66 protein-coding genes (1 of these 66 running past the window's edge) are annotated in these 54203 nt (G+C 59.6%); 30 read left to right on the forward strand and 36 right to left on the reverse strand.

Features of this window, described 5'->3' with window-relative positions:
• The 3 genes from ACR0KL_RS17570 to parC form a co-directional block, all read right to left on the reverse strand.
• Nucleotides 1-91 (reverse strand): GTP-binding protein (locus tag ACR0KL_RS17570; protein WP_215675807.1); only part of this gene is annotated, 91 nt, incomplete at its 3' end.
• 115 nt (nt 92-206) lie between these two features.
• A complete protein-coding gene (locus ACR0KL_RS17575; protein ID WP_170380416.1) occupies nt 207-797 on the reverse strand; it encodes a hypothetical protein in 591 nt (196 codons plus the stop codon).
• A 97-nt stretch (nt 798-894) separates the two neighbouring features.
• Nucleotides 895-3243, reverse strand: a complete 2349-nt coding sequence (gene parC / locus ACR0KL_RS17580) for a DNA topoisomerase IV subunit A (RefSeq protein WP_170681210.1) — start codon at nt 3241-3243, stop codon at nt 895-897.
• A 202-nt stretch (nt 3244-3445) separates the two neighbouring features.
• Between parC and ACR0KL_RS17585 the strand changes: the two genes are divergently transcribed.
• From ACR0KL_RS17585 to ACR0KL_RS17610, 6 genes are all read left to right on the forward strand, one after another.
• Nucleotides 3446-4072 carry an SH3 domain-containing protein gene (locus ACR0KL_RS17585; RefSeq protein ID WP_480555471.1) on the forward strand — a complete coding sequence of 209 codons (627 nt, stop codon included), beginning with the start codon at nt 3446-3448 and terminating at the stop codon, nt 4070-4072.
• Nucleotides 4073-4141: 69 nt separating this feature from the next.
• A complete protein-coding gene (locus tag ACR0KL_RS17590) occupies nt 4142-4969 on the forward strand; it encodes an SDR family NAD(P)-dependent oxidoreductase (RefSeq protein ID WP_170681212.1) in 828 nt (275 codons plus the stop codon).
• A gap of 79 nt (nt 4970-5048) precedes the next feature.
• Nucleotides 5049-5249, forward strand: a complete 201-nt coding sequence (locus tag ACR0KL_RS17595; protein ID WP_170380419.1) for a twin transmembrane helix small protein — start codon at nt 5049-5051, stop codon at nt 5247-5249.
• A gap of 2 nt (nt 5250-5251) precedes the next feature.
• On the forward strand, nt 5252-5824 hold the full coding sequence (locus ACR0KL_RS17600) for a cob(I)yrinic acid a,c-diamide adenosyltransferase (protein WP_170380420.1): 573 nt from the start codon (nt 5252-5254) through the stop codon (nt 5822-5824).
• Nucleotides 5825-6178: 354 nt separating this feature from the next.
• Entirely contained in the window at nt 6179-6937 is a 759-nt protein-coding gene (locus ACR0KL_RS17605; protein ID WP_170556409.1) for an electron transfer flavoprotein subunit beta/FixA family protein, read from the forward strand.
• Nucleotides 6937-7866 carry an electron transfer flavoprotein subunit alpha/FixB family protein gene (locus tag ACR0KL_RS17610; RefSeq protein WP_170380422.1) on the forward strand — a complete coding sequence of 310 codons (930 nt, stop codon included), beginning with the start codon at nt 6937-6939 and terminating at the stop codon, nt 7864-7866. Before ACR0KL_RS17605 ends, ACR0KL_RS17610 begins: the two co-directional genes overlap by 1 nt.
• A 59-nt stretch (nt 7867-7925) precedes the next feature.
• Here ACR0KL_RS17610 and ACR0KL_RS17615 read toward each other — a convergent pair whose 3' ends face one another.
• Nucleotides 7926-8753 (reverse strand): DUF6473 family protein, encoded by an 828-nt coding sequence (locus ACR0KL_RS17615; RefSeq protein WP_480555467.1) that lies wholly within the window; start codon nt 8751-8753, stop codon nt 7926-7928.
• Nucleotides 8754-8926: 173 nt separating this feature from the next.
• On the opposite strand from ACR0KL_RS17615, the gene ACR0KL_RS17620 reads away from it, so the two are divergent.
• The gene (locus ACR0KL_RS17620; protein ID WP_170474043.1) at nt 8927-9802 is read left to right on the forward strand and encodes a 3-hydroxybutyryl-CoA dehydrogenase; all 876 of its coding nucleotides are present in this window, start codon (nt 8927-8929) and stop codon (nt 9800-9802) included.
• Between the two features lie 74 nt (nt 9803-9876).
• On the opposite strand, the gene ACR0KL_RS17625 is transcribed toward ACR0KL_RS17620, so the two are convergent.
• The 8 genes from ACR0KL_RS17625 to ACR0KL_RS17660 are packed head-to-tail and all read right to left on the reverse strand — an operon-like array spanning nt 9877 to nt 15587.
• Entirely contained in the window at nt 9877-10776 is a 900-nt protein-coding gene (locus ACR0KL_RS17625; RefSeq protein WP_170681214.1) for a lysophospholipid acyltransferase family protein, read from the reverse strand.
• Between the two features lie 40 nt (nt 10777-10816).
• Nucleotides 10817-11086 (reverse strand): HPr family phosphocarrier protein, encoded by a 270-nt coding sequence (locus ACR0KL_RS17630; RefSeq protein WP_170380425.1) that lies wholly within the window; start codon nt 11084-11086, stop codon nt 10817-10819.
• 16 nt (nt 11087-11102) lie between these two features.
• Nucleotides 11103-11495 carry a PTS sugar transporter subunit IIA gene (locus tag ACR0KL_RS17635; protein WP_170474049.1) on the reverse strand — a complete coding sequence of 131 codons (393 nt, stop codon included), beginning with the start codon at nt 11493-11495 and terminating at the stop codon, nt 11103-11105.
• Nucleotides 11492-12373, reverse strand: a complete 882-nt coding sequence (gene rapZ, locus ACR0KL_RS17640) for an RNase adapter RapZ (RefSeq protein ID WP_170681216.1) — start codon at nt 12371-12373, stop codon at nt 11492-11494. Before rapZ ends, ACR0KL_RS17635 begins: the two co-directional genes overlap by 4 nt.
• Nucleotides 12370-12840, reverse strand: coding sequence for an HPr kinase/phosphatase C-terminal domain-containing protein (locus tag ACR0KL_RS17645; RefSeq protein ID WP_170681218.1), 471 nt, complete (start codon nt 12838-12840; stop codon nt 12370-12372). Before ACR0KL_RS17645 ends, rapZ begins: the two co-directional genes overlap by 4 nt.
• Before the next feature lie 3 nt (nt 12841-12843).
• On the reverse strand, nt 12844-14562 hold the full coding sequence (locus ACR0KL_RS17650; RefSeq protein WP_170641374.1) for a sensor histidine kinase: 1719 nt from the start codon (nt 14560-14562) through the stop codon (nt 12844-12846).
• A gap of 32 nt (nt 14563-14594) precedes the next feature.
• On the reverse strand, nt 14595-15299 hold the full coding sequence (locus ACR0KL_RS17655; RefSeq protein WP_170380430.1) for a response regulator transcription factor: 705 nt from the start codon (nt 15297-15299) through the stop codon (nt 14595-14597).
• Nucleotides 15300-15320: 21 nt separating this feature from the next.
• Nucleotides 15321-15587, reverse strand: coding sequence for a hypothetical protein (locus tag ACR0KL_RS17660; RefSeq protein ID WP_480777333.1), 267 nt, complete (start codon nt 15585-15587; stop codon nt 15321-15323).
• Nucleotides 15588-15647: 60 nt separating this feature from the next.
• Here ACR0KL_RS17660 and ACR0KL_RS17665 point away from each other — a divergent pair, with 60 nt between their 5' ends.
• The 3 genes from ACR0KL_RS17665 to ACR0KL_RS17675 all read left to right on the forward strand — a co-directional run bounded on the left by ACR0KL_RS17665 (nt 15648) and on the right by ACR0KL_RS17675 (nt 18456).
• Nucleotides 15648-17246, forward strand: coding sequence for a phosphoenolpyruvate carboxykinase (locus tag ACR0KL_RS17665; protein ID WP_170681222.1), 1599 nt, complete (start codon nt 15648-15650; stop codon nt 17244-17246).
• Nucleotides 17247-17589: 343 nt separating this feature from the next.
• Nucleotides 17590-17880: a hypothetical protein gene (locus tag ACR0KL_RS17670; protein WP_170380432.1), complete on the forward strand. Its 291-nt coding sequence runs from the start codon at nt 17590-17592 to the stop codon at nt 17878-17880.
• Nucleotides 17881-17991: 111 nt separating this feature from the next.
• Nucleotides 17992-18456 carry a hypothetical protein gene (locus ACR0KL_RS17675; protein WP_480565700.1) on the forward strand — a complete coding sequence of 155 codons (465 nt, stop codon included), beginning with the start codon at nt 17992-17994 and terminating at the stop codon, nt 18454-18456.
• Nucleotides 18457-18460: 4 nt separating this feature from the next.
• On the opposite strand, the gene ACR0KL_RS17680 is transcribed toward ACR0KL_RS17675, so the two are convergent.
• Nucleotides 18461-19225: a sulfite exporter TauE/SafE family protein gene (locus tag ACR0KL_RS17680; RefSeq protein ID WP_480777334.1), complete on the reverse strand. Its 765-nt coding sequence runs from the start codon at nt 19223-19225 to the stop codon at nt 18461-18463.
• A 144-nt stretch (nt 19226-19369) separates the two neighbouring features.
• On the opposite strand from ACR0KL_RS17680, the gene ACR0KL_RS17685 reads away from it, so the two are divergent.
• The 3 genes from ACR0KL_RS17685 (at nt 19370) to ACR0KL_RS17695 (ending at nt 22254) form a co-directional block, all read left to right on the forward strand.
• Entirely contained in the window at nt 19370-21061 is a 1692-nt protein-coding gene (locus tag ACR0KL_RS17685) for an acyl-CoA dehydrogenase family protein (RefSeq protein ID WP_170463218.1), read from the forward strand.
• Between the two features lie 208 nt (nt 21062-21269).
• On the forward strand, nt 21270-21818 hold the full coding sequence (locus tag ACR0KL_RS17690; RefSeq protein ID WP_480555461.1) for a hypothetical protein: 549 nt from the start codon (nt 21270-21272) through the stop codon (nt 21816-21818).
• A 43-nt stretch (nt 21819-21861) separates the two neighbouring features.
• Complete coding sequence (locus ACR0KL_RS17695; RefSeq protein ID WP_170681228.1) at nt 21862-22254, forward strand: META domain-containing protein; 393 nt, start codon at nt 21862-21864, stop codon at nt 22252-22254.
• Here ACR0KL_RS17695 and recO read toward each other — a convergent pair.
• Nucleotides 22238-22963 (reverse strand): DNA repair protein RecO, encoded by a 726-nt coding sequence (gene recO, locus ACR0KL_RS17700; RefSeq protein WP_170681230.1) that lies wholly within the window; start codon nt 22961-22963, stop codon nt 22238-22240. The two genes, ACR0KL_RS17695 and recO, sit on opposite strands and share 17 nt — an antisense overlap.
• A gap of 140 nt (nt 22964-23103) precedes the next feature.
• On the opposite strand from recO, the gene ACR0KL_RS17705 reads away from it, so the two are divergent.
• Both ACR0KL_RS17705 and trhA read left to right on the forward strand, forming a co-directional pair.
• On the forward strand, nt 23104-25389 hold the full coding sequence (locus tag ACR0KL_RS17705; protein WP_480777335.1) for a fatty acid cis/trans isomerase: 2286 nt from the start codon (nt 23104-23106) through the stop codon (nt 25387-25389).
• A gap of 122 nt (nt 25390-25511) precedes the next feature.
• Entirely contained in the window at nt 25512-26180 is a 669-nt protein-coding gene (trhA, locus tag ACR0KL_RS17710) for a PAQR family membrane homeostasis protein TrhA (RefSeq protein WP_170681243.1), read from the forward strand.
• Between the two features lie 7 nt (nt 26181-26187).
• On the opposite strand, the gene ACR0KL_RS17715 is transcribed toward trhA, so the two are convergent.
• The 3 genes from ACR0KL_RS17715 to era form a co-directional block, all read right to left on the reverse strand.
• Nucleotides 26188-26511 (reverse strand): SemiSWEET transporter, encoded by a 324-nt coding sequence (locus tag ACR0KL_RS17715; RefSeq protein WP_170681245.1) that lies wholly within the window; start codon nt 26509-26511, stop codon nt 26188-26190.
• A 104-nt stretch (nt 26512-26615) separates the two neighbouring features.
• Nucleotides 26616-26945, reverse strand: coding sequence for a DUF1491 family protein (locus tag ACR0KL_RS17720; protein ID WP_170681247.1), 330 nt, complete (start codon nt 26943-26945; stop codon nt 26616-26618).
• Nucleotides 26942-27850: a GTPase Era gene (gene era, locus ACR0KL_RS17725; protein ID WP_170681249.1), complete on the reverse strand. Its 909-nt coding sequence runs from the start codon at nt 27848-27850 to the stop codon at nt 26942-26944. Before era ends, ACR0KL_RS17720 begins: the two co-directional genes overlap by 4 nt.
• Nucleotides 27851-28008: 158 nt before the next feature.
• On the opposite strand from era, the gene ACR0KL_RS17730 reads away from it, so the two are divergent.
• Entirely contained in the window at nt 28009-29385 is a 1377-nt protein-coding gene (locus ACR0KL_RS17730; RefSeq protein WP_170681251.1) for a multicopper oxidase family protein, read from the forward strand.
• Between the two features lie 233 nt (nt 29386-29618).
• Here the strand turns inward: ACR0KL_RS17730 and rnc are convergent, their stop codons facing one another.
• From rnc to folK, 9 genes are all read right to left on the reverse strand, one after another.
• Nucleotides 29619-30299 (reverse strand): ribonuclease III, encoded by a 681-nt coding sequence (gene rnc / locus ACR0KL_RS17735; protein ID WP_170463210.1) that lies wholly within the window; start codon nt 30297-30299, stop codon nt 29619-29621.
• Complete coding sequence (gene lepB, locus ACR0KL_RS17740) at nt 30296-31135, reverse strand: signal peptidase I (RefSeq protein WP_170667993.1); 840 nt, start codon at nt 31133-31135, stop codon at nt 30296-30298. Before lepB ends, rnc begins: the two co-directional genes overlap by 4 nt.
• Nucleotides 31136-31191: 56 nt before the next feature.
• Nucleotides 31192-31611 (reverse strand): holo-ACP synthase, encoded by a 420-nt coding sequence (acpS, locus tag ACR0KL_RS17745; RefSeq protein ID WP_170667994.1) that lies wholly within the window; start codon nt 31609-31611, stop codon nt 31192-31194.
• Nucleotides 31608-32231: a LysE family translocator gene (locus tag ACR0KL_RS17750; protein ID WP_170681253.1), complete on the reverse strand. Its 624-nt coding sequence runs from the start codon at nt 32229-32231 to the stop codon at nt 31608-31610. Before ACR0KL_RS17750 ends, acpS begins: the two co-directional genes overlap by 4 nt.
• Complete coding sequence (locus ACR0KL_RS17755; RefSeq protein ID WP_170681255.1) at nt 32228-32974, reverse strand: pyridoxine 5'-phosphate synthase; 747 nt, start codon at nt 32972-32974, stop codon at nt 32228-32230. The genes ACR0KL_RS17750 and ACR0KL_RS17755 overlap by 4 nt, the downstream gene beginning before the upstream one ends.
• Nucleotides 32967-33665 (reverse strand): DUF2062 domain-containing protein, encoded by a 699-nt coding sequence (locus ACR0KL_RS17760; RefSeq protein ID WP_170380448.1) that lies wholly within the window; start codon nt 33663-33665, stop codon nt 32967-32969. Before ACR0KL_RS17760 ends, ACR0KL_RS17755 begins: the two co-directional genes overlap by 8 nt.
• A gap of 16 nt (nt 33666-33681) precedes the next feature.
• Nucleotides 33682-35814 (reverse strand): RelA/SpoT family protein, encoded by a 2133-nt coding sequence (locus tag ACR0KL_RS17765; RefSeq protein WP_170556386.1) that lies wholly within the window; start codon nt 35812-35814, stop codon nt 33682-33684.
• 26 nt (nt 35815-35840) lie between these two features.
• Nucleotides 35841-36194 carry a DNA-directed RNA polymerase subunit omega gene (rpoZ, locus tag ACR0KL_RS17770; RefSeq protein ID WP_170380450.1) on the reverse strand — a complete coding sequence of 118 codons (354 nt, stop codon included), beginning with the start codon at nt 36192-36194 and terminating at the stop codon, nt 35841-35843.
• A 96-nt stretch (nt 36195-36290) separates the two neighbouring features.
• Entirely contained in the window at nt 36291-36860 is a 570-nt protein-coding gene (folK, locus tag ACR0KL_RS17775) for a 2-amino-4-hydroxy-6-hydroxymethyldihydropteridine diphosphokinase (RefSeq protein ID WP_170681257.1), read from the reverse strand.
• A 138-nt stretch (nt 36861-36998) separates the two neighbouring features.
• Here folK and ACR0KL_RS17780 point away from each other — a divergent pair, with 138 nt between their 5' ends.
• The 7 genes from ACR0KL_RS17780 (at nt 36999) to ACR0KL_RS17810 (ending at nt 41470) form a co-directional block, all read left to right on the forward strand.
• Nucleotides 36999-37574 carry a LabA-like NYN domain-containing protein gene (locus tag ACR0KL_RS17780; protein WP_039541714.1) on the forward strand — a complete coding sequence of 192 codons (576 nt, stop codon included), beginning with the start codon at nt 36999-37001 and terminating at the stop codon, nt 37572-37574.
• 187 nt (nt 37575-37761) lie between these two features.
• Complete coding sequence (gene ispH, locus ACR0KL_RS17785; RefSeq protein WP_170681259.1) at nt 37762-38712, forward strand: 4-hydroxy-3-methylbut-2-enyl diphosphate reductase; 951 nt, start codon at nt 37762-37764, stop codon at nt 38710-38712.
• Nucleotides 38709-39161, forward strand: coding sequence for a DUF3429 domain-containing protein (locus ACR0KL_RS17790; protein ID WP_170380453.1), 453 nt, complete (start codon nt 38709-38711; stop codon nt 39159-39161). The genes ispH and ACR0KL_RS17790 overlap by 4 nt, the downstream gene beginning before the upstream one ends.
• Nucleotides 39158-39751 carry a class I SAM-dependent DNA methyltransferase gene (locus ACR0KL_RS17795; protein WP_480777336.1) on the forward strand — a complete coding sequence of 198 codons (594 nt, stop codon included), beginning with the start codon at nt 39158-39160 and terminating at the stop codon, nt 39749-39751. Before ACR0KL_RS17790 ends, ACR0KL_RS17795 begins: the two co-directional genes overlap by 4 nt.
• Complete coding sequence (gene rnhA / locus ACR0KL_RS17800; protein WP_170380455.1) at nt 39744-40211, forward strand: ribonuclease HI; 468 nt, start codon at nt 39744-39746, stop codon at nt 40209-40211. Before ACR0KL_RS17795 ends, rnhA begins: the two co-directional genes overlap by 8 nt.
• Entirely contained in the window at nt 40208-40831 is a 624-nt protein-coding gene (locus tag ACR0KL_RS17805) for a trimeric intracellular cation channel family protein (RefSeq protein ID WP_170681264.1), read from the forward strand. The genes rnhA and ACR0KL_RS17805 overlap by 4 nt, the downstream gene beginning before the upstream one ends.
• Before the next feature lie 36 nt (nt 40832-40867).
• Nucleotides 40868-41470, forward strand: coding sequence for a COG3904 family protein (locus ACR0KL_RS17810; RefSeq protein ID WP_480555454.1), 603 nt, complete (start codon nt 40868-40870; stop codon nt 41468-41470).
• Nucleotides 41471-41472: 2 nt separating this feature from the next.
• On the opposite strand, the gene speB is transcribed toward ACR0KL_RS17810, so the two are convergent.
• The 6 genes from speB to def (ACR0KL_RS17840) are packed head-to-tail and all read right to left on the reverse strand — an operon-like array spanning nt 41473 to nt 44803.
• A complete protein-coding gene (gene speB / locus ACR0KL_RS17815; protein WP_170681266.1) occupies nt 41473-42294 on the reverse strand; it encodes an agmatinase in 822 nt (273 codons plus the stop codon).
• Nucleotides 42295-42353: 59 nt separating this feature from the next.
• Nucleotides 42354-42590 (reverse strand): GlsB/YeaQ/YmgE family stress response membrane protein, encoded by a 237-nt coding sequence (locus ACR0KL_RS17820; protein WP_170380459.1) that lies wholly within the window; start codon nt 42588-42590, stop codon nt 42354-42356.
• A 1-nt stretch (nt 42591) separates the two neighbouring features.
• A complete protein-coding gene (locus ACR0KL_RS17825) occupies nt 42592-42828 on the reverse strand; it encodes a hypothetical protein (RefSeq protein WP_170380460.1) in 237 nt (78 codons plus the stop codon).
• Nucleotides 42829-42834: 6 nt separating this feature from the next.
• On the reverse strand, nt 42835-43749 hold the full coding sequence (gene fmt / locus ACR0KL_RS17830; RefSeq protein ID WP_170681268.1) for a methionyl-tRNA formyltransferase: 915 nt from the start codon (nt 43747-43749) through the stop codon (nt 42835-42837).
• A 44-nt stretch (nt 43750-43793) separates the two neighbouring features.
• Nucleotides 43794-44288, reverse strand: a complete 495-nt coding sequence (gene def / locus ACR0KL_RS17835; RefSeq protein ID WP_170681270.1) for a peptide deformylase — start codon at nt 44286-44288, stop codon at nt 43794-43796.
• A complete protein-coding gene (def, locus tag ACR0KL_RS17840) occupies nt 44285-44803 on the reverse strand; it encodes a peptide deformylase (protein ID WP_170681272.1) in 519 nt (172 codons plus the stop codon). The genes def (ACR0KL_RS17835) and def (ACR0KL_RS17840) overlap by 4 nt, the downstream gene beginning before the upstream one ends.
• Nucleotides 44804-44897: 94 nt before the next feature.
• Between def (ACR0KL_RS17840) and ACR0KL_RS17845 the strand changes: the two genes are divergently transcribed.
• Both ACR0KL_RS17845 and ACR0KL_RS17850 read left to right on the forward strand, forming a co-directional pair.
• A complete protein-coding gene (locus tag ACR0KL_RS17845; RefSeq protein ID WP_170681274.1) occupies nt 44898-46070 on the forward strand; it encodes a PatB family C-S lyase in 1173 nt (390 codons plus the stop codon).
• A 3-nt stretch (nt 46071-46073) separates the two neighbouring features.
• Nucleotides 46074-46601 carry a L,D-transpeptidase family protein gene (locus ACR0KL_RS17850; RefSeq protein ID WP_170681276.1) on the forward strand — a complete coding sequence of 176 codons (528 nt, stop codon included), beginning with the start codon at nt 46074-46076 and terminating at the stop codon, nt 46599-46601.
• Between the two features lie 89 nt (nt 46602-46690).
• On the opposite strand, the gene ACR0KL_RS17855 is transcribed toward ACR0KL_RS17850, so the two are convergent.
• On the reverse strand, nt 46691-47044 hold the full coding sequence (locus ACR0KL_RS17855) for a hypothetical protein (RefSeq protein ID WP_170494124.1): 354 nt from the start codon (nt 47042-47044) through the stop codon (nt 46691-46693).
• Nucleotides 47045-47256: 212 nt separating this feature from the next.
• Between ACR0KL_RS17855 and ACR0KL_RS17860 the strand changes: the two genes are divergently transcribed.
• Nucleotides 47257-48246 carry a glutathione S-transferase family protein gene (locus ACR0KL_RS17860; protein ID WP_480777337.1) on the forward strand — a complete coding sequence of 330 codons (990 nt, stop codon included), beginning with the start codon at nt 47257-47259 and terminating at the stop codon, nt 48244-48246.
• Here ACR0KL_RS17860 and ACR0KL_RS17865 read toward each other — a convergent pair.
• Nucleotides 48228-48590 carry a response regulator transcription factor gene (locus ACR0KL_RS17865; RefSeq protein WP_170556374.1) on the reverse strand — a complete coding sequence of 121 codons (363 nt, stop codon included), beginning with the start codon at nt 48588-48590 and terminating at the stop codon, nt 48228-48230. The two genes, ACR0KL_RS17860 and ACR0KL_RS17865, sit on opposite strands and share 19 nt — an antisense overlap.
• 181 nt (nt 48591-48771) lie before the next feature.
• Here ACR0KL_RS17865 and cobD point away from each other — a divergent pair, with 181 nt between their 5' ends.
• The 4 genes from cobD to ACR0KL_RS17885 all read left to right on the forward strand — a co-directional run bounded on the left by cobD (nt 48772) and on the right by ACR0KL_RS17885 (nt 52440).
• Complete coding sequence (gene cobD / locus ACR0KL_RS17870) at nt 48772-49731, forward strand: threonine-phosphate decarboxylase CobD (protein ID WP_480777338.1); 960 nt, start codon at nt 48772-48774, stop codon at nt 49729-49731.
• Entirely contained in the window at nt 49728-50648 is a 921-nt protein-coding gene (gene cbiB / locus ACR0KL_RS17875) for an adenosylcobinamide-phosphate synthase CbiB (RefSeq protein WP_480777339.1), read from the forward strand. The genes cobD and cbiB overlap by 4 nt, the downstream gene beginning before the upstream one ends.
• 10 nt (nt 50649-50658) lie before the next feature.
• Nucleotides 50659-51822 carry a lytic murein transglycosylase gene (locus ACR0KL_RS17880; RefSeq protein ID WP_480777340.1) on the forward strand — a complete coding sequence of 388 codons (1164 nt, stop codon included), beginning with the start codon at nt 50659-50661 and terminating at the stop codon, nt 51820-51822.
• Nucleotides 51823-51954: 132 nt separating this feature from the next.
• The gene (locus ACR0KL_RS17885) at nt 51955-52440 is read left to right on the forward strand and encodes a LysM peptidoglycan-binding domain-containing protein (RefSeq protein WP_170681286.1); all 486 of its coding nucleotides are present in this window, start codon (nt 51955-51957) and stop codon (nt 52438-52440) included.
• A gap of 24 nt (nt 52441-52464) precedes the next feature.
• Here the strand turns inward: ACR0KL_RS17885 and ACR0KL_RS17890 are convergent, their stop codons facing one another.
• Nucleotides 52465-52821 carry a hypothetical protein gene (locus ACR0KL_RS17890; RefSeq protein ID WP_170668012.1) on the reverse strand — a complete coding sequence of 119 codons (357 nt, stop codon included), beginning with the start codon at nt 52819-52821 and terminating at the stop codon, nt 52465-52467.
• A gap of 54 nt (nt 52822-52875) precedes the next feature.
• Nucleotides 52876-54203, reverse strand: the end of a protein-coding gene (locus tag ACR0KL_RS17895; RefSeq protein WP_480777341.1) for a chromosome segregation SMC family protein. 2128 nt of this gene lie beyond the right edge of the window; the window shows 1328 of its 3456 coding nt (coding positions 2129-3456); its start codon lies off the right edge, out of view; it ends in the stop codon at nt 52876-52878.

Genomic DNA, 54203 nt, shown 5'->3' on the forward strand with positions numbered 1-54203 from the left:
CTGCGGTCAGCGTCGTCTTACCATGGTCAACGTGCCCAATCGTGCCGATGTTGACGTGCGGTTTTGTACGCTCAAACTTTTCCTTTGCCATTCCTCAGGCGCCCTTTTGCGATTTGGGGGACCCTTGGTCCCGTGGTTACATCTGCGCGCGCGAGATATTTGGTTCAAAGGGGAAAATCAAGCACATCCTGAGGGAAATGCGCCGATCACGCCGGATTTTGCGTGAGCTCGCTCGTTTCCAGCGGCTGGATCAGGTCCGGACGCCGATCAAACCAACCATTGTCCTTGTGTTCTTCGGCCAGCCACTCTTCGACTCGGTCGGCAACTTTCAGGGCAAGGCCGCTCATCTGCTCTTCTTTTGTGCGGGTATTGCCCGATCCTGTCAGAGCGCTCTCTCCGGTCGTGTCTTCCAGAACTTGGAATTGCTTACCCTTGGCGAGGAATTCTTTCTTCTTCACATCGTAGACATTGACCAGAACAATCGCCGTGCTTTTGGGATTGTAGATGACGGGAATGCCCGGAGGCGCCAGCATATAGCCTTCGAGACTGATACCGATGTCATATTCCTGTGCGCCTTCATAACGGCCGAGACGGATATCAACCGCGTTCTGAATGGCGTTTTCCCATTCTTTTGGAGTCGCATCGCGCGAGACCGGTCCTTGGCGGGCTTTCTCAGCGAAAGCGTAGTTTACGCGCAGCTTGAACTCCCCCAACGACTCGGGTTCTTCATACACTTGCGTCTGCGTGCAGGCGCCCATGAGGGCCAGTCCAGTAATCAGGGTCAAAATGCGCAGCATGATCTCGTCTCGATAGGCCTGTTTTTCTTTGATCTAGCGCACCGATACGGCATGTGCCAAGCCGTATCGGCGGATTTCGCCCGAAACCCTCGACAGATCACGAGAATTTATAGTCACGCGGGAAACCATAGGGGGGTTTTTTCCCGACGCTGGCGCGTTTGGCCAGCCATTGGGACATATCCGCCTCGTGTCGGGTTTTGTCGCCGCCCATGGACCACTTGAGCCCTTCTTCCCAGTTAAAGGTGGTGATGTCGGACAGGCCGCCATCCAGCTCCAACGTGCCCTGCCGGCCGCGCGCCATATTGTATTTCTGCAAACGCACGCCTTTGCCTCGGGTCATCTCGGGCAGCTCTTCGGTCGGGAAAACCAGGAACTTGCCATTCTGCGAGACTACTGCGACGTGATCGCCTGCGACGGGTTTACAGATCATCGCCGTCTCGTCGCCCTTGACGTTGAGTACCTGTTTCCCGTTGCGGGTCTGCGCCAGCACGTCATCCTCGGGCACCATGAAACCGTTGCCAGCGTCCGAGGCCACCAGCAGCTTGCGCCCCGGTTTGTGGATCAGGATGTCGATGATCTGCGCCTCGTTCGGAAGATCGACCATCAGGCGGAGCGGCTCACCCATGCCCCGCCCGCCGGGCAGGTTGGCGGCACTGACGGTGTAGAAGCGTCCGTTCGAGGCAAAGACCAGCAACCGATCCGTGGTTTCCGCATGGAAGATGAACCGGGGGCCGTCACCGTCTTTGAACTTTAATTCACGCTTGAGGTCGATGTGACCGGTCATGGCCCGAATCCAGCCCATCTGAGAGCAGACCACCGTGATCGGTTCCTTATCGATCATCGCCTCAAGCGGCACTTCCTCGACCTGTCCGGCCTCGGCGAACCGGGTACGGCGCGCGCCGCCTTCGTAGTCTTTGCCGAAGGTCTTCTTGGTCTCTTTCAACTGCTCGGCGATCTTGGCCCATTGCAGAGCGGGATCGGCCAGTAGGTCTTCGAGATTGGCGCGCTCCAGCATCAACTCGTCGCGTTCGCGGACCAGTTCCATCTCTTCCAGACGGCGCAGACTGCGCAGGCGCATATTGAGAATCGCGTCGACCTGAACTTCAGACAACTCACCCTCACCCGGTTTGGGCGTGATGTAGTCGGATTCGTCCGTGGCGCGGACGTGATCAATCCCCCAATCCTCGCGCATCAGCGCCGCTTTAGGGTCGTCGTCGTAGCGGATGATGTCGATCACACGGTCGAGGTTGAGGAAGGCGACGATAAAGCCCTCCAACACTTCCAACCGGTGGTCGATCTTGGCCATGCGGTGACGCGAGCGGCGGATCAGGACTTCTTGTCGGTGATCGAGGAAGGCGCGCAGCACTTCCTTCATCGAGCAGACCTTGGGCGTCACACCGTCGATCAGCACGTTCATGTTCAGGCTGAACCGCACCTCAAGATCCGAGTTGCGATAGAGCATGCCCATCAGCACCTCGGGGTCCACGTTCTTGGAACGCGGCTCAAGGATCAGGCGGATGTCATCTGCGGATTCGTCCCGCACGTCGGCAAGGATCGGGATTTTCTTGGTCTGGATCAGTTCCGCGATCTTCTCGATCAGCTTGGATTTCTGAACCTGATAAGGGATCTCGGTAACGACGATCTGCCATTGGCCACGGCCAAGATCTTCGACTTCGAACTTACAGCGCAGCCGGAAGGATCCGCGCCCGGTGCGATAGGCTTGCGCTATGTTCTCGGGCGGTTCGACGATCACGCCGCCTGTCGGAAAATCCGGGCCGGGCACGTAGTTCAACAGCGTATCGTCGCGCGCATCGGGCGTCTTAATCAGATGCAGACAAGCGTCGCAGAGTTCCGAGATATTGTGCGGCGGAATATTCGTCGCCATGCCCACCGCAATACCGCTGGCCCCATTGGCCAGCAGGTTCGGAAACTGCGCAGGCAGCACGACCGGCTCGGTCAGCGTCCCATCATAATTGTCTCGGAAATCAACAGCATCTTCGTTCAGACCTTCCAGCAGCGCCTCGGCCACGATGGTCATCCGCGCTTCGGTGTATCGCGAAGCCGCGGGGTTATCGCCGTCGATATTGCCGAAATTCCCCTGCCCGTCGACCAGCGGGTAGCGGACGTTGAAGTCCTGCGCCAGACGCGCCATCGCGTCGTAAATCGCGGCGTCACCGTGGGGGTGATAGTTACCCATCACATCGCCCGAGATCTTCGCGGACTTCCGGAAACCTCCGGTTGCACTGAGTCGTAGTTCCCTCATCGCATAGAGGATTCGCCTGTGAACCGGTTTCAAACCATCACGCGCATCCGGCAGGGCGCGGTGCATGATGGTGGACAGCGCATAGGTCAGATAGCGCTCACCAATTGCGCGGCGTAGCGGTTCGGCTACCTCGCCCCCATTGTCAGGGGCCTCCATGTTGGGGTCGTCGATCGTATCGTTCATATATGATGTGATACGACGCAAGCGCAGCTTGGTAAAGCAACCAAGACTTATTTTACTGGGGACAAGTCGCGCTTTTTGCAACAGGGGGAGGCAACCCCCGGATTTCCCCCATTTTTCGACTCCCGCCTCGAAATATGCTATGGTCTCATGAATTAAACTGCTGCCAATTCTTGTATTTACGATTTCTTCGGGGGGAAGCGTCATGACGCGCCTGATACTTGTTACTTTTGCCGCCCTTGGCTGGGCCTTCTACGTCATGAGCGGAGGCCCCGATTTCGAGCCGCGCGGCCTGCGCAGTGACAATCCGCAGCGTATGGCGGCCACGTTCGAACCTGCACCCAAGGCGACGCCTCCGGCTGCCGCACCGGTTGAGGAGTTGGTGACCCGCGCCGCAGTTCAACCCATCCCTGTTATTGAGTTTATTGCAGAACCAGAACCTGTTCTGGGTGAGGAAGAAACCAAGGCGCTTCTGTCTCAGGTTGCAGCCGGATTGCAGGCGAATCCGTCCCTGTTCGAAGATCAGGATGTCACGTTGACGCTGGCCTCGTTGGAAGGCGGCGTGACGGCGATGCAGCAGGTCACAACCGATGCCGAACCTGCTGTGGCACCTGTCGCAGAGCCCGAAAAGGACATCCGAGAAATCTCTGGCACTCGCGTCAACATGCGTGACGGGCCGGGCACGATCTATCCCATCATCGGTAAGGCCACGATCGGACAACGGGTCGAGGTCCTGAGCGATTCCGGCACGGGTTGGTTGCGCACACGCGTGTTTCCCGGGCAACAGGTCGGATGGATTTCGGCATCACTGGTCCGCAAAACCACAAACTGACGTCCGGGCGTCATTGCCCTGTTTCCTCTCGCAGCCTAGGTGTTGGGGACGTTGAGGTTCGGGGCCATCATGCAGAAATCAATTCTTATTACCGGCTGCTCGTCCGGCATCGGCCTGGATGCAGCACACGGTATGCGTGCGCGTGGTTGGCGCGTCTTTGCCTCGTGCCGCCAGCAGCGTGATTGCGACAGGCTGCGCGCGCAGGGATTTGAAAGCCCGCGAATTGACTATCAAGACACAGGCAGCATCACCGCCGGACTGGCCGAGGTTCTTGAGGCCACCGGAGGCACTTTGGATGCCCTGTTCAACAACGGAGCGCACGGGCTGCCCGGCGCGGTCGAAGATGTGCCGACCGACGGTTTGCGGTTCATCTTCGAATCGAATGTCTTCGGCTGGCACGAGCTGACGCGGCAGGTCATTCCCGTCATGCGCGAACAGGGTAATGGGCGCATTGTCCAGAACTCCTCGGTTCTGGGGTTGGTCGCGTTCCCCTGGCGCGGCGCCTATGTCGCCACCAAATACGCGATCGAAGGTCTGACCGACACGATGCGCCTGGAACTACGCGGCAGCGGCGTCAAAGTCATCCTGATCGAACCCGGTCCAATCACGTCGAAAATCCGCGAAAAGGCGATCCCGGTGTTCGAGCGCTTCGTGGATTGGGAGAACTCGGTCTTGCGTGACAGGTACGAGGCGTCGCTGCTGAAACGGCTCTATGAAGGCTCTGGCCCGGACACGTTCGAACTGCCTGCCTCGGCGGTCACCAACAAGCTGGCCCACGCGGTCGAAGCGAGACGGCCAAAGGCGCGCTATTACGTGACGACGCCGACCTATATCGCAGGCTATTTGCGGCGAATTCTGCCAACAAAAGCCATCGACCGAATCCTGTCAGACATCTGAGGCAAAATTTCCCGTTCGCTTTTGGCCCTGCAGGCGCTAGATCAGGCGCACCCAAAGAAAAAGCGGACGGTGACTGACGATGGACCCTTTGATGGTCGTTTTGCTCTTGGCGATGGCGGCGGTTGTCGTCGTGCTGACCCTTGGCATCGCAAATTTCGGAAAAAGCGGCATGGATGCCGCCAAGAAGAGCAACAAGATGATGCGCCTGCGCATCCTCTTTCAATTCATTGCCGTATTGCTGATTGTGCTTTACGTCTTCCTGCGCGGACAAGGAGTTTGAAGATGGTCGTTCTGAACAAAATCTACACGCGCACAGGCGATGACGGGAAAACCGCTTTGGGCAATGGCGAACGGGTTGCAAAATACTCGGGTCGCGTGGCCGCATATGGCACGGTTGATGAGCTGAACGCCTTTGTCGGCGTCGCCCGGACCGAAGCCGAGGGCGAAACTGACGCCGCGCTGGCCCGCATTCAAAACGACCTGTTCGATCTGGGGGCTGATTTTTGCCGCCCCGACATGGAAAAAGACGCAGAGGCCGACTACCCGCCGTTGCGCATCGCGCCTGCCCAAATCGACCGGCTAGAGGCTGAAATCGACGCGATGAATGCCGATCTTGAACCGCTGCGCAGCTTCATCCTGCCCGGCGGCTCGGCTTTGGCGGCGCATCTGCATGTCTGCCGCACCGTCTCACGCCGGGCTGAGCGTCTGGCGGTTGAGCTGACCAATATGGAACCTGTCAACGAAGTCGCGGTCAAATACCTGAACCGTCTGAGCGATTGGTTCTTCGTCGCCGCCCGCTGCGCCAACAACAGCGGCAAGGATGATGTCTTGTGGGTTCCGGGCGCGAACCGCTGAAAGCGGCGGGACGTCCAGTGGACGTCCCGGCGACCGGAAGGGCGGAGCCCCGGTTTAGAAGGCAGGCGCAACGTGTCGTCTACTCGGCGCCCCGGTCACCAAAACAATCAATCTACTAAGTTCAGCTGGGCGGGTTGGCGACAACGACCAAGTCCTTCCGACCGCACCATCGTCGGCCAACCTTCAAAAAATCTGTGCTCCCTATTCGTTAAAAAACACAAAACGCGACGTCTCAAGCCCATGACGTGACGATTTTGCTCTGTTGTCGATGAGATTGAGGCGCTATCTAGTCCCGCGAGAGCATTGGTGGAGTCGCGACGCGGCTTGCCGTTTTTGTAAGGAGCGAACGCAAAAATGAAGGTACTTGTGCCTGTCAAGCGCGTGATTGACTACAACGTTAAAGTCCGTGTTAAGGCGGATGGCAGCGGTGTTGATCTCGCCAATGTAAAGATGTCGATGAACCCGTTCGACGAGATTGCAGTTGAAGAGGCGATCCGCCTGAAAGAAGCAGGTAAGGCTGACGAAGTTGTTGCTGTTTCGATCGGCGTGAAGCAGGCGCAGGAGACGCTGCGGACTGCTCTGGCCATGGGTGCGGACCGCGCGATCCTGGTTATTGCTGCGGATGACGTCCACACGGATATCGAGCCTCTGGCCGTCGCAAAAATCCTGGCCAAAGTGGTCGAGGAAGAGCAGCCAGGCATCGTTCTGGCGGGCAAGCAGGCGATCGACAACGACATGAACGCCACCGGCCAGATGCTGTCGGCCTTGCTGGGCTGGAGCCAGGGCACCTTCGCGTCCGAGCTGGACATCGAAGGCGACACCGCCAAGATCACCCGTGAGGTTGACGGCGGCCTGCAGACTATCAACGTCAAGATGCCGACCATCGTGACCGTTGACCTCCGCCTGAACGAGCCGCGCTATGCGTCGCTGCCGAACATCATGAAGGCGAAGAAAAAGCCGCTGGATGAGAAAACCGCCGCCGATTACGGCGTCGACGTCACTCCGCGTCTGGAAATCGTCAAAACCGACGAGCCGCCGGCCCGTGCCGCTGGTATCGTCGTCGGCTCGGTTGATGAGCTGGTCTCGAAACTCAAAGAAGCGGGGGCTGTGTAATGGCTGTACTTCTGCTTGCCGAAGTCAACAACGGCGAACTGTCGCTGGACGCCACCGCCAAGGCCGTGTCCGCTGCGAAATCGCTGGGTGATGTGACCGTTCTGGCAGCGGGCGGTTCTGCCGCTGCTGCCGGTGAGGCTGCTGCCAAGATCGACGGCGTGTCCAAGGTTCTGGTTGCTGAAGACGAGTCGCTGGGCCACCGCCTGGCGGAATCGACCGCAGCACTGATCGTAGGCCTGGCCGATGGCTATGAGCACATCGTTGCCCCTGCCACCACCGACGCCAAGAACGTCATGCCGCGCGTTGCTGCGCTGCTGGACGTGATGGTGATCTCGGATGCGTCCGGCGTGGTTGACGGCTCGACCTTCGAGCGTCCGATTTATGCAGGCAACGCGATCCAGACCGTCAAATCGAACGACGCCAAAAAAGTCGTCACCTTCCGCACCGCTTCCTTTGATGCGGCAGGCGAAGGCGGTTCGGCTGCGGTTGAGACCATCTCGGTTGGCGAAAACCCCGGCCTGTCGTCCTGGGTTGAGGACAAGGTTGCCGAGAGCGACCGTCCCGAGCTGACCTCGGCTGGTGTTGTTGTTTCGGGCGGCCGTGGTGTCGGATCGGAAGAAGACTTCAAATTGATCGAGACTCTGGCTGACAAGCTCGGCGCCGCTGTTGGCGCGTCGCGTGCCGCCGTGGACTCGGGCTATGCCCCGAACGATTGGCAGGTGGGTCAGACCGGTAAGGTTGTTGCACCGGACCTGTATGTCGCCGTCGGCATCTCGGGCGCGATCCAGCACTTGGCTGGTATGAAGGACTCGAAGGTCATCGTTGCGATCAACAAAGACGAAGAAGCACCGATCTTCCAGGTTGCTGACTTCGGTCTGGTTGCTGACCTGTTCCAGGCCGTACCCGAACTGACCGAGAAACTCGGCTGATCGAACCAAGCGGTTGCTTGGAAAACCATTGTAAGGCCCGCCCCCTCGGCGGGCCTTTTTCAATGCAAATCACGGATCGATCGGGAAAGCGCTTCTGCGATCCGACGATGGGTCGCCGGGCCGATCATATGTTCGGCCATAGGCTGCTGAAGGGTCCCGAACAGCATATCCTCCAACTCATCCGATTCGCCGGAGATCCGGACTGACATCGAAACGACATCCGCACCGAACGGACGCAGTGCGTCCAACATCTCGGTATCCACAAAGACCGGTTCACAGCCCAGCGGTGCGGCGACCTCATGGGCGATCTCGCCATCGACCTGCAGGTTCAGCAAAACGACCGGAGGCCGGACCTCCTGTAGAAAAGCGCCAAGCGTCTCGACCCACTTTTTGCGCAACTCGTGGGTGACGATTTCGAAGCGTGCGTCCGAATAGGAATGCAACAGCCCCAGCAAGTGACGCACAAAATGGACGTCCGTAAAATCCACCTCAGGGTAAAGCGTCAGCAGGTCCGGTGTAGGAGACAGAAACCGGTCATTGCGGCGCGGATGCACCCGGTAAAAGCGATTCGATTGCCCCAGCGCCCCCGGCAATTGCAGCACGCAAAGATCGGAATCATTCGCCAGCTCAACCAAGGTGGAATCGCCGCACAGCGCCTCAACCCCACAAAGAAGACTGCCAAAGTTGACGCATTTGCGGTCCAGCAAGCCTTCGAGAATCGCGGCATAGGGGTGCTCAACGAACCTCCCAAAGGTCTCATCCCCTCCGATACATGCCAGATAGGAGCCGTCCAATGCGCGCGACGGCCCCCGGAACCGTAGTTTTGACTCCCCATACTGACAGATGCTGTCTTCGGGCACTGCTGCGCCCGTTCGATGATAGCTCATATCACTCACCCAATTTTTCACCCGGTTGCCATCTTGCCGTCGCAAGTCTTGCGAAATTGCTAATGCGCGGATTTGAGGCAAGTTTGACCGATCCGCAGACCTCTGATGCCTCTTGCCGCCCGCCCCAAACTGCCGGTAATGTCGCGGCGAGCTGAGAGCAGAGGCACCAGAGCATGGAAATCAAATCGGTCGGAGTGATTGGCGCAGGCCAGATGGGCAACGGGATCGCGCATGTTCTGGCCTTGGCCGGCTATGACGTTCTGGTCAATGACGTCAACAAGGACGCCCTGGACAATGCCGTTAAGACGATTGAGGGCAATCTGGCGCGTCAGGCTTCACGCGGGAAGATCTCGGACGAGGCTGTGCAAGCCGCTTTGGGGCGGATCACCACCACGCTGGAATTGCCGCGTCTGGGCCAGACCGATCTGGTGATCGAGGCCGCGACCGAGCGTGAGACGATCAAACAGGCGATCTTTGAGGATCTGCAACCGCATTTGCTGCCCCATACAATCCTGACATCGAACACATCCTCGATCTCGATCACACGTCTGGCCAGCCGGACCGACCGGCCAGAGCGGTTCATGGGGTTCCACTTCATGAACCCGGTGCCCGTCATGCAACTGGTCGAGCTGATCCGAGGGATTGCCACCGACGAAGAGACCTATAACGCCTGTAAGGCCGTTGTCGACAAACTGGGCAAAACCGCCGCCAGCGCCGAGGATTTTCCGGCTTTTATCGTGAACCGTATCCTGATGCCGATGATCAACGAGGCGGTCTATACGCTCTATGAAGGTGTGGGGAGTGTTCAATCCATCGACCAATCGATGAAGCTGGGCGCCAATCACCCGATGGGACCGCTGGAACTGGCAGATTTCATTGGGCTCGACACCTGTCTGGCGATCATGAACGTGTTGCATGACGGATTGGCCGATACCAAGTATCGCCCCTGTCCGCTGCTGACGAAATATGTCGAGGCTGGATGGCTGGGGCGCAAGACCCAGCGTGGATTCTACGACTATCGCGGCGACGTGCCGGTTCCGACGCGCTAATAGGGGGCCGGCCCCCTCGCCCGGATTTCATCCGGTCTCACCCCCGGGATACTTTAGCCAGATGAAGGAGCGGATCAGCGCTTTGCTATGCCGCCCAAGGACATCGTGTGGTTTCGTAGCCACGCCATGAATCCACGCGGGTCGCGTTCGAGCAGCTGCATGTCTTCGCCCGAGATCGGCTCTCCGATCACCGGGGATTGGGGCTTGTTGCACGAGCGGACGATCTCGTGCAGCAACAAGCCCTGCCGCAGGATCGGCGAGAGTTTGTTGGCGATCTGATAGGCGCGCGAGTTGCGGCCGGGGAAGTAGATCGGCACCACGGTCGCGCCTGAACGGCGTATCATCTTGGCGGTGAAGACGTTCCATTCGCGTTCAATCGCCGGCCCGAACCAATCATCCGAGGACATCACTACACCCGAGGGGAACAGGGCGACCACGCCGCCCTCTTTCAGGTGGTCCATCGCCTTGGTCCGCATTTCCAGCATTTTGGTTTGCGCTTCAGGATCATGCGGGAAGGGAACCGGGATCATAAACGAGGTCGCGGCCTCATCCAAGCCAGTCAGAACCGAGCGGGTCAGAATACGGTAGTCGCTACGGACACGTCCAATCAGTTCAGCGAAAATCATGCCGTCCACCATGCCATGAGGATGGTTGGCGACAACGACAACGGCGCCGGTTTTGGGAATACGTGCGATCTGTTCCTCGGGTGTGGTGAGGGTGATCCCCATCGTCTTGAGCGCCCCACCCCAGAACCGCTGGCCGCGATACTGCTCGTTTTTCTTTTCGAATTTATTGACCATCCGAAGAATGGTCAGCTTGCCAGTAAACCATTCGATGGCGCGGATTGCCGTCGCGGTCCAGGCATCGTCGAACGAATTGGCATAGGTAAGGGTTCTACGGTCGTAGACCTCGCCCTGATCTTCGGTCCCGTCTACAACGGGGCCTGTCTTGGTGTCGTGCGTTGTTTCCGCCAATTCCTGGTCTTCCCGTTCTTCCTGTCCCGGCGGGGTGGCTTTAGAACCCCTCGCCGAACTTGTCGTTCACAAGCGTTTCCAAGGCTTCTGCCAATGCCTCAGCATCCGGCCCGGAGGTCTCGACGTCAATAGTGGTTCCGCGCGAGGCTGCCAACATCAAAAGGCCCATGATACTGTCGCCTGATGCAGAAAGTCCGTCCTTGGAGACTTCGGCACTGGCATCGAAACCTTCTACCACCTCAACCAGCTTGGCCGAGGCGCGGGCGTGCAGGCCCTTTTCATTGATGATTTTCAAGCTTCGATTGGTCATTTCAATACGTCCGGTCCTAGTCCAATGTCACATTTTGCGCATTGATGTACTTGCGTCCAGCCTCCATCGCGTGACGCACGGCGTCGGCCACGGGCAAGTGGCGACTTTTAGCCAGTTTGATCAGCATGGGAAGGTTCGCGCCATACAAAATGCGCCGATCCTGCGGCGCACAGGCCCGGAGGCTAAGGTTCGACGGGCTGCCACCGAACAGGTCCGTAACGATCACCACACCGCCACCCATATCAACGTCATTTGCGGCGCGGCAGATTTCGGCCTGCTTTTCATCGCGGTCATGATCGGCTTCGATCGCAATCGCGACCAGGCCGGGCTGAGGCCCGACAACATGCTGCATGGCGGCCAGATACTCTTTGGCCAACCCTCCATGCGCTACGATCACTATCCCGATCAATCCGGCCTCACATTCAATGCGCGTCGTTCCATCTCGCGGTGCCTAATTGCCACCTGCTGCCCCCTGTCTGCAAGGGCTTTCGCAATCGCCTCGGCCAAAGCGACAGATCTGTGCTGGCCGCCGGTACACCCGAAAGCAACCGACAGGTGCGCTTTACCCTCGGCGCGAAAGGCAGGCAGCAGAAGGTCCAGCATTCCGACCACCCGGTCAAAGAACGGAGCGTAGTTCTTGTCATTTTGGACATAGCGCGCCACGTCAGCGTTTCGACCATCAGCAGCACGCAATTCGGGGCGCCAGTAAGGATTGGCCAGAAAACGGCAATCAAACACCATGTCGAGGCCGCGCGGCAGGCCGCGCTTATACGAGAAGGACTCGATCGAGACCGCAAGATGGCGGCCACCTTGTGGGGCGAACCAGTGTTCGACCTCTTCACGCAGTTGGTGAACATTCAGGGCGCTGGTGTCGATCAGGGTATCGGCGATTTCGCGAATTGGGGCCAGCAGCTCTTTTTCCTGACGCACGCCGGTTTCAGGGCCCGCGTCCTTTGCCACAGGGTGGCGCCTGCGAGTTTCCGAGAAGCGGCGCAGAAGAACCTCATCACTGCAATCCAGATAGAGGACGGTCAGGTCAACCTGTTCCATGCGGCCCAGCTTGGCGGCCAGTTCGATAAAGCCGATTGTAGAGAAATCCCGGTTGCGCGCATCAATTCCCAACGCCATGGGCCGATCGTTCCCCGAGCCTTCCAGCAGGCGCGTGAGCAGCCCCATGGGCAGATTGTCTATCGCCTCAAACCCCAGATCCTCAAGCACGTGAATGGCTGTCGATCGTCCTGCGCCGGACGGCCCGGTCACCAGAACGATCCGCCGTTGCGCTGTCATGTGCTGGTCCATCCCGGGTCTACGCGCCCCATTTTAAGCAGTTGCATCAGTGCTTCGGCCAAATTGGGCACGCCAGCGCCAAACAACAAGGGTACATAGTGCCCCAGCAGTTGCAAAGTAACGGGCTCTGGCAGGCGGGTGGTTTGCGTCTGGTCCATGTCGATCACATAACCCAAGGCCACCGGGCCGCAAGGGGCGGCGCGCAACAGTCCGATGCCACGCGCCTCGATCAAGCCGGCAATCCGCTGTGGTGCGTCGGCAATCACCGCGCCCTCGTCCCGGCTCAGATCGACCCGATCGTCGGCAACCAGATCGGCCCCAAGGGCCATCATGCGAAGGGCGAGTGAGGATTTACCCGACCCCGAGGCCCCAACGATCAGCAGCCCCCGCCCCTCAACCGCGACACAGGTTGCGTGAACGCAGGCACTCTCCATGTCCGCGATGTCTGAAAGAGTCTGACTGCACATGTCCTAGACAGGAAGCCCCACGACGAAACGCGCACCCAGCGGCTCCGAGGTGACATCGGCTTCGGTCGGTCGGATATTCTCAGCCCAGATCACACCGCCATGAGCTTCGACAATCTGTTTCGAGATCGCCAACCCGAGGCCGGAGTTGTTGCCAAAATGCTCCTCGGGGCGCTCAGAGTAGAAGCGTTTGAAGACCTTGGTCAGAGCCTGTTCTGGTATGCCGGGGCCTGTGTCTTCGACAACGACAAGCACACGGTGGTCGCGTTGACGTACCCAAACGCGGATCGCATCGCCCTCCTCGCAGAAGGAGATCGCATTGGTGATCAGATTGACGAAAACCTGGGCCAAGCGCGCCTCAAGCCCATTGATCACGATCGGGTCGGCGGGTAGATCGGTGGCGTATTCAATGCCCTTAGACTTGGCATCTTCGCCCAGAAACTGACCCAAATTGTCCAGCAGTTTCAGCAGGTCAAAGGGCTGCTCAGCCTCTTTCACAAGCTCCGCATCCAGCCGCGAGGCGTTAGAGATGTCGCTGACCAGACGGTCGAGACGCCGCACGTCATGTTCGATGACTCCCATCAGCTTTTCGCGCTGATCGTCGCGCTTGACCATCCGCAGCGTTCCCACGGCGGATTGAAGACTGGCCAGCGGGTTCTTGATCTCATGCGCCACGTCGGCCGCGAACTGTTCATTTGCGTCAATCCGGTTGTAGAGTGCCGTGACCATGCCCCGCAGCGCCAGGCTAAGGCGACCAATCTCATCGGGACGCGCGCTGAGGTCCGGGATACGAATGCGGCCCGGATTAACGCCTGTACCCCGGTCCTTGCCCATCTCGGCCGCGGCGGCCAGATCGGCCAGCGGATTGGCAATGGTCGACGCCAGAACAAGGCTGAGACCGACCGAGACCAGCAGAGCCACAACAAACATTTGCAGGATCCGCTCCTGCTCTCGCCGGGCCAGCGCGTCGATCTCGCCTGCCGGTCCGGTTATGGCAACAGCTCCAACCGTCGTGTCGTTGAACACGATGGGAGCGGCGGCAACGATCACCGTCTCTTCCATCTCGTCCTGCACAGCTTGCACCTGTGTTCTGCCGCCAAGCGTATCAGGGATGATGGATTGCACCCGTTGGGCCAGTGTCGGGGCCTCGTCAGTCGTTGACCAGTTGAATACCCGGGACACCCCGGTCCATACCGCATTCAAAGCGTCACTGATAACGGTGCTTCCGGTTTGGATGTCCGCCTCTGATTGCAGGATGGTTGACAGATCCACCGCAACTGAGGCACCCCGCGTCCAGCCGATCAACGTGCCGCTGGCGTCGTAGACGAAAACTTCGCCACCTTCTGGTAGGCTTAACCCTGCCAGCGTGTCACCCACATCCAGCACCCGCGGATTCTGAGCGCCCGCGGCTGCGTTCTGACGGATCTGAGCCTCGAACACGTTGCTGACCAGCTGCGCATCACCCATCAGGTTGCGCGCGGTTTGCTGAACCTGTTCCTTCCGAGAATCGTCCAGATACAAAAGCCCGGTCACCAGAATGACCAAAGCGATCAGGTTGAAGGTGACGATCTTGCGCGCCAAAGGCGAGCCACGCAGAGAAAACAGGTTCCTCCGCGACCGCTTTTCTCGCAGTTCAGCAGACTCGGGGTCTTGTGGGATAACCCAGTCATCCCCGATGACGACATCACCGTCGTGCAGCTCGTCAAATTGGTCAGTGTCACGCACGGGACCACAATACCTTCAAACGGGGCGCGTGCCTATTCTTCGTTGTAGCGGTAGCCGATGCCATAGAGCGTCTCGATGGCCGAGAACTCAGGATCAGCGGCGCGCATCTTCTTGCGAAGGCGTTTGATGTGGCTGTCGATGGTGCGGTCGTCGACATAGACCTGATCGTCATAGGCCACATCCATCAGCTGGTCGCGGCTTTTGACGAAGCCAGGGCGTTGCGCCAGGGCCTGCAGAAGCAGAAACTCGGTCACGGTCAACGAGACATCATTGCCCTTCCAGGTCACCGCATGGCGCAGCGGGTCCATCCGCAACTCACCACGTTCCATGACCTTCGCATCACCTGTGCTAACCGCAGCGCTATCGCCCTCGGTGGCTTCCTGACGACGCAGCAAGGCGCGAATACGTTCGACCAAAAGGCGCTGCGAAAACGGCTTCTTCACATAGTCATCCGCGCCCATGCGCAGACCCAGAACCTCGTCGATCTCGTCATCCTTGGAGGTTAGAAAGATAACCGGCATCTGGGTTTTCTGGCGCAGCCGCTGCAATAGATCCATCCCGTCCATCCGCGGCATCTTGATATCCAGAACAGCCATATCGGGCAGCTTTTTATTGAAAGCATCCAGCGCAGCCTGACCGTCATTATACGTTTCAACCTCGAAACCCTCGGCTTCGAGCGTCATGGATACCGACGTCAGAATGTTTCTATCGTCATCCACTAGTGCAATCTTTGACATTGGGGTCACCCCTATTCCTGCTCATATACGCAATAATACGCTTTTTTGTAGGATATTGTTGGCGGTTTTAAGGCGCCGAATCAATCCGTAACCACGAATCAAGCCATTCTTGCGGCAGTTCTGCGGCAAAAATGCCTTGCTGGCCGCAAAATGCTGCCCGGTTTTCCGACAGGAAATTTGTGATGGCGCTAAACCTGAACTTGGTTGCGCTAACTGCGTCAAAGCCTCCTGTTCATGCCCCAAACGACCATGATAAGAGGACGCCTGTTCGCCGGAGTCGTCCGGCATGATTGCCCCAAGAGCGCACCGGGCCGAACTGCCTCCGCGCCGCCACAGGAGAAGACACAAATGACATCTGGACGGGTTAACCCGCAATTCCGCCTCGAAGATCAGGGCATCGAGGGTCTGGGCAATGTCTATTACAACTTCATGGAACCGGCGCTGATCGAAGAAGCGCTGAAGCGCGGCGAAGGCACCCTTGGCAATGGCGGGGCCTTTCTGGTCACCACCGGCAAGTTCACTGGCCGTTCGCCCAAGGACAAACACGTCGTCAAAACCGAAAGCGTCGCCGACAGCATCTGGTGGGAAAACAACGCCGCCATGAGCCCCGAAGGCTTTGACGCACTGTACGAAGACATGCTGGCCCATATGAAAGGCCGCGACTACTTTGTGCAGGACCTCGTTGGCGGGGCCGATCCGACCTACTCGATCAACGTGCGCATGGTCACCGAGCTGGCCTGGCACAACCTGTTCATCCGCCACCTCCTGCGCCGCCCGGATCGCGAAGATCTGGATGATTTCACGGCTGACTTCACCATCATCAACTGCCCCAGCTTCCAAGCGGATCCCGCCAAGCACAACTGCCGTAGCGAGACGGTGATTGCACTGAACTTCGACCGCAAGCTGATCCTCATCGGCGGCACCGAATACGCGGGCGAGAACAAAAAATCCGTTTTCACCCTGCTGAACTACATGCTGCCGGAAAAAGGCGTGATGCCAATGCACTGCTCGGCCAACCACGCTGTTGGGAACCCGGTCGACACCGCCGTCTTCTTTGGCCTGTCCGGCACCGGCAAGACCACCTTGTCCGCCGATCCGGCACGGATTCTGATCGGTGACGACGAACATGGCTGGTCGGATCGTGGTACGTTCAACTTCGAAGGTGGCTGCTATGCCAAGACCATCAACCTGAACGCCGAGGCCGAGCCCGAGATTTACGCGACGACCTCGAAATTCGGCACGGTGATCGAGAACATGGTCTTCGATCCCGAAACCAAGGAACTTGATTTCGATGATGACTCACTGACTGCAAACATGCGCTGCGCCTACCCGCTCGAGTATATCTCGAACGCATCCAGCAGCGCTCTGGGCGGTCATCCCAAGAACATCATCATGCTGACCTGTGATGCGTTCGGCGTACTGCCTCCCATCGCGCGGCTGACACCGGCGCAGGCCATGTATCACTTCCTGTCGGGCTTCACCTCTAAGGTAGCAGGTACCGAGCGTGGCGTGACCGAGCCGCAACCAACCTTCTCGACCTGCTTTGGCGCGCCCTTCATGCCGCGCCGCCCCGAGGCCTATGGCAACCTGCTGCGTGACAAGATCGCCCAGCACGGTGCGACCTGCTGGCTGGTCAACACCGGCTGGACCGGTGGCGCCTACGGGATTGGCAGCCGGATGCCGATCAAGGCAACCCGCGCCTTGCTGACTGCTGCGCTGGACGGTTCGCTGGCCGATGCCGAGTACCGCAAGGATGCTAATTTCGGCTTCGACGTACCTGTCTCGGTCCCCGGAGTGCCTGAGGTTCTGCTGGATCCGCGCCGCACCTGGGATGATCAGGTTGCGTTCGACAAGCAGGCAGAGAAGCTGGTGCAGATGTTTGCGGAGAACTTTGAACAGTACATTCCGTTCATCGACGAAGACATCAAGGCTGTTGCCATCGGCTGACCTGAATCAAGGGCGCTTCGGCGCCCTTTTCTATGCCAGAGCGTTCACCTTCCGGTTACCGCGCGGAAACAGCATATACAAATGCGTTGTTCCGAAGTTTCCGATACGCTACAGTCGCTACATTAAATTGGCCCGGAGCTTTTGCACCGGGCCGAATCTTAAAATAACCTTTGGGCAGCTCATGCGCGGACACTCACACCAGCGAATTGGGCAACCTAATCACGACGCTAGTCTAAGTAGATGGGGTAAAGTGTCAATATGAAACCAGCCAGACACCACGGTGTTTGGATATATTTCCAGGTTTCGGCTTTGGCCGCGTTGGCACGAAAAAGACAGGTAAGATATGACCGAAATCTCGAAACTCACCGAACTTCGCAAGCTCATGCAAAGCATGGAGCGCACACTGGGCCTTGAACAGCTTTCTCCGGTCGAGCGCGACATTTATTACGCTGCCGAAGAGCTATCGAAAGCCGATCAGGAAGTCCGGACATTCGGCTTGATCGAACACACTCTGGTCCAGAGCGTTTCGCGGCCCACCTTTTTCCGCGCGCTGAAGTCGCTGGTCGAAAAGGGTTATCTGTCGCAAAGCGGCACAGCCAATCGCGGACGGTATATCGTACATGCACCACGGTGACGCCGCGCCCCGGCAGAGCAACGGCTGATCGACGTGCGCAAGTGGGCCTCGGAAACATTTTTTGCCTCTTTGGCCTATGTGATCGCATCCTTCCTCACTTTTGAGGTCCTGATGCCTTTGCAGAACTTGTTCTTTCCCGAATATCCAAGTCGGGCAAGTCTGCTGTTTCTGCCACATGGCGTGCGCGTTTTATCCGCGTGGCTATTGGGCTGGAGGGCGATCTTTGCCCTTCTTCCCGGTGTTTTCATCGTTTTCGCAGCACTCGGTGGCAGCGATGTGTTCCTGCCCAGCCGACTTATGGCCATGGCAATCGCCGTAACAACGGTTCCGGCAGTGTTCTATCTGTGCAAATGGCTCGGCTGGGATCTCTTTCCACGCGCCGACCGCAAACCCTGCTGGATCTGCATCATGGGCGTGGGCGTTGTGACCTCGTTCCTGGTTTCAGGGCTGACAAACCTGGCCTTCGGCAGTGCGACCGCTGAATACATCGCCTTTCTGATCGGAGACGTCTCGGGCCTGTTCTTCCTGATGCTCGGCCTCTATTTCGCGTTTCGCTTTGCGGACAAGCGGGCGTGATCCGCTAACCGAACAGACCACGGCGGACAAGATTCAGCCCAGCGACCAACAGTACCAACAGCGTGATTTTCCGAAACCGGGCCTGATCAATACGGTCCTGCAACCGCATCCCCAGCCACAACCCCGCAAGGGCCGGCACGACCAGTACAGCCGAGAACGGCGCTGTCTCTCGGTTCAGTATCCCTGAGCCGATATGCGCCACTGTCAAAGCCACAGCGCCCAGACCATAGATCACACCCTGCACTCTCAACTGCTCTTGCTTTGGGGTGTTCAAGGCCGTCAGATACGCCACGGTCGGAGGGCCCCACACGCCCGATATCCCACCTACAAAGCCCGCAATTGCGCCGAAGATCGCTTCTATACGCGCTGATGCTTCTTTGAGGGAGAAGGTGACACCTAGGATCTGCAGCAATGCAAAGACCGTCACCGGAATGCCGATCAACATCAGGAAGGTCGAAGCTGGAACCAGCGTCACCAATTGCGCTCCGATCAGCAGAAAGACCAAACCAACGCTCAGAAAGACCCGGAACCGCCGGATCGAGGCAATAGCCGCCCGCCCCCCTTCCTGCAGCGCCTGAACGCCGTTGGTCACGACGGTTGAGAAGATAAGACCGGCAACCGCGAGCTCAGGCGACAGGAACATGCTCAGCCCCGAAACCAGAACCATCGGCATCGCGAAACCGACCATGCCTTTGACCCATCCGGCTAGGCACGCAATCGCAGCAGCCAGGGCAAGATCGGTCGGAGAGAGTATGGAAAACAATGTCATGGCGTCTAGATATCACCCTGTGCGCTCTCTGCACTGCAAAAATGCCAAGGTAATATTTGAACTTTTTCGCTACGTAATAAGTATTTTTGTTGCGCTGCACGTGCAGCATGATATGACCAGACGACGCAAAAGAGGACGTGATTCATGGCCCATGACGGACAGGATATGACCCAGATGACGACAGCTGCGATTTTGCCGGACCTTCTGGCCCTGACAAAGGCCGCTGTACCAGCGGTTGAAGCGGTATTTGAGCGCGCGCGCGATTCGGTGCGGTCCATGGTCGAGGCTGACGGTCGCATCTCGGGTGCGTTGATCGAGGCGAACCAGACAGCTGCTCACGGGCTGGCATGGCTGGCGACCTATCATCAGTCCCTTGCACAGATGCAACGCTGGGCCGAAGCGCTTGAGGCGGACGGCAAGTTTGGCGAGATTGAGCAACTGCTGCACCAGATCGCCTTTGGTGAGTATCTGCATCAGGTCGCTGGCGGTATCCCCATGAACCAAGGCGAAGTTGTACGCCTGCAGGATCTGGGGCTGGGCTGGGACGCTCTGTCCGGGTTCCAGACTTCTGAGATCCAGACGCTGATGGCGCAGGCCAATACGCAAGCCGCGCGGTCTCGCCTTGTCGCCCTGATGGAAGACCAGGCCGGAGCCACCATGTTCGGCGCGTCGGGTCTGGACGAAGAACTTGAGATGATCCGTGACCAATTCCGCCGTTATGCCGTCGAAAAGGTCGAACCGCACGCCCATGACTGGCACCTCAAGGACGAACTGATCCCGATCGAAGTCATCGAAGAACTGGCCGAGATGGGCGTTTTCGGCCTGACCATCCCCGAAGAGTTCGGCGGATTCGGCCTGTCCAAAGCTTCGATGTGCGTGGTGTCCGAGGAGCTTTCGCGTGGCTATATCGGTGTTGGCTCTCTGGGCACGCGCTCCGAGATTGCGGCCGAGCTGATCATCGCAGGCGGTACGGATGAGCAAAAAGCGAACTGGCTGCCGAAGCTGGCCAGCGCCGAGATCCTGCCGACCGCCGTGTTCACCGAACCCAACACCGGCTCGGATTTGGGCAGCCTGCGCACCCGTGCGGTCAAGAACGCTGATGGCGACTATGAGATCACCGGCAACAAAACGTGGATCACCCACGCGGCCCGAACCCATGTGATGACCCTGCTGGCACGTACCAATCCTGACAGCACCGACCACCGGGGTCTGTCGATGTTCCTGGCCGAAAAGACGCCCGGAACGGATGAGGCCCCCTTCCCTACGCCCGGCATGACCGGCGGTGAGATCGAGGTGCTGGGCTATCGCGGCATGAAGGAATACGAGCTGGGATTCGACGGCTTCCACGTGAAGGGTGAAAACCTTCTGGGCGGCGAAGAAGGCAAAGGCTTCAAGCAGTTGATGGAGACTTTTGAATCCGCCCGCATCCAGACCGCCGCCCGCGCCATCGGCGTTGCGCAAAGTGCGCTGGATATCGCGATGCAATATGCGCAGGACCGCAAGCAGTTTGGCAAATCGCTGATCAACTTCCCGCGCGTGTCCGGCAAGCTGGCGATGATGGCGGTTGAGATCATGATCGCGCGGCAGCTGACCTATTTCTCGGCCTGGGAAAAAGACCACGGCCAACGCTGCGATCTAGAGGCCGGTATGGCCAAGCTGCTGGGCGCACGTGTGGCCTGGGCCGCGGCCGATAACGGGCTGCAGATTCACGGCGGCAACGGCTTCGCGCTGGAATACAAGATCAGCCGCGTTCTGTGCGACGCGCGTATCCTGAACATTTTCGAAGGGGCTGCCGAAATTCAGGCACAGGTCATCGCACGGCGTCTGCTGGGCTGACCGATATTCGGCAACTTCATTTCCCCAACTGAACCCGGCGCCCGCGCCGGGTTTTTTTCTTGAATTGCTTATTTTGTGCGCGGCGCTAACAGCGTGTCCCATAACGCCAACAGAACCAATTCTGAACACTCCTCACTGCAACTTCCCCCTTCCCGATCTCGCGCAGATCACTTACACGACCTTTCGAAACCCGGACGGAGAGACAAACGTGATACGCCTGACCGCGCTGCTTGCTGCCTTGGTGATGCTGACCCTTGGGGCCTGCACTCCGTCTTCGACCGTAACACGGTCGGATGTCGATGGGCTGGCGCTTGAGATCCGCAACCTTGGCCCCGATGTCGACCCGGCCGAGGCCCGCCGCGCCGCAGAAATCTCTTACAGCTATTCGCAACAATTGAAGCGCGACTGGAACGTGACGGATTCGCCGATCGTTCACAACGCCAAGGTCATCAACGGCTTTCGTGACTATGGCCTGTGCAATGACTGGGCGCAGGCCATGACCCGGCGCTTGCAGCAAGAGGACTTTCAAACGCTGGACGTGCATTGGGCAACCTCCCCTCCGACCACGTTCCGCATCATCCACCATTCGGCGGCGATCAGTGCGCGGGGAGATAGTCTGAAGGACGGCGTGATCCTTGATCCCTGGCGGCAGAGCGGCGACCTGTTCTGGGGCGAGATCTCGGAAGACGACCGCTACAATTGGCGGCCCCGACTGGAGGTGCGCGAAGAGCTGATCTCGGCCAACGCGGGCAGCTGAGATTCCGGTTCAGCCGAAACCCTAGTCGCGCTAGCTTGTGCCCATGTTACGCCTAACCCTCGTTCTGCCCATGATGGCCCTGTTTCAATGCGACCGCGACGAAACCGTGGCCGCCTATGGCGCGTCTGACCGGTCCTGGGTGCTGCAAGAGATTGACGGGCAGCCTTTTGAAGCCAGCGCCCTGCTGCAATTCCCCGAAGAGGGCAAGATCGCGGGCAATGCCCCCTGCAATAGCTACAATGGCACGCTGAACGCGCCCTATCCTTGGTTCGAGATCAAGGACCTTGCCGCCACCCGCGCCGCCTGTGCCGCGCTTGAGGCCGAGGGAATGTATTTCGCCGCCCTGTTGGCGATGACCCAATCCGAGGTTTCGGGCGATTTTCTTATTCTGCGCAATGAGGACGGGCACGAGATGGTGTTCAAAGCCGCCGAGTAAGCCTCTCGACGAACCGCGCCCGCGCCTCGGGCAGTGGATGATGGCCCAGCGCGGGCGCAACGCGGTGTTCCATGAAATACCCCGTCGTGTTCAACCCCTGCACGATCTCGGCATCCGGGGCCGTCCCTTCGCCCCGCAGACAGGGTGGCAGGGGCAACAGGCGGTCGGCCCACTCCCCAGCGCCTTCAACGCTGACGGCCCGACCCGTTTTGGGCGAGACATAGACCAACCCCTCGGTCGCGCCTGTCACAGCGCAAGAGGACAGGTCGAGGCCAAAGCCCAGCTCCTCAAGCAGCGCAAGTTCCCACCGCAGATAGGCCAGCGACCAGATCTCATCCTGCCCGAGCAGATCCATCAACTGTTCGGTCTGGCTGTAGATTGCGGGATGCGGCTCGCGCTCGGGCAGGCAAAAGGACAACAGCGACACTACGGCGTTAAGCCCCGCCAGCGCCAGCCGACCAGAGAACGCCGCCGCCGCGCGCGAGCGTAGGGGTTCGACCTGGAAGGTGCCAATATGTTCCTCAAGTCGCGCCCGCCACAGCACGTCCAGCTGCGCGCCGGGCTGCAAGATCGGCGCAATCTTGCGGCTGGTTCCTCCGCGCACCACGCCCGCATGACGACCATGGGCCTCGGTAAAGACCTCGATGATCGCGGCCGTTTCACCGTGGCGGCGCGTGGTCAGTAAGATGCCGTAATCGCGCCAGTCCAAGGCAAGCTCCGGTCGGGGTTGGAAATCGCTCGCCTCACAAGAGCGCAACTGCGCGGCGGGCGCAAGCGGGATGGGGACTCGACAAACCGGGCGCTTGGTCCAAGATTATCATTGGGCGCGCGATGGGAGGGAGGACAAAGATGCCAGGCAGAGTTTGGGTTTTGCTATTTGCAAGCTTGATCGGCTTTAGCCCTCTTTCCGCATTCGCTCAGGCAGACTGGTCGCAGGTGAAGCCGGTTCTCGACAAGCGATGCGTGGTTTGCCACGGCTGCTACGATGCGCCCTGTCAGGTCAAGCTGACCTCACCCGAGGGGCTGCTGCGCGGCGGCAACAAGCTGGCGGTTTACCATTCGCAGCGTCTGGAAGATGCCCAACCCACCCGTTTGGGGCAGGATGCCACAACGGTTGAGGGGTGGCGGGATTTGGGATTCCATGCAGTTCTTCCGCAGGCACAAGGCGAGTCCAGCTTACTGGAACGCTATCTGACCTTGGGTGCCGAGAACCCTCTGCCCGCAAACGCGCCTCTGCCCGACTCGTTGGGGCTGGCGCTTGACCGCCCCTTGGTATGCCCAACCGATCAGGAGTTCGACGCCTTCCGCGAAAGTCATCCGACGGCCGGAATGCCCTATGGGACCGCGCCACTGACGGCCTCGGAGCATGAACTGTTGATGGATTGGGTGCAGAGCGGAGCAGCCTTGCCTGAGGCGGCTACGCCATTGCCGGACGATATCCAAGGGCAGGTTACCGCCTGGGAGGCGTTCTTCAACGCCCCCGACCCGCGCGCTCAATTGATGAACCGGTATCTGTTCGAACATTTGTTTCTGGCCCGCCTGCATTTTGAAGGCGATGACCCACGGCGGTTCTTTCAAATGGTCCGGTCCAGAACGCCCAACGGAGAAAAGATCGACATCATCGCCACCCGCCGCCCGTTTGACGACCCCGGCGCGGACCCTTTCTACTACCGTCTACAACCGGTCGATGAAACCATCGTCCACAAGGAACATCTGGTCTACACGTTAAGTCCTGATCGCATGGCGCGGTTTCAGGCGCTATTCCTGCAACCCAACTGGGCGCTGACCGACCTGCCCTCCTATGGCGATGCCGAAGGCGGAGACCCGTTCTCGACCTTCGCGGCGATCCCCGCGCGTAGCCGCTATCAATTCCTTTTGGACGATGCGCTGTTCTTTGTCCGTAGCTTCATCCGCGGCCCCGTCTGTCACGGGGAGACTGCCGTTGACGTCATTGAGGACCGGTTCTGGGTCAGTTTCCTTGACCCCGACGCAGACCTCGCGATCACCGACCCAAGCTTTCTGGCCGAAGGCGCTGCGCTTCTTGAGTTGCCCGTCGCGCAAGTGGATCAAAGCTTGGGCGACCTGCACATGTTCTCGCATCAGAACCAGGCCGAGTACCTTGAGTTCCGCGATACCCGCTATCGCAGCGGTCCCGCGCATCAAACTGGCTGGGGCTATGACGCGATTTGGGATGGTGAAGGAACCAACCCGAACGCCCTGATCACCGTGTTTCGGCATTTCGACAACGCCTCGGCCCTGACAGGATTTCACGGCGATATTCCGGAAACCGCCTGGGTCATCGACTATCCTGTGTTTGAACGGATCTACTATAATCTGGTGGCTGGATATGACGTGTTCGGGCGTGTCGAACATCAACTGGCGACCCGTATCTACATGGACGAATTGCGCATGGAGAGTGAGGACAACTTCCTGACCTTCATGCCGCGCAATCTGAGGCCGGGGATGCACGAAAACTGGTACCGAGGCGTTCTGGCCAGATTGCACACTTTTTGGCACACCCGTCGCATCGACGACACGATGCCCACCGGGGTCACGTTTGAAACGGACGCCCCCAAGCAGGAGTTTTTTCTGCAGCTTTTGGCCCGCGGCAACGGGCTATGGTCGCGCTCAGACCCGATCAACCGATGCGATGGCGCGCATTGCGCGCAGGATGCGCTGACTGCCCTGGCCAGCCAGACGGGGCCTTGGGTCAAGTTCCTGCCTGACCTTTCCTTGCTGGTGGTCGAGACAAGCGACGAGAAAGCCGAAGTTTTCACCCTGATCCACGACAAGGCCCATACCAACATTGCCTTCCTGTTTGACGAATCCGCCCGGCGAGAGCCCGAAAAAGACGTTCTGACCATTCTGCCTGAGATGATCGGAAGCTACCCAAACTTCTTCTTCAAACTGCCTGAGGCGCAATTGCCTGACTTTGTTCAAGCCGTGAAATCACTTGCCACTCAAGAAGACTGGATGCAGCTGGTCGCCGATTTCGGCGTGCGCCGGACCAGCGAGGACTTCTGGGCCATCAGCGATCAGATCCACGCCCGTTTTCTGCAAGACAAACCAATTCAGGCGGGTATTCTGGACCTCAACCGGTACAAAGACCCAAAGCCCGGCGAAGATCCGACCTGAGCATTGCGGTTTGATGAAGAGGGGATGAAAAACACCCGCCAGCGCCGCAAGCTGTGACACCCACACGATAAGTTCAGCCCGACAGACTTGCCGAAGGACGGCAGCGGCCCTACCCTTCTGCTATGCGATCTTTTGCACATATCCGGCCAGCCTATAGCCGGGCAGAGCGCGTCAGTGACGGAGTTGTACATGTTCTGGGCCTGTTTCTAGCCCTCATCGCGGTTCCCATTCTGATTGTCATGACGATGTTCTATCGCGCCGACCCGGACGCGGTCATGGGCGCGTCGATCTACGGAGTGACGCTGATCCTGATGCTCAGCTTTTCTGCGCTCTACAACATGGTCGTCAGTGATCGATGGTCAGAAGTTCTGCGCAGGCTTGATCACTCGGGCATCTATGTGAAGATCGCAGGCACTTACACGCCCTTCCTGCTGCTGTCCGGAGCACAAGCCCCGGGGCTGATGATCGGCCTTTGGTCCTCGGCCACGCTGGGATCAGTGCTGAAGATGGTGGACCCGCACCGCTTTCGCTGGATCGGGCTGATCTTGTATCTGGGAATGGGCTGGGCCGCCGTCTGGAGCGGGCACGCTTTGCTGGACGAGCTGCCACCTTCGGTACTCGCTCTGATGATTGCCGGAGGGGTAGTCTATACCGCAGGTGTCATCTTCTACCTGTCCGACTGGATGCCCTATCACAACACGATCTGGCATGTTTTCGTTCTGGCAGGCAGTGTTCTGTTCTTCGCCGCCGTATCGCTGCGGGTGTCGCTGGAGCCGTTGTTGTTGGGCTAAAGACCCTTCAGAACGTCAGGCCCGCGTGCATCAAGATACCAACCACCATCAACAGGTTGAGGACCATCGAGATTCCATTGCCCACATAAATCGGCAGCTTCCCGACCACCAACCCATAAGCAAACCACAAGAATGACAGCGCAGCATAAAGCGACCAGGACAAAAGCGACTGGCCGGTGGCGTGTTGCGAGTGTGTGAAAAACAGCTTGATCAGCTGCGGCAGCGTGGCAAAGGGGCCGACGACACCAATGAAGACCATGAAGCCTTCGAATCGCTGCATCCAGTGACCCAGGTTCGATTTTTCAAGTTTCTCAGCGAGTGTTTCAGCCACGCCAACACCTGACCTTTTTGCGGTTTTCTCAACGATCAGCCTGTGCCGACCTGCCCTTCAAACTAGACGGTTTGAGCCGCCTGTCCAAGTCCCTGTGGGTGGGTTTATTCCAGCCCCTCATCATCCAGCAAATGCCGCCCCTGCCGGTCTTCGACCTCAATCACCCAGAGATCAGGGTCAAAGCTGCGCTGGCGCTGGATGGCCTCGTCCACATCGCGTTCGGCGCCGCTGGAGAGTTCTACCCATTTACGAACGCCGCTCATCAGGTCAAAGCTGCGTTGGAAGGCCACCGCCTGCCCATCAAGCGTGTTGAGTTTGACCAGCACCGCGCCCGCCGTGTCATCGCCATGCGCCACCACGAAGGCCGGGATTTCCTGAAACCGCAGCCGTGCCAGATAGGCATGGACCCAGAAGTCTGCGGTCAGACGCGTCATGCGTTGCCGTCTTTGAAATCCAGACCCATTTCCGAGTACCGCTCGGATTCCTCCAGCCAGTTGGGCCGGACTTTGACCTGCAGGAACAGGTGAATCTTACGATCCAGAAACTCTTCCAGTTCCGCCCGCGCGGCCTGGCTGACGGCCTTGATCGTCTCGCCTTTTTTGCCCAGTACGATGCCTTTGTGGCCGTCGCGCATGACATAGATGATCTGATCAATCCGGGCCGAGCCGTCTTTGCGCTCTTCCCAGTTCTCCGTCTCGACGGTTAGCTGATAGGGCAGTTCTTGATGCAAGCGCAGGGTCAACTTTTCGCGCGTCATCTCGGCGGCGATCATGCGCAGGGGCAGATCGGCGATCTGGTCTTCGGGATAAAGCCAAGGGCCTTCGGGCAGCTCTCCCGCCAGCCATTTACGCAGGTCGTCGACGCCGTGGCCTTTCTCAGCCGAGATCATGAAGGTCTCAGCAAAAGGGTAGCGAGCGTTCAAGTCGCTGGTCAGCGCCAGCAACTTCTCGGAGGGCACCTTGTCGATCTTGTTGATGGCCAGCGCGATGGTGCGGCCCTGCCCGATCTCTTCGAGACCTTCGAGGATCCGCTCGACGCCTTCGGTGATGCCGCGATGGGCCTCGATCATCAGGACAACCACATCCGCATCAGCCGCCCCACCCCAGGCAGCGGCAACCATGGCTCGGTCCAGACGGCGGCGCGGTTTGAACAGGCCGGGCGTATCCACAAAAACCAGCTGCGCGTCGCCCTCCATCGCCACGCCACGGATGCGGGCGCGGGTGGTCTGCACCTTATGCGTCACGATCGAGACCTTGGCCCCGACCATGCGGTTCAAAAGGGTGGATTTGCCTGCATTGGGCTCTCCGATCAGGGCGATAAATCCGGCGCGTGTGGTCATGTGTGTTGCGATCCTGTTTGCAAGTGCGCACCCCTATAGCAGAATGCCCGCGCGGGCCAGAGGGTTTTGTCGCATTGCGATCCGTTGTGCGCAGTGAAACTGTAGCCATACGCCACGCCGATGACAGCCAGGCGAGGATTTCATCAAAGAGGCAAATCATGAAACGTCGCGAGTTCCTTTTGGGCACCAGCGCCGCCGCAGGGGCAATCGGATTGGGAGGGTTCGGTCTAGCCTCGGCCGCGCCTGAACTGGTCATCCAATCGGCCAGTTTTACATTGCGCGATCAGGTGACGACCGGGATGGTCAGCCTATCCTCTGATGCGCCGCCGCCGGTACTGCGGGGTCGTCAGGGTGAGGCGATGCGCCTGCCAGTACGCAACTCGACACTAGACTACACCGCGATGCATTGGCACGGGCTGCGTATTCCTAATGCGATGGACGGCGTTCCCTATCTGACCCAGATGCCATTGGGACCGAATGAACTGTTCGACTATGAGTTCACGCCCCCTGACGCTGGGACCTATTGGTACCACCCCCATTGTATGACGATGGAGCAGATGGCTCACGGTCTGACCGGCGTGATGGTCATTGCCGAGGCCGAATATCCCGGGTTTGACGGCGAACAGGTCATTAACCTGCGCGATTTCCGTCTGGATGACGAAGACCAGTTCTTGCCCGCTTACACCCAGCGCGGCGCAGCAAGGGCTGGAACGTTCGGCAATCTACAAACTGCAAACTGGCTGGATACGCCCGTTTATGACCACGTCTCGGGCGGGTTGGTACGGCTGCGGGTGGTGAACACGGACACGACCCGGATTTATCGGCTGCATCTTGCGGGCGGCAAGACCCGGATCATCGCCTGGGACGGACATCCGGTTGATGTCGAGCTCCCCCTGCCACGCGCCGAGGACCCTCTGCTGGTCGGACCGGGCCAACGGGTGGATTTCGCGGTGGCGATGCCCTCAGGCGAGGGGCAGATGGTGGATCTGGTCGCGAAACTGCCGGGTCAGCCGCATCGCCCGATGGCACGTCTTCGGGCCCTAGGCGCGGATGTTGCGCGCGATTTGCAGGAGTTGAAACCACTGCCCCCGAATCCGGTTGCACGGCCTGATCTGACCAAGGCCGAACTGCATGAGTTCGTCTTTGGCTGGACGCCCGAAGGTGGAGAGCCGAATAACGGGTTCTGTGGCTCTCTGGGATATAATTTCTGGTCGATCAACCGAACCCCTTGGGCGGGCGATGCCGCCGAGGGTGTTGGCCCTCTGGCCGTTTTGGAGATGGGCAAAAGTTACGTTCTGCGGCTACGAAACGAATCGCCGAACCTTCATCCGATCCACCTGCATGGGCTTGTGTTCACGCCGATGAAATCGAACCTACGCAAGCTGCCGCCTTTGCTGACCGATACCATGTTGCTGCTGAAAGATGAGGTGGTCGAGATCGCACTGGTCGCGGACAATCCCGGCGACTGGGCCTTTCATTGTCATGTGATCGAGCATCAGAAAACCGGTCTGACCGGGTATATCCGGGTGGTTTAAAGCGTTTCGGGTTTCACATGAATCAACGAGTGGCACAAATGTCCCGAGAACGCTGGAAGCGTGGCAGGGTATTCGTGTCACTAATTTAACCCAAAACGTTGCAGGCATCGGATTGACTACGCCAATCCGACCGGTAGGGGGCCAGCCCCCTCGTCCAGATTTCATCCGGCCTCACCCCCGGGATATTTTTGGCCGGATGAAGAGCGGATCGGGTTTTGGAAGATGAACGAGGGCTACTTCGGCAGCGAGTCCAGAAGGGCCTTTGCCGCAGCCTGTTCGGCCTGGCGTTTTGATCCAGCGGTGGCCTGTGCCTCGGTCCCGTCCTGCAGGCGGGCGGCGATGGTGAAAACCGGAGCGTGGTCGGGGCCACTGCGTTTGACCTCGATATAGCTGGGCGGTTTCTGGCCACGGGCCTGCGCCCATTCCTGTAGCGAAGTCTTGGCGTCGCGAGCGTCAGATTCGACCGTGTGGATGCGATCCCCCCAGAGGGCGAGGATGACGTCGCGGGCGGCCTCAAAACCGGCGTCGCGGTAGATGGCGGCGATCACTGCCTCCATGGCGTCGCCCAGAAGCGCCTGTTTGCGGCGCCCCCCGGACAGCATCTCGGACCGGCCGAGCTTGAGTACGGCGCCCAGATCAATCTGGCGGGCGACATCGGCACAGGCTTCTTTACGCACCAGCGCGTTGAAACGAGGGGCCAGCTGGCCTTCGGAGGCTTTCTTGTCCGCCTCTAGCAGGGCTGTCGCCATAACGAGGCCCAGAACGCGGTCGCCCAAGAATTCGAGCCGTTGGTTGTCGGGCCGGGTGGCAGACGAAACCGAACCGTGGGTCAGCGCCCTCACCAACAGCTCGGGGTTCGAAAATTCGTACCCTAAGCGGTGCTGAAACGCCTTTATGTCGGCCGATACCTTCAATTGACCGCCTTGAAGAAGCGGTCGCTGCGCCATGTCCAGAAGAACAGCATAGACCGGCCAGCCGACGAGAACATGATCCGGTCTGCGCGACCGATCAGGTTTTCGTAAGGAACATAGCCTACCCCACCAGCAGATTGCGGCAGACGGCTGTCGGCAGAGTTATCGCGGTTGTCGCCCATGAAAAAATAGTGGCCTTCGGGCACCGTGTAGATGCCGGTATTGTCGGACCCTTGATTGCCGATACTCAGCACGTCATAGGATACGCCATTGGGCAGGGTCTCGACAAAGCGCTCTTTCTCACAGACGCCACCGATACCGACCGGGCCGTTGGAGCAGCGCGGACGCAAGCGTTGCGGACCTTGCGGAGCCGCCACTTCCGTGAAGACGCCATCGGCTTGTTGCGGGACGGGTGTGCCGTTCAGAATGATCTGCCCTTGACGGACCTGAACGCGGTCGCCCGGTAGGCCGATGAGGCGTTTGATATAGTCACGCCCCGTCACAGGGTGACGGAAGACGATCACATCGCCGCGTTCGGGCTCTCCGCCCCAGATGCGGGTATTGTCGTCACCCGGAAGCCAGCCGCAGATATCCTCGGCGTCGATATTCAGACCGATACTGGGGATGATCAGGCTGGGGCAGGAGGCGTAGGAGTAACCGTAGGCCATCTTGTTGACGAACAGGAAATCGCCGATCAGCAGGGTCTGTTTCATCGAGCCGGAGGGGATCCAGAAGGGCTGGAAAAACAGGGTGCGGAAAACGCCTGCGATCAACAGGGCGTAGACAATGGTTTTGATCGTCTCCCAGATGGGATTTCCGGTTTTGACGTCCTCGGCCATACTGCTCTCTGCTCCTTGGTGTGTTGGGTGCTAAATGCGGGCCATGCGGGGGCAAGTCAAGGCTGCGTACCGGCTTCTTGAAGCGGGCGCGCCTCGATCACCACAAAGGCCTGCGCCCAGGGGTGGTCATCGGTCAGGGTGACGTGGATAATCGCCTCATGGCCCTCCGGCGTCATCTGGCGCAGCCGGTCGGCGGCCCAGCCGGTTACATGCATCACGGGCTGGCCCGTGTGCAGGTTGCTGACCGCCATGTCCTTCCAGGCGATGCCCATGCGCAGACCGGTGCCTAACGCCTTGGAACAAGCCTCTTTCGCGGCCCAACGTTTGGCGTAGGTGCCTGCGGTGTCGTAGCGACGTTCCGCCTTGCGCTGCTCGGTCTCGGTGAACACGCGATTGCGGAAACGGTCGCCGAAACGGTCGAGCGTGCGCTGAATGCGCTCGATATTCGCGAGGTCTGTACCAACTCCGAGGATCACGACAACCGAACCGTCAAAATCTTATAGCTGGCGACGCCGAAGAACCCCGCAAAGGCAAAATCGAACCAACGTCGAGCACGCCGGTAGGCGCTACCCATACGCAACGAGGAAAACAGGAAGGCGTAACCGATGAAGATCAGCAACGATCCCGCATAAAGTAGGCCGAAATATCCCAACAACACCCATAGGCTGGCATCATTTGGGGCAACGATCGCATAGATCGATCCCCAACTGAGGATCGCCTTGGGGTTCGTCAGGTGAATGGCTGCACCTTTCGCAAAGATCGTGCGCAGCGACCCGGTGACTGGCTTGCCCAATGGAACCTCACCCGCGGTCATCGCGCGGCGCAGGGCCTTGAGGGCCAGCCAGCCCAAATAGGCGACACCAAAGTAACGGATCACCTCGAAGACCCAGACATTTGCCAGCATGATCGCCGACAAGCCCAGCGCGGCGGCAATCCCCCAAGCAGCAGAGCCCGCGCATATGCCAAGTGCAAAGACCAGCCCTGCACGGCGACCTTCAGACATAGCGGTACCGGCAATGCCCATGGTGGCCGGACCGGGTGAGCCACCGGCCATCAACCAGGCAAACCAGATCGCTATGAAAGCGGGCGTGATCACGCCCGCGCCTCATCCATCAGGCGACGCATTTCCTGTATGGCGGGGGTAAGGCCCAGAAAGATCGACTCACCGATCAGGAAGTGGCCGATGTTCAACTCACGCACTTCTGGGAAGGCCGCGACGGGTTTCACCGTCTCATAGGTCAACCCGTGGCCTGCATGGACTTCGAGGCCCAGCGAATGGGCAAAGGTCGACATCTGGCGCAGGCTTTCCAGCTCACGCTCGGCCTCTTCCATGCGGCCTTCGGCGAAGGCGTCGCAATAGGCGCCTGTGTGTAGCTCGATCACCTCGGCCCCTATACGGTGGGCGGCCTCAATCTGGCGTTGGTCAGCGGCGATGAAGATCGACACACGACAGCCGACATCGCGAAGCGGAGCAATGAAGTGGGCCAACTTGTTTTCCTCGCGCGCGACTTCCAGCCCACCTTCGGTGGTGCGTTCCTCACGCTTCTCCGGCACGATACAGACCGCATGAGGTTTGTGCCGCAGGGCGATCTTCTGCATCTCTTCGGTGGCCGCCATTTCAAAGTTCAGAGGGACCGAGAGGACGTCCATTAGCCCATCAATATCCGCATCCGAGATGTGACGGCGGTCTTCGCGCAGATGCGCCGTAATGCCATCGGCCCCGGCCTCTTCGGCCAGTTTGGCGGCACGCAGCGGGTCGGGATAAGCCCCACCGCGTGCGTTACGCACGGTGGCGACGTGGTCGATATTCACACCAAGACGCAGATAAGTGTCAGACATCGCGCGATTCCTTTTTTACGGTTTGAGCTGAAGCTAGTGCCTTTTCCACCGAAGTGTCAGCCTCGGTTTCAGCCAGACGTTTGATTTCGTCGAATTTGGCTTTGATCCGCGCGCGGCGGCGCTGTTGATAGGTGCGGATCAGCGGCAGGCTGAGATAAAAGCAGATCACCCCAGCCAGCAGACCGGGAAGAATGCCGCCGATCATATAGGGGTAGAACACTTCGCGGTAGAAAAGACCCAGGCCGTGCCAATCCGCGACGCGGTCGGTAAACATGGCGAGGAAGTTGTTCTTCAGATCGCCCATCGCATCCGCGAATTTCCCCATCAGACCGCGGGTTTCGCTTTTCTCGAATTCGGTTCCAAGAAGGAAGTGCCCCGTCTGCAGGCAGATGACGCCGATCGGAACATAGGTCAGCGGATTGCCGAAGAACGTGCCGCTAAGGGCGGCCACGATATTGCCGTTGAGCAGGCGCGCTCCGATGGCGGCGACCAGAAAATGCAGGCCATAGAAGGGTGTAAACGCGGCAAACACCCCTGCCCCGATACCGCGCGCGATCCGCTCGGGCGAGTCTGGCAAGCGGCGAACGCGATGTTTGACATAGTGAAAGGCGCGGGTCCATCCGCCACGTGGATAGACAAACTCAGATGCGGCCTGAATGGGAGAGCGTCGATCTCGGCGCTTGAAAACCACTCCTGATCACCTCATCTCAACCAGCCGGCAGGGCGGCATTTTCACGCTCTCGGTACCGTTCGACAGCGGCCACGTCACTTTCTGCCTCGAGCATCAGCATCAGCGAATGCAATTGTTCAAGGTCTCGCAGTTCGACATTGATCAGCAGTCGGTAAAAATCCGGTTTGCGGTCGACGAACTCAAGGTTCGAGATATTGGCCTTTTTCTCGCCGATCAATGTGCAAATACGCCCCAGTACGCCCGCATCGTTGCCGATGGTGAGGTCAAGTGTCGCGCCATAGACTGCCGGGTGGGTGCCGGAATGCCAGTGAAGATCGACCCACCGCTCGGGCTCATTCTCATATGCGCCCAGGCGGTTGCAATCGATGGCGTGAACCTCGACGCCCTTACCCCGATGCGTGATGCCGACAATCCGCTCGCCCGGCAGGGGCTGACAGCAGGGGGCGCGGTCGAATTTCTGACCTGGCTCAAGACCGATCACGGCGCGCCGCAGGGGGATCGCATCGCCGTCATCCTGTGTCAGTTCCGGATAAACGGCGCTGACCACGTCATGGGCTGTCAGTTCGGCACTGCCCAAGCGTGCCAGCAGCTCATGCCGGTCTTTCAGACGCAGGTGTTTGGCGGCTGTATCCAGCGCTTTGTCTGTGGATTTGCGGCCGACATGTTCGAACCCGGAACGCGCAAGCTCTTTGCCAAGTTTGATGAACCGCTCACGGTCAACCTCGCGCAGGGCACGGCGGATCGCGGTGCGAGCCTTGCCGGTCACCGCGATCTCAAGCCAAGTGACCTGAGGGGTTTGGCCATCGGCGGTGATGATATCGACCGACTGCCCGTTCTTCAGTCGGGTCCAGAGCGGCACGCGGATCGCATCGACCTTTGCCCCGACACAGGCGTGGCCGATACGGGTGTGGATGGCGTAGGCAAAATCAATCGGCGTCGCCCCACGCGGTAGCTTCACGACATCGCCTTTCGGCGTGAAGCAGAATACCTGGTCCGAGTACATCTCAAGCTTGACGGCTTCAAGGAAGTCTTCGTGATCTTCCTCATTGTCGAATTGCTCGGTCAGGTTCGAAATCCACTTGGCCGGGTCGACCGCAAACGGGTTCTCGGTCCGGACACCGTCGCGATAAGACCAGTGCGCGGCCACGCCGGTTTCAGCCACATCGTGCATCTGGCGGGTACGGATCTGAACTTCGACCCGTTTGCCGTCACGCCCCGAGACAGTGGTGTGGATCGAGCGGTAGCCGTTCGATTTCGGTTGAGATATATAGTCCTTGAACCTGCCAGGCACCGCGCGCCAGCGCTGGTGGATCGCGCCGAGGGTGCGGTAGCAGTCTTCCTCGGTTTCGGTGATGATGCGGAAGCCGTAGATATCGGATAGGCGCGAGAAGCCCTGATCCTTTTCCTGCATCTTGCGCCAGATTGAATAGGGTTTCTTGGCGCGACCGAAGACTTCGGCCTCGATGCCCGCTTTCTCCAACTCATGACGCATGTCGCCTGTGATCCGGTGGATCACGTCTCCGGTTTCGCGCTGCAGTGTGATGAAGCGGCGGATGATCGACTGACGCCCTTCGGGGTTCAGCACTCGGAAGGCGAGGTCTTCGAGTTCCTCGCGCATCCACTGCATTCCCATCCGGCCCGCAAGCGGCGCGTAGATATCCATCGTCTCGCGTGCTTTGACGATCTGCTTTTCCGGGCGCATCGCCTTGATCGTGCGCATGTTATGCAAGCGGTCGGCCAGCTTGACCAAGATCACCCGCAAATCCTTGGACATGGCCATGAATAGCTTGCGGAAATTCTCAGCCTGTTTGGTTTCGCGGCTTGAGAGTTGCAGGTTGGTCAGTTTGGTGACGCCATCGACCAGTTTGGCGACCTCATCCCCGAACAGCTCGGCCACTTTACCATAGCTGGCTTTGGTGTCTTCGATCGTGTCGTGCAAAAGCGCCGTGATAATGGTCGCATCATCCAGACGCTGTTCGGTCAGGATGGCGGCAACGGCAACGGGATGGGTAAAATAGGGCTCGCCAGAATGGCGGAACTGCCCTTCATGCATCTGCTGGCCGAATTCATAGGCCTTGGCGATGCGTTCAGCGTTTGTCTTTGGGTTATAATTGCGGACCAGCGCAATCAGGTCGTCAGCAGAAATCATCCGGTCCGCACCTTCGTTTTGAGGGCTTACCCCTGCCCTTGAGCCTCCATCAGAGCACGCAGGAGTTTTTCTTCCGACATGTCATCTTCGGCAGGCTTGTCCGATTCGGCACCCATCAGCAACGCCATCTGATCTTCTTCCGGCTCATCAACCTCGATCTGGGTCTGGTTGGCCTCGATCAGACGCTCGCGCAGCTCGTCTGCGCTCTGGGTCTCGTCCGCGATTTCACGCAGCGAGACAACGGGGTTTTTGTCGTTGTCACGGTCCACAGTGATCGGTCCACCGGCGGAAATCTCACGCGCACGATGGGCGGCAAGCATCACCAGTTCAAACCGGTTGGGAACCTTGTCTACGCAGTCTTCAACCGTCACGCGGGCCATGGAACGCTACTCCGTTGCTGAGTCCATATCAGGAAGCGTTGTATCTAAGACCGATTGAACGCCTTGACAAGCAGGAAATAGCGCAAATCCACCAATCTACAAAGGTGTGACCGCTGCTATATCTTCAGCTGGCAGTGCCTCGAGCATTTGTTGGACGGTCTGGCCTAGAACCGGATGGCGCCAATCCGGGGCCACGTCGGCCATAGGCACAAGCACAAACGCCCGGTCCTGCAAGCGGGGATGGGGCAAAATCAGCTGCTCTGGCGCCTCTTGACGCTGTGCATCCGCGGGCAGGGTCAGCCAGCGATCGAAGGTGGCGGGATCGGGCAATAACTGATCATCGTAGCACACCAGATCCAGATCCAGCGTCCGCATCCCCCAGCGCTGCACCCGCTCACGACCGAACTCATGCTCGACCTCATGCAGAACCTCCAGCAGCTGCGCAGGTGTAAGGTCAGTCTCGATCAAAAGGGCTGCATTGACGTAGTCGGGGCCCGCACCCGGAGGGAAACAGGGGGTTGCAAAAAACCGGCTTTCGGCGCGAATCACCACACCACGGTCCGCAAGCGCTATTATTGCGTTGCGAAGTGTCACCTTGGGCCCTAGTCCGCTCAGATTGAGATTTGCGCCCATCGCAACAACTGCATTTGAAGTGGTTTTGCCCATTAATACCCCCATATTCGGCCAAATGCATACTTGCGATGCGCATTAAAAGCCCTAATTATAGGCACACCAGCACGCTTAATTTTACACCACTCACTCTTAGACGCGCAGCGGGCTGGATTATACCGGAAGGACCTATTTATGTTTTATAAGGACGAACGGCTAGCGCTGTTCATCGACGGCTCGAATCTTTATGCCGCCGCAAAAGCACTTGGCTTCGACATCGACTACAAGCTTCTGCGGCAGGAATTCATGCGCCGTGGTAAGCTTCTGCGTGCTTTCTACTACACGGCGCTGCTGGAGAATGACGAGTACTCTCCGATCCGACCACTGGTTGACTGGCTGCACTACAATGGCTTCACCATGGTGACCAAACCGGCCAAGGAATACACCGACAGTATGGGGCGTCGGAAGGTAAAGGGTAACATGGATATCGAACTCACCGTCGATGCCATGGAACTGGCACCACGCGTTGATCATATCGTGCTATTCTCGGGCGATGGGGATTTCCGCCCGCTAATTGCCAGCCTGCAACGCCAAGGCGTGCGGGTTTCGGTCGTGTCGACCATCCGCAGCCAGCCTCCGATGATCTCGGACGAGCTGCGCCGCCAGGCTGACAACTTCATCGAACTGGAAGACCTGCGCGACGTGATCGGCCGCCCGCCTCGGGAAATGCCGACCGAACCACGTAGTGTAGCAGCCGCCGGCGGGCACTAGCCCTCGGCGTCACGATTGGGGATGAGATTAGCGCGGTCAGGGTATGAAACCCTGGCCGCGCTTCTTTAACTAAGGTTTGGTACTGAAACACCTAACGGCTATCAGTGATTCATGTCAGATCAATGACGCCGCCCTGTCTGGACCAAGGCCGTGAAAAGACCTACCTGTGGCGCAAGGAGACAGCGACATGACCAAGCCGCCATTGACTTTGTACCTGGCCGCGCCGCGCGGGTTCTGCGCGGGCGTGGACCGTGCCATCAAGATCGTCGAGATGGCGCTGCAGAAATGGGGCGCGCCGGTCTATGTCCGGCACGAGATCGTCCACAACAAATTCGTGGTCGACGGGCTGCGCGCCAAGGGGGCCGTGTTTGTCGAGGAACTGGATGAGTGTCCAGATGACCGGCCGGTGATCTTCTCGGCTCATGGGGTCCCCAAATCCGTACCTGCCACGGCCGCTCGTCGCGAGATGATGTATGTCGATGCCACCTGCCCTCTGGTCTCGAAGGTCCATGTCGAGGCGCAGCGCCACTCGGATAATGGCTTGCAGATGATAATGATCGGCCACAAGGGCCACCCCGAGACCATCGGTACCATGGGACAGCTGCCCGAAGGCGAGGTGCTGCTGGTCGAAACCGTCGAAGATGTCGGCACAGTTCAGGTCCGAGATCCGGATCAGCTGGCCTTTGTCACCCAGACCACCCTGTCGGTCGATGACACCAAGGATATCATCGCGGCGCTTGAAGAGCGGTTCCCCAAGATCGTCGGCCCGCACAAGGAAGACATCTGCTACGCCACAACAAACCGGCAAGAGGCCGTGAAAGCCGTAGCGCCGAAAGCGGATGCGCTGCTGGTGGTGGGCGCTCCGAACTCGTCCAACTCACGGCGATTGGTCGAGGTCGCCTCGCGCGCTGGATGCAACTATGCGCAGTTGGTGCAACGTGCCTCCGATATTGACTGGCGCGCGCTTGAGGGAATTTCGAGCATTGCCATCACTGCCGGAGCCTCAGCCCCTGAGGTACTGGTGAATGAAGTCATCGACGCGTTCAGCGATCACTACGACGTAACCGTCGACCTCGTGGAAACCGCTGTCGAAAACGTAGAATTCAAAGTCCCGCGCGTGTTGAGGCAACCGGCATGAACGGCGTCCCCAAATCCGCGCTCTATCTGGGGTTGGCGGGGCTGATCCCGTTCATTTGGGGGGCACTGACTTATCTGAATTCGGATCTGCACGATCTGGGCATGCGCGAACTAGGCTCTCGTTTCGTGGGGCCTTACATTCAGCTGTTCTATGGCTCGGTTATCCTGAGTTTCATGTCCGGTGTATTGTGGGGGTTTGCCACGAAGACCTCGGGCAGCAGGGCGACTGTGGGCTATACTCTGTCGGTCCTTCCCGCCCTTTGGGCGTTTTTCATGACAGGCGGCGGGCCGATCAGCACCGGCACCAATCTGATGATCGGCTTTGCCGGGCTTTTGGTGCTGGACGCCCTGTTCTGGTATTGGGGCCTCGCGCCACGCTGGTGGATGCGATTGCGTATCCTGCTGACGGCCATCGTGCTGCTGTGCCTGGCTGTCGGGGTATACCTATGAGCGATCGTGAGACGATCTCAGTCTATGACGAACAGGCCGCGCGCTATGCCGACCTGACCGATCAAGCCAACACCGAGGACCCGCAACTGACCCGGTTCATTCAGGCCGTCCCAACAGGTGGCAAGGTGCTGGATCTGGGCTGCGGCCCCGGTGCCTCATCAGTGATCATGGCGCAGGCGGGGCTAGAGGTTGAGGCCATGGATGCCTCGGCCGAGATGGTCCGGCTGGCCTCGGCGCACCCTGGCGTTTCCGCCCGCCAGGCGGCGTTCTCGGACCTGAAGGACGAGGATGTCTATGACGGCATCTGGGCCAATTTCAGCCTTCTACACGCCAAACGCGCGGATTTCCCGAACCATCTGGCCGCCATTCACCGGGCGTTGAAACCCAAGGGCGTCTTCTATATCGCCATGAAGCTGGGACAGGGTGAAGGGCCGGATCGTTTGGGGCGGTTCTACAGCTATTATTCCGAGGAAGACTTGAAAACTTATCTGCAAAAGGCGGGCTTTACCGTCACCGCACGACGACTTGGCAGCGGCACCGGGCTGGATGGCTCAGTCTCGGACTGGATTGGGCTTGCCGCCCATGCCTGAGCTATTTGCCTATACCGACGGCGCCTGTTCCGGCAATCCCGGCCCCGGTGGCTGGGGCGTGCTGCTGCGCGCGATGCAGGGGGACTCGGTCCTGAAAGAACGGGAACTTAAGGGCGGTGAGGCTGAGACCACCAACAACCGGATGGAACTGCTGGCCGCGATCAGCGCGCTGGAGGCGCTGGAGCGCGCGTCCAAGATCACCGTTGTGACCGACAGCGCCTATGTGAAGAACGGCGTGACGGGATGGATTTTCGGGTGGAAACGGAACGGTTGGAAAACCTCGAACAAGAAACCCGTCAAAAATGTCGACCTTTGGCAGCGGTTGGACGAGGCGCAGGGTCGTCATGACGTGACATGGGAATGGGTCAAAGGCCATGCAGGCCATCCCGAAAACGAAAAAGCAGATGAGCTGGCCCGCGCGGGCATGGCTCCCTTCAAACCCGCAAAGGCGCAGGAGTGAGCGCGCTTGCCCTGCTGGATTACGCCTCGGTTCTGGTCTTCGCGCTGACCGGGGCGCTGGTGGCCAGCCGGGCGCAGCTTGATCTGGTCGGGTTTGCCTTTATCGCCTGCCTGACTGCGGTCGGAGGCGGCACCGTGCGGGACCTGCTGCTGGATCGCCATCCGGTCTTTTGGGTTGGCCAGCCGGACTACATCCTGATCGCGGTCGGGGCCGCCGTTCTTGTGTTCTTCACCGCGCATCTGGTCGAAAGCCGCTATAGCTGGCTGATCTGGCTGGACAGTTTCGCTTTGTCCATTGCCGTTGCTGCGGGAACCGGAGCAGCTCTTTCGCTGGATCAATCCGGCATCATCGTGGTGCTGATGGGCGTCACCACCGGATGTCTGGGCGGATTGATGCGCGATGTGGTCTGCAATGAGGTCCCTCTGGTCCTGAAACAGGGAGAGCTTTACGTCTCATGCGCGTTTGCCGGTGCGTTGACGGCGGTAGTCGCGACACGACTTGGTCTCGAGGGCCTGCCCGCGTTGGCGCTATGTGCCGCGATCTGCTGGGCCTTGCGCGCCGGATCGCTTACCTTTGGTTGGAGGCTTCCCGTCTACAAAGCCCGCCCGCCGCGCCAATAGGGCGTGTACCGCCCGAAACAAACCGAAGGCCCACTCGTGAAACCCGTCCTGTTCTTGTTCGCCGCCAGTGTGCTATGGCTCGCCTCTTGCGCGGAACCCTATAGCCCGACGCGATTCGTGGCCCAGGGCGATCAGATCGTCGTCACCGGAGCCATCGACCACACCACCCTTGGCGCCTTTCGTGCGGTGGCCGCCGACAACCCGCAGATCAAAACGCTTGTCCTGCAAAGCATCGAAGGATCGGTGGATGACGACGCCAACGTGATCTTCTCGCGCGAGGTGCGCAACCATGGTTTTGACACGGTGGTGCCGTCTGATGGCATGGTCGCCTCGGGCGGGACGGACCTGTTTCTGGCGGGCAACAGGCGCACCTTGCAGCCCGGCGCTTGCGTCGGCGTTCATAGCTGGGGCGGAGGGGGCATCATCGCTACCGAACTGCCCAAGGACGACCCCGAACACGACCGATATCTGGACTACTATGACTATATCGGCGTGTCCGAGGATTTCTATTGGTACACGCTAGAGGTCGCCTCGGAGGACGAAATGCACTGGATGACAGCCGCCGAGGCCAACAGCTACGACATGGCTACCACGCGCGCGACGCTTCTGGGGTCAGCCTCAACCTGCGATGCGCGCTGAAATCAGCGCGACAACAGCCGCGCGCCAATCTCTTTGACGAATTTCGCGGCAACCATTGCGGTCATTCCATAGGGGTCGCGATGGGGGTTCAGTTCGACAATATCCGCGCCGACCAACTGCCCCTCGAACCGATGGATCAGGTCGATCACCTCGCGTGTGCTGAGCCCACCAGGTTCGTGATGTGACACACCCGGTGCAAAGGCCGGGTCCAGCGCGTCGAGGTCCAGAGACAGGTAGACCGGCCCGTCAAAGCTGATCTCCAGATCGGGACGCCAATTGCGCATGTCGATCACCTCGACCCCGAACTTGTCCGCTTGCTCCTGTTGGTGCTTGTTCATGGTGCGGATACCGACCTGAACCAGACGTTTGACCTTGCCGGTCTCCATCACCCGCGCGAAAGGGCAGCCATGGCCCAGAGGGCCAATATCTTGCGTGTCATACAGGTCGGGATGCGAGTCGATATGCAGGATGTTCAGCCCCTCGTACCGCTCGGCATGGGCCTTGATCAGCGGGAACGCGACCGAGTGATCACCGCCCAGAGACAACAGCCGCGCGCCGGTTTCGATCCGTGCGGCGGCCCCGGCCTCGATCCGGTCGATTGGTTCATGCCCGCGCATCTCGAACACCTCCAGATCACCCGTATCCTTGAACCGGTCCGTGGCCCCCAGATCGGTGCCATCCTCGGCCGTCAGATTGGCCGCACCGGAATGCAACGCCTCGCGAATGCGCCCGGGTGCAAAGGCCGGACCCTGCAGAAATGAGGAATGCAAATCCAGTGGAACGCCCATCAGGGCAACATCACCGGCGTTCAGATCATAAGACATGGGTCACCTGCTTGAAAACTCGACTTGATCAGGCGGCGACCCAAGGGAAAGGTCAAGCCTTAACGGCGCTTTAAACTCTGCCATATCCAGATCACCAGCAACGCGCCCAGCACCGCCCCCACAAAACCGGACAACCAGCCGGAAACGGTGATCAGTGCACGCAACAGGAACCCGCCGACCAAGGCACCGACGATACCAATCAGCATGGTAGTGGGAATATCGGCCTCAATCCGCATCAGGCGGGTCGCGAGGAACCCTGCGGCGGCTCCGATCACGATCAGGGCGACGACAGGCATGTCATCGCCTCCAATGGGTCGGCACGATGATCAGCGCACCGATTGAGGATAGAACCGCGTCCAGCCCAGGCGGGCCAAAGCTAATGCCGAACATGATGCGGACGAAGTAGAACAGGAACGCGCCGCCGACACAGATAATGATGGATTGCAGGTAACCGTTATGGGTGAATTCCGTCTTCTCGGACAGGTAGCCGACAATCCCGGCAATCACGACGGTGCCCATCAGGACCATGAACATCTGTCTCTACTCCGACGTCAGGCGGGTGCCGACCGGGATGGGCCAACCCCGCAGAAAGGTTTCCCTATCCTGCGCGCCTTTGCCTGCCCGTTGCAAGCGCAACAGTTCAACCGCGCCCTGCCCGCAGGCGACATGCAATTCGGATGTCAGGACCTCTCCCGGAGTGCCCTGCCCCTGTGCCACGCGCGAAGCCAGCAGCTTGAGGCGCGCGCCCTCCATCTCGGTCCACGCGCCGGGAAAGGGCGACAGGCCCCGGATCTGGCGGTCGACCTCAACCGCGGTACGGGTCCAGTCGATCCGCGCCTCGGATTTGTCGATCTTCGAGGCGTAGGTGACACCCTCTTCGGGTTGTGGCTGGGGGGTGAGGTCCGGCAGCTGGGTCAAGGCTTCGGTGATCAACGCGCCCCCCATTGTCGAGAGCCGGTCGTGTAGCTGCGCGGTGGTCTCCTCGGCCTCGATCGGCGTGGCTTCACGCATCAGAACGGGGCCGGTGTCCAAACCCGCCTCCATCTGCAGGATGCAGATGCCGGTTTCCACGTCGCCCGACATGATCGCGCGATGGATCGGCGCGGCCCCGCGCCAGCGTGGTAACAGGCTCGCATGGATGTTCAGACAACCCTGTGCGGGTGCGTCCAGAATGGCTTGCGGAAGAAGCAGGCCGTAGGCGACGACTACCGCCACATCCGCGTTTAAGGCGGCAAACGCGGCCTGTTCTTCGGGCGATTTCAGCGAGACTGGGTGCCGGACCTCTAGCCCCAACGCCTCGGCGCGCGCATGCACGGGTGTCGGGCGGTCTTTCTTGCCCCGGCCAGCAGGGCGCGGGGGCTGGCAATAGACGGCGGCGATCTCATGCCCCGCATCGACCAGAGCGTCCAATACCGGGACCGAAAAATCGGGCGTGCCCATGAAAATTAGTCGCATCTTCCGCTCCGGTACGATTTCCGGGTGCCGGTCTGAAGCCCGACCTACCCCTGTTTTTTGGCTTTGCGCAGCAGCATGTCTCGTTTGACCTTGCTGAGGCGGTCGAAATACATCCGGCCGTTCAGATGGTCGATCTGGTGCTGCACGCTGGTGGCCTCGATCCCCACAAAATCGCGGCAGTCAATGATGCCCTGTTCGTTCAGGAATTTGACGGTCACGGCCCGAGGGCGCTTTACCTTGGCCGACACGCCCGGCAGATTCGGGCTGGCCTCATCATGTTCGCGCAACTCGATCGAGCTGTGCAGGATTTCCGGGTTCGCCAGTCGTACCACCCGACCGCGCTCGGTCGAGCCATCGACAACGGCCAGACGCAGCATCACCCCGATCTGAGGCGCGGCCAAACCTACACCGGGCATCGCCTCCATCGTGTCGATCATATCGTCCCATATGGCCCGGATCTCATCGGTGATCTCAGACACATCCTCGGCCTTGGTCCGCAGGCGTTTGTCCGGCCATGGCAGGCAGGTGCGGACACTCATGTGCGGGCCTTCTCGCGCTTGAGCTTTTGCATCTTGCGCGTGATCATCTGCCGTTTTAGCGGCTTGAGGTAGTCGATGAACAGCTTGCCATCCAAGTGGTCGATCTCATGCTGCACGCAGGTGGCCCAGAGCCCATCAAAACTCTCCTGCTGCGCGCTACCATTCTGGTCCATCCAGGCCACGTCGACGGTTTTAGGCCGCGTAACCTCGGCATATTGATCCGGGATCGACAGGCAACCTTCCTCGTAGACATTGGTCTCATCCGACGAGGCGATGATTTCGGGGTTGAACATGACCAGCGGACGAGGAGCCTCGCCTTCTTCCTTGACGCAATCGAGAACGATCAGGCGATCCAGCACTCCGATCTGCGGCGCGGCCAGACCAATGCCAGGCGCATCATACATGGTCTCCAACATGTCATCGGCCAGCTTGCGCAGATCATCTGTCAGATCAGCAACCGGGGCGCAGACCTTTTTCAGGCGAGGATCGGGATGGATCAAAATAGTGCGTTTCATGAGGCTGATTTAGGGCATCCCGCCCGTCGCCGCAACGCCCCCCTTGCACCCGTCCGATTTGTAGTTAGCTTTCGCCTCGACAGATGGAGCAGACATGACTTTCAATACCCCAACCGACCGCCGCGGAACCCACAGTTCAAAATGGGACAAGATGGAGCAACTCTACGGCGTATCCCCCGATGATGGGCTGGCGATGTGGACGGCAGATTCCGACTATCAGACCGCGCCGTGCGTGATTGATGCGGTGCGCCGTGCAGCCGAACATGGGGTCTTTGGCTATTCGTGGAAACACCCTGAATACTTGGCTTCGGTTCAGTGGTGGATGCAAACCCGCCATGACTGGCAAATCGACACCGATTGGGTGCTGACCTCGCAAGGTTTGGGCAATGCAATCGCCCTCTGTCTGGATGTCTGGAGCGAACCGGGCGATGGCGCTGTGATCTTCACGCCCGTTTACCATGAGTTTGCCCATAAGGTTAACAAATCCGGACGCCGTGTGGTGGAATGCCCGCTGGTGCGCGACGGCGACAGCTACGCGATTGATCTGGACGACGCGCAATCGCGTCTGGATGGGTCAGAAAAGCTGCTGCTGTGGTGTTCGCCGCAAAACCCGTCGGGCCGGGTTTGGACGACTGAGGAGCTGCGCTCGGTGGCTGAATTCGCGGGGCGCAACGGGCTGATTCTGGTCTCGGATGAGATCCATCATGATCTGGTTTACCCGGGGGCGAAGTTTGTCCCGATGGATGTCGCAGCACCTGAGGCACGACCTTGGACTGTGACTCTTACGGCGGCGTCGAAGACCTTCAATATTGCGGGACAGCGCACCGGCAACATGATCATCCCCGACCCGAAGCTGCGCGCGGCGATGCGCCACCGGCTGGATACGTTGGACTATGAACCTAGCGCCTTGGGCGTGGCCATGATCACCGCCGCCTACACGCCCGAAGGGGCGGAATGGGTGGATGCTCAGGTCGCGCATCTGGATAAAAACCGCCAGCTGTTTGACGCCACGATCGCCGAGATTCCCGGCCTTTGGTCGATGCCCCTGCAGGCGACCTATCTGGCCTGGGTCGATTTCTCGGGCACCGGGATGAACCATGATGAGTTCGTTCGACGCCTGCGCAAAGATGCGCGGATCGCGACCTCGTCAGGCCCCGGATTTGGTTCGGGCGGCGAGACTTTCGAACGCTTCAATCTTGCCACCCAACGCGCCCGCGTCGAAGTGGCCTGCGCGCGGCTGAAACAGGCGTTCGGGGATCTGCAATAGCGGATGCGCCTGCTGGCCCGGATCACGCTGGTCTTTCTGATCGCGGCCCTTGGCTGGATCGGCTGGCAGAGATACGGGCCGCGCCCTCCCGCGCCTGCCATGGCGCCTGACGCGGCACAGATCGACCACATTCTGATCGAAAAATCTGCCCGTCGTCTGACCGCAACCTTGGATGGCGCCATCGTACTGCAAACCGAGATTGCGTTGGGGTTCGCACCGGAAGGAGATAAGGAGCAGGAAGGCGACGGTAGGACGCCCGTCGGAGTGTTCACCATCGACCGGCGCAATCCGAACAGTGCGTTCCACCTGTCACTTGGGATCGACTACCCGCAACCCGAAGACATCGCCCGCGCACAGCAGCAGGACATAGACCCCGGCGGCGATATCTTCATTCACGGGCAACCAAATGGCGTTGTCGGCCTCACCCTGCCCGGAGACTGGACGCTGGGCTGTATCGCTTTGTCCAATGAAAAGATGGCCCAGCTTTGGAGCCTGACTCCGACCGGAACAACCGTCGAAATTCGACCCTAGATCGCTTTCCGTTTGATTTGAGCCGAAACACGCGGCCCCTCCCTGCGGTCGAACGCGCCTTTCGATAAACTGCCCTTAGGGAAAGCGCTTCAGTCCTCGTACCCCAGCAGGGCAATGGGAGCATCCGGTGCGCGGTAGAAATCCAGCGGTGCCTTGTCGGAAGCCGCCGTGTTGCGCTTGAACTCATAGCGCATTTCGCCTGCCTCTTCCTCGTCCGCGACGATCAGGCATTGATACAAATGGTTCGCACCGTCATGGATATCGACCAACCCGCGCAAACGCGGCGTGGTTTCAGCCTCGACTGTAAATCCATTCTTCCACAATCTAAGAATTTTGAAGTAATTGTCGCCCATTTCCACCCGCAAACGGCTGGTCTTTTTCAAAGTGGCGATTCGCGCAGCCTCCAACTCAGCGCTCATTTCCTTGGAAACATAGGTACTCATCAAATTTCCCCCCTTCGATATCTCTTATTGTGGAGGCAAAACTGTAAAAATCCAGTGAAGCCGACCACATAACATCACAGCGCACGCAGATGTTGCGCGCGCATCTCAGGCCGGTGATGTGCGCAGGTGCAGGCTGGATGCGCGCGGGCTGCCATAGGAAGGCCGGGTTCTGCGCCCTATCTTTGCCGAAACGCAGATACGGAGGACGCGAGATGGGCCTGTTGGTCGACGGAACCTGGCACGACACCTGGTATGACACCAAATCCACCGGCGGCGCATTCAAGCGCAGCGCCGCTCAATTCCGCAATTGGCTGACGGCTGATGGCAGCGCTGGCGCGTCCGGCAAGGGCGGGTTCAAGGCAGAACCGGGGCGCTATCACCTCTATGTCAGCCACGCCTGCCCCTGGGCCCATCGGACACTGATCTTTCGGGAACTCAAAGGGCTAAGTGATCTGATCTCAGTCTCGGTGGTGCATCCGGACATGCTGGACAAGGGCTGGAGTTTTGCAACCGATGATCATGGCGCGACCGGAGATGATCTGTATGGTCTGGACTATGCTCATCAAATCTACACCAAGGCCGACCCCGCCTATTCCGGCCGGGTTACTGTCCCGATCCTGTGGGACAAACAGCAGGAGACGATCGTCTCGAACGAAAGCTCTGAAATCATCCGCATGTTCAACTCGGCCTTCAACGAGATCACAGGCAACCGCGATGACTACTGGCCCGAGGCAATGCGCGACGAGATCGAAGAGGTCAACGCGCGGATCTATTCGGAAGTCAATAATGGTGTCTACAAATCCGGCTTTGCCACCTCACAGCAGGCTTATGACGCCGCCGTCCGCCCCCTGTTCGACACGTTGGACTGGCTCGAGGACCGACTGGCCCGGAACCGCTACCTGATGGGCGACCGCGTGACCGAGGCCGACTGGCGTTTGTTCACCACGCTGATCCGGTTCGATCCGGTCTATCACCTGCACTTCAAGTGCAACAAACGCCGGTTGATCGACTACCCCAACCTCTGGGCCTATACGCGTGAGCTATATCAATGGCCGGGCGTCGTGCAGACCGTGAACATGAACCATATCGTGCGGCACTATCACTACAGTCACGACAGCATCAATCCGCACCGGATCATCCCGGTGAACCCGACGCTTGACTATCTTGAACCGCACGGACGGGATCAGCGCCCCGCTGCGTAGTGCTCTACCATCGCCGCCAGATCCTCGGGCGGAGTGCCGCTTTGCACATAGGCGCAGGCATTTGGACTGTGGGCAAAGATCGACCCGTCCGAGAAGAAGGTGGTGTTGGTGACAAAAATCACCCGCGCCTCAGGGCGGCGGTAGCTGGCGAAATCGGCCACGGCCAGCGCGCTGCCGGTTTCCAGAACCAGATCCAGCACGATAATCTCGAACTCCGAGCCATAGAGCGCCAGTATCGCGGCCTCTTGTCCGGCCACAAGCGTCACCTCGGCACCTTGTCGTTCAAGATGCCTTTTCCAGACCCGACCCAGATCGGGGTTACTCTCAACAATCAAAACTTTCATACTACAACCTCGGCACTTGGTGTGGTGAGTGGTGCCGACCCCCAAGACCCGTGATCACGTCATTTCCTTAACAAAGTGTTAACTCTGCCTGCTGACGGGTCTGATCACGCGGATTTGCTTGTCAAAACGGCGAAAATCCGCTTGAAGCGGGGCGAATACGTCATTTGGGACATGCGGTGGGATGAACGATAGCGAATTGAATCCTCGTGCGAAACGCGACCATGGTGGCGGTCTGGATGGGGCTATCGCGCAATATGGCGGCGCGCGCAGCGATTGGATCGACCTGTCCACCGGGATCAACCCGCATCCCTACCCGATCGCTGGGCTACACCCCTCGGATTGGACCGAACTGCCCGATCACGGCGCGTTCGAACGGCTCAGCACAGCCGCCCGCCAGTTCTGGAATGTCCCGGCTGAGGCAGCGATCCTGCCCGCGCCCGGAGCTTCGGCTCTGATCGCGCGCATTCCCGCACTGGCCGCGCAAGGCCGGGTGCAGATCACGATGCCCACCTATAACGAACATGCCGCCGCCTTTCGGGCTCAAGGCTGGTCGGTACAAGAAAGCGGTCCAGCTGAGGCGCGTGTGATCGTGCATCCGAACAACCCGGATGGCCGGGTGTGGCAGGCCAGCGACGCCACCGCGCCTTTGACCATCATCGACGAAAGCTTTTGCGATGTGATGCCCGGTGCCTCGCTAATCCATCAGGCCGGACAGCCCGGCGTGATCGTGCTGAAAAGCTTTGGTAAGTTTTGGGGGCTGGCCGGGATGCGGCTGGGCTTTGCCATCGGTGCATCGGAACTGATTGCCAGACTGAACGACCTGACGGGCCCTTGGTCTGTCTCGGGGCCTGCTTTGCGGGTCGGAACACAAGCCCTGCAGGACACGCATTGGGCAAACGAGACCCGCCTGCGTCTGGAGGCCGAGGCCACCCGGCTGGACGCTTTGGTTAGTGACAAAGGCGCGCGTCTGGTCGGAGGCACAAGCCTGTTCCGCCTCTACGAGGTCGATGATGCAGCCCTCTGGCAAGACCGTTTGGCGCAGGCACATATCTGGAGCCGCATCTTCCCCTACTCCGAACGCTTTTTACGCCTCGGTCTGCCGCCTGCACATGGGTGGGATCGGCTGGAGGCCGCGCTGTGAGCATCCCCTTCCTGTTGGTCTGCGCCATGTGTCTGGACGCGGCACTGGGCGAGCCGGACTGGCTCTGGTCCCGCATCCGGCACCCTGCGGTGGTGATCGGCAATGCCATTGGATGGCTGGACAAGCGGCTGAACCACGGGGCGACGCGGCGTGCCAAGGGCGTTTACACACTGCTCATACTGGTCATTGTAGCCTATGGTGTCGGCTGGGTGCTGGCGCAGCTTGGCGGAGTTGCGGAGATTCTGGTCTGTGCGATCCTGTTGGCGCAGAAGTCGCTTGTGACCCATGTCCGCGCTGTCGGCAACGGGCTACACGCCTCGCTTGCCGAAGGGCGGGCGCAGGTGGCCATGATCGTCTCACGAGACACAAGCGACATGACCGAGGAACAGGTCGCCCGGTCCGCGATCGAAAGCGCGGCCGAGAATCTCAGCGACGGCGTTATCGCGCCCGCTTTCTGGTTTCTATTGGCGGGCCTGCCGGGGTTGCTGGTCTACAAGGCCGTGAATACCGCTGACAGCATGATCGGCTACCGCACCGAGAAACATCGCGACTTCGGCTGGGCCTCGGCCCGGTTCGACGACCTGCTGAACCTGATCCCTGCGCGCCTGACCTGCCTGATGATCGTGGCACTATCAGGCCAATGGGCGCGTTGGAAGGATATCCTGCAGGATGCCCGCCGCCATATCTCGCCCAATGCAGGCTGGCCCGAGGCCGCCATGGCCCGCGCGCTCGACGTCGCACTGGCCGGGCCGCGCAGCTATGACGGACAGTTGCGCGACCTGGCCTGGGTCAATGGCGATGCGCGCCGTCAGATCGGCGCGGCAGAGGTTTTCCGCGCATGCGACATGCTCTGGCGTGTCTGGGGGCTTGCGCTTGGCCTCGTCTCAGTGTGGGTTGGGATCAACGTGATCTTCTAAAGGACGCCCCATGCGCTTTCTGTCCGGCCTCGTCGCCGCCACCCTGTTCGCCTCGCCCGCCTTTGCGCAATGTGGCGGAGGGTTCAATTCCTTCGTCAAAGGGCTAAAGGCCGAGGCCGTTCAACAAGGGTTCGACAAGCCGACTGTCGACGCCTTCTTCAAGGGCGTCCAGCAGGACAACGCCGTTCTGAAAGCCGACCGCGCGCAAGGGGTGTTCCAGAAACCCTTCATCGACTTTTCGCGCCGCCTGATCTCGGCCAACCGGATCGACCGCGGCAAGGCCATGTCCCAGAAATACGACGCGGTGTTCGACCGGATCGAGCGCGAATATGGCATCTCACGCGGGGTCCTGCTGGCCTTCTGGGCGTTCGAGACCGATTACGGCGCGTTTCAGGGCGATTTCAACACCCGCAATGCGCTGGTCACGCTGGCCCATGACTGCCGCCGCCCCGAGTTGTTCCGACCCCAGATCTTCGCGGCCATCGAGCTGTACAGTCAGGGCAATTTCGACCCCGCCCGCACCACGGGCGCCTGGGCCGGAGAAATCGGCATGGTCCAGATGCTGCCCCGAGACATTCTGGAAAACGGCGTGGATGGGGATGGGGACGGCAAGGTCTCACTAAAAACCTCGGCCCCGGATGCGCTGATGTCGGGGGGCAAGATGCTGTCGCATCTGGGCTGGCAACCGGGCCAGCCTTGGTTGCAGGAGGTGACAGTGCCCGCGCAGATGGATTGGTCGCTGTCCGGGCCGGGCAAACCTCGTGCAGTGTCTGACTGGCAGGCAATGGGTGTGCAGGCCCGTAGCGGCTCGCTGGCCAACCTGCCTGCCTCGCTGATCCTACCGCAGGGGCACAAAGGGCCGGCTTTTCTAGCCTATCCGAATTTCGACGTCTATTTCGAATGGAACCAGAGCTTTGTTTATGTCCTTACGGCGGCCTATTTCGGCACAAGGCTAGAAGGCGCGCAGATCTATGACGCGGGCAATCCCGCAGCAGGCCTGAACGGCGCGCAGATGAAGCAATTGCAGAGCAAGCTGCAAACGCGCGGCTATGACGTGGGCAAAATCGACGGCATTCTGGGCGCGGGCACTCGGGCCGCAGTACAGGCGGAACAGGCGCGATTGGGCCTGCCTGCGGATGCCTGGCCTACGGTTGACTTACTGAACAGACTTTAGACGGAGTGGCACCCCTGCTGGCTGACCAGAACGTCAGCCGGGGCGCATGATTGGCCATTTTCCACCGGTCCGATTTTGTCCCGAAGCCCGTTCGGGGTATGATTTCCTTATCCATTGCGAAGGAGTTCATTAATGAATATTGAAATACTTCAGCCCCAACCCTTCGACATCGTCGGCCAGACAATCATGATCGCAGGCAACGCCGTTGGCTTTGAAGGCCATCTTTCGATCTCGGTCACCGAAGGTCATGTGGAATTCAATGGAGCCGCGACGGCTGGGGCAATTGCGCTTCGCCAGTTTCAGGCCACGCTGGAAGTCCCTGACAATCCGAATTTCCAACTCGACCGTCTGATCCTGACGGTCAAGGACGACAGCGCCGGTGGGGAGGGCGGGATTCCGACCGTCCATGTTCCGATCTTTTACGGTCCGCGCATTCTGCCGGGATATGTCGGGTATCGGAACTACACCGTCGCGCCCGGAGATACGCTGACGGCGATCTCTGTATCGCAATACGGCAATGCCGGACAGGTGTCGGTGATCCAACGGGCAAACGCGCATTTTATCAGCGACCCTGATGTAATATTCCCCGGTCAGGAGTTGAGGATTCCGATCGTCTAATCGCGCGTGAGTAGCGGCAGATTACTATTGCGCTTCGGGTCTAACTGGATACCGATCACCCTTTTGATCGATCAGAATCAACCGATCGCCGCTGCGCACATAGAGGTCACACCGGCTGAACCCGTTGCGATAGGCGATACAAACGCTGCCATCCGCGGCGAAGCTGTAGGTGCCAAAGGCGGACTCTCCGCTGGCGTAAGTGTAGGAGTAGGCACCGCCCGCCGAGAATGCAGCCTTGCCGTCATCGTAGAAGGTCAGTGTTCGGCCCGCCAAGGCGTCGAGTTCATCCGGCGACAACGGCACATCTCCGGGTTTGGTGGGCCAGTCGACGGCCCAGACCGGACCGGCAGTAAACAGAAATGGGATCAGAAAACGCATCATACGGCCAGACTACCCTGCCCCGCCGCCAAACCGTCATAACGTTGCGGTGAGCGGTCAGGCGACCATCTGCTCGGCTTTTTTCAGGTCGACCGAGACCAGTTGGCTCACGCCTTGTTCCTGCATCGTGACGCCGAACAGCCGGTCCATCCGCGCCATGGTCACCGCGTGGTGGGTGATAATCAGGAACCGTGTGTCGGTCTGGCGGCACATCTCGTCCAGCAGGTCGCAGAAGCGGGTGACGTTGGCATCGTCCAGCGGTGCGTCGACCTCATCCAGCACGCAGATGGGGGCAGGATTGGCGAGGAAAACGCCAAAGATCAGCGCGGTCGCGGTCAGGGTCTGTTCCCCGCCCGACAACAGGCTCAGGGTCGAGAGCTTTTTGCCCGGCGGCTGGCACATGATCTCGAGCCCGGCATCCAGCGGGTCATCGCTTTCGACCATGACCAGATTGGCCTCGCCGCCGCCAAACAGGTGCTTGAACAGCATGGCGAAGTTCGAATTCACCTGTTCAAACGCAGTCAGCAGACGCTCGCGCCCTTCGCGGTTGAGGCTGGCAATACCGCTGCGCAAGGCCTTGATCGCCTCTTCCAGATCGGCCTTTTCACCGTTCAGAGTGTCGAACTCTTCCTTAACCTCTTTGCTGTCCTCTTCGGCCCGCAGGTTCACCGCACCCATCGCGTCGCGCTGGCGTTTGTGGCGGTTGACCTCTGCCTCAAGCGCGTCGGCGGCGGGCATCTGATCCGGGTTCACGTCCAACTGGTTCAGCAATTGGTTCGGGGTCAGCTGCTGATCTTCGGCAATCCGCTCGGCCGCTGCTGCGACGCTTTCCTTCGCCGCATCACAGCGCGCCTCAGCTGCCGCACGGGTTTCGCGCGCTTCTGAGGCCACGCGTTCTGCGTCACGCTCGGCCATGACAACCTCCCGCTGCTGGGTTTCGGCCTCGGCAAGCTTATCGGCGGCCTCAGCCCGGCGGGCTTCGGCGGCTTCGATCATCTCGTTCAGCTCTTCCCGTGCCTCGGCGATCTCGGCGGGCGCAGCCATGGCCTCGGAGAGTTCCTCCTCGGACCCCTCCTTTCGGTCGGCCAGTTCGGAAATCCGCTTTTCGGCGGTCTCCAACCGGTGCTTCCACCCGCTGAGGTCTTTCGTCACCTCCTGGCTGCGACGTGTCCGAACCTCACCTTCGCGGCGCAACTCATCATGGGTCGAGCGGTGGGTCAGCATTGTGATCCGCGCGGCTTCGACCGTTTGCTTGATGTCTTCAACCTGCGCGCGGGCACTGTCGAGGTCGCCCAGTTCGGTCAGCGCGGCTTCGGCCTCACGCAATTGCGCGCGGGCAGACATGGCGTCATCTTTGTGGCGATCCACAGACAGGGTCAGAGTTT

The sequence above is a fragment of the Ruegeria sp. C8 genome, assembly GCF_056537565.1.

Coding starts and splice junctions, on each gene's coding strand:
- ACR0KL_RS17575 (WP_170380416.1), bottom strand. CDS start 797: ATGCTGCGCATTTTGACCCTGATTACTGGACTGGCCCTCATGGGCGCC.
- parC (WP_170681210.1), bottom strand. CDS start 3,243: ATGAACGATACGATCGACGACCCCAACATGGAGGCCCCTGACAATGGG.
- ACR0KL_RS17585 (WP_480555471.1), top strand. CDS start 3,446: ATGACGCGCCTGATACTTGTTACTTTTGCCGCCCTTGGCTGGGCCTTC.
- ACR0KL_RS17590 (WP_170681212.1), top strand. CDS start 4,142: ATGCAGAAATCAATTCTTATTACCGGCTGCTCGTCCGGCATCGGCCTG.
- ACR0KL_RS17595 (WP_170380419.1), top strand. CDS start 5,049: ATGGACCCTTTGATGGTCGTTTTGCTCTTGGCGATGGCGGCGGTTGTC.
- ACR0KL_RS17600 (WP_170380420.1), top strand. CDS start 5,252: ATGGTCGTTCTGAACAAAATCTACACGCGCACAGGCGATGACGGGAAA.
- ACR0KL_RS17605 (WP_170556409.1), top strand. CDS start 6,179: ATGAAGGTACTTGTGCCTGTCAAGCGCGTGATTGACTACAACGTTAAA.
- ACR0KL_RS17610 (WP_170380422.1), top strand. CDS start 6,937: ATGGCTGTACTTCTGCTTGCCGAAGTCAACAACGGCGAACTGTCGCTG.
- ACR0KL_RS17615 (WP_480555467.1), bottom strand. CDS start 8,753: ATGAGCTATCATCGAACGGGCGCAGCAGTGCCCGAAGACAGCATCTGT.
- ACR0KL_RS17620 (WP_170474043.1), top strand. CDS start 8,927: ATGGAAATCAAATCGGTCGGAGTGATTGGCGCAGGCCAGATGGGCAAC.
- ACR0KL_RS17630 (WP_170380425.1), bottom strand. CDS start 11,086: ATGACCAATCGAAGCTTGAAAATCATCAATGAAAAGGGCCTGCACGCC.
- rapZ (WP_170681216.1), bottom strand. CDS start 12,373: ATGACAGCGCAACGGCGGATCGTTCTGGTGACCGGGCCGTCCGGCGCA.
- ACR0KL_RS17645 (WP_170681218.1), bottom strand. CDS start 12,840: ATGTGCAGTCAGACTCTTTCAGACATCGCGGACATGGAGAGTGCCTGC.
- ACR0KL_RS17655 (WP_170380430.1), bottom strand. CDS start 15,299: ATGTCAAAGATTGCACTAGTGGATGACGATAGAAACATTCTGACGTCG.
- ACR0KL_RS17660 (WP_480777333.1), bottom strand. CDS start 15,587: ATGCCGGACGACTCCGGCGAACAGGCGTCCTCTTATCATGGTCGTTTG.
- ACR0KL_RS17665 (WP_170681222.1), top strand. CDS start 15,648: ATGACATCTGGACGGGTTAACCCGCAATTCCGCCTCGAAGATCAGGGC.
- ACR0KL_RS17670 (WP_170380432.1), top strand. CDS start 17,590: ATGACCGAAATCTCGAAACTCACCGAACTTCGCAAGCTCATGCAAAGC.
- ACR0KL_RS17675 (WP_480565700.1), top strand. CDS start 17,992: ATGCCTTTGCAGAACTTGTTCTTTCCCGAATATCCAAGTCGGGCAAGT.
- ACR0KL_RS17680 (WP_480777334.1), bottom strand. CDS start 19,225: ATGACATTGTTTTCCATACTCTCTCCGACCGATCTTGCCCTGGCTGCT.
- ACR0KL_RS17685 (WP_170463218.1), top strand. CDS start 19,370: ATGGCCCATGACGGACAGGATATGACCCAGATGACGACAGCTGCGATT.
- ACR0KL_RS17695 (WP_170681228.1), top strand. CDS start 21,862: ATGTTACGCCTAACCCTCGTTCTGCCCATGATGGCCCTGTTTCAATGC.
- ACR0KL_RS17705 (WP_480777335.1), top strand. CDS start 23,104: ATGCCAGGCAGAGTTTGGGTTTTGCTATTTGCAAGCTTGATCGGCTTT.
- trhA (WP_170681243.1), top strand. CDS start 25,512: ATGCGATCTTTTGCACATATCCGGCCAGCCTATAGCCGGGCAGAGCGC.
- ACR0KL_RS17720 (WP_170681247.1), bottom strand. CDS start 26,945: ATGACGCGTCTGACCGCAGACTTCTGGGTCCATGCCTATCTGGCACGG.
- era (WP_170681249.1), bottom strand. CDS start 27,850: ATGACCACACGCGCCGGATTTATCGCCCTGATCGGAGAGCCCAATGCA.
- ACR0KL_RS17730 (WP_170681251.1), top strand. CDS start 28,009: ATGAAACGTCGCGAGTTCCTTTTGGGCACCAGCGCCGCCGCAGGGGCA.
- lepB (WP_170667993.1), bottom strand. CDS start 31,135: ATGGCCGAGGACGTCAAAACCGGAAATCCCATCTGGGAGACGATCAAA.
- ACR0KL_RS17755 (WP_170681255.1), bottom strand. CDS start 32,974: ATGTCTGACACTTATCTGCGTCTTGGTGTGAATATCGACCACGTCGCC.
- ACR0KL_RS17765 (WP_170556386.1), bottom strand. CDS start 35,814: ATGATTTCTGCTGACGACCTGATTGCGCTGGTCCGCAATTATAACCCA.
- rpoZ (WP_170380450.1), bottom strand. CDS start 36,194: ATGGCCCGCGTGACGGTTGAAGACTGCGTAGACAAGGTTCCCAACCGG.
- folK (WP_170681257.1), bottom strand. CDS start 36,860: ATGGGCAAAACCACTTCAAATGCAGTTGTTGCGATGGGCGCAAATCTC.
- ACR0KL_RS17780 (WP_039541714.1), top strand. CDS start 36,999: ATGTTTTATAAGGACGAACGGCTAGCGCTGTTCATCGACGGCTCGAAT.
- ispH (WP_170681259.1), top strand. CDS start 37,762: ATGACCAAGCCGCCATTGACTTTGTACCTGGCCGCGCCGCGCGGGTTC.
- ACR0KL_RS17790 (WP_170380453.1), top strand. CDS start 38,709: ATGAACGGCGTCCCCAAATCCGCGCTCTATCTGGGGTTGGCGGGGCTG.
- ACR0KL_RS17795 (WP_480777336.1), top strand. CDS start 39,158: ATGAGCGATCGTGAGACGATCTCAGTCTATGACGAACAGGCCGCGCGC.
- rnhA (WP_170380455.1), top strand. CDS start 39,744: ATGCCTGAGCTATTTGCCTATACCGACGGCGCCTGTTCCGGCAATCCC.
- speB (WP_170681266.1), bottom strand. CDS start 42,294: ATGTCTTATGATCTGAACGCCGGTGATGTTGCCCTGATGGGCGTTCCA.
- ACR0KL_RS17820 (WP_170380459.1), bottom strand. CDS start 42,590: ATGCCTGTCGTCGCCCTGATCGTGATCGGAGCCGCCGCAGGGTTCCTC.
- ACR0KL_RS17825 (WP_170380460.1), bottom strand. CDS start 42,828: ATGTTCATGGTCCTGATGGGCACCGTCGTGATTGCCGGGATTGTCGGC.
- fmt (WP_170681268.1), bottom strand. CDS start 43,749: ATGCGACTAATTTTCATGGGCACGCCCGATTTTTCGGTCCCGGTATTG.
- def (WP_170681270.1), bottom strand. CDS start 44,288: ATGAGTGTCCGCACCTGCCTGCCATGGCCGGACAAACGCCTGCGGACC.
- def (WP_170681272.1), bottom strand. CDS start 44,803: ATGAAACGCACTATTTTGATCCATCCCGATCCTCGCCTGAAAAAGGTC.
- ACR0KL_RS17845 (WP_170681274.1), top strand. CDS start 44,898: ATGACTTTCAATACCCCAACCGACCGCCGCGGAACCCACAGTTCAAAA.
- ACR0KL_RS17850 (WP_170681276.1), top strand. CDS start 46,074: ATGCGCCTGCTGGCCCGGATCACGCTGGTCTTTCTGATCGCGGCCCTT.
- ACR0KL_RS17855 (WP_170494124.1), bottom strand. CDS start 47,044: ATGAGTACCTATGTTTCCAAGGAAATGAGCGCTGAGTTGGAGGCTGCG.
- ACR0KL_RS17860 (WP_480777337.1), top strand. CDS start 47,257: ATGGGCCTGTTGGTCGACGGAACCTGGCACGACACCTGGTATGACACC.
- ACR0KL_RS17865 (WP_170556374.1), bottom strand. CDS start 48,590: ATGAAAGTTTTGATTGTTGAGAGTAACCCCGATCTGGGTCGGGTCTGG.
- cobD (WP_480777338.1), top strand. CDS start 48,772: ATGAACGATAGCGAATTGAATCCTCGTGCGAAACGCGACCATGGTGGC.
- ACR0KL_RS17880 (WP_480777340.1), top strand. CDS start 50,659: ATGCGCTTTCTGTCCGGCCTCGTCGCCGCCACCCTGTTCGCCTCGCCC.
- ACR0KL_RS17885 (WP_170681286.1), top strand. CDS start 51,955: ATGAATATTGAAATACTTCAGCCCCAACCCTTCGACATCGTCGGCCAG.
- ACR0KL_RS17890 (WP_170668012.1), bottom strand. CDS start 52,821: ATGATGCGTTTTCTGATCCCATTTCTGTTTACTGCCGGTCCGGTCTGG.